We start from the raw sequence: 55724 nt of genomic DNA, 5'->3' as shown, positions 1-55724 counted from the left end.
ACATCAAGGGCGAAATCGTGCTGGTGGTCGACCGGGCTGTTCCGGTGGCTGCCGATGCGGCAACAGTGGAGGACGCATTGCGGCAGGCGTTGAAGACCCAGTCGAGCAAGGATGCTGCGGCCCAGGTGGCCGAGGCCTTTGGCCTGCCCCGGCGCGAGGTCTACCAGCTCGCATTGTCTTTGGAGGGGCGGGAATGAGGGCAAGGCCATCCGTGGTCGATGGCACGCGCGAATTGCGCGGCCGGACGTCGTTTCATGCTGGTATTGCGGCCGAAGATCAGGTTTCCCAGCTCTACGATCGTTCTGGCCGTCCGGTGATTGCCCGCCGGTGGCGCGGCAGCATCGGCGAGATTGATCTGATCGCGCGGGAAGGCGATGTCGTGGTCTTCATTGAAGTCAAGAAAAGTGCCACCCATGCCCAAGCGGCCGAGCATCTGACCTGGTCCCAGCAACAGCGCATCATGGCGACGGCATCGGAATTTGTCGGCGGCGAACCTGGGGGCCAGTTGACCGACATGCGCTTTGACGTGGCGCTGGTCGATGCCATGGGCCGCATCGAAATCATCGAGAACGCTCTGGCCGCCTGATCAATTGCATCCGCCGCGTTGCTGCGGCATCAAGGGGCTCAGATCGAGGAGAAGATCATGGCCCTGAAAGTTGCGCTGCAGATGGACCCCATCGGGTCCGTGAACATCAACGGAGACAGCACCTTCCGTATCGCCCTTGAAGCGCAGGCGCGCGGGCATGAACTGTTTTTCTACACGCCCGATCGTCTGGCTTTCGTCGAGGGCCGGGTTGTGGCGCGTGGTTTTCCGATCGCGTTGCGACGCGAGCCGGGAAACCATGTCAGCTATGGACCGGAAACCGAGGTTGATCTTGCGGAGTGCGATGTCGTCTGGCTGCGACAGGACCCGCCGTTCGACATGGGCTATATCACCACAACGCATTTGCTCGACCTGATTCACCCCAAGACCCTTGTCGTCAACGATCCCTTCTGGGTGCGCAATTGCCCCGAAAAGCTGCTGGTCCTGCAATTCCCCGACCTGACCCCGCCAACCGCCATTGCCCGCGATCTGACCACGATCCGTGCCTTCAAGGCACGCCATGGCGACATCATCCTCAAACCGCTCTACGGAAACGGTGGCGCCGGCGTGTTCCGGCTGGACCCGAACGACCGCAACCTGTCTTCCCTTTTCGAGCTTTTCACCTCGATGAGCCGTGAACCGCTGATCGTGCAGAAGTTCGTGCCGGACGTGGCCAAGGGCGACAAGCGCATCATTCTGGTCGACGGCGAGCCGGTGGGCGCCATCAACCGCGTGCCGCAGCCCGGCGAGACCCGCTCGAACATGCATGTCGGCGGGCGACCGGAAAAGATCGGCCTGACGCCGCGCGATCTGGAAATCTGCGCCGCCATCGGCCCAACCTTGCGGGAAAAGGGGCAGGTCTTCGTCGGCATCGACGTGATCGGCGACTATCTGACCGAGATCAACGTGACCTCCCCCACCGGCATCCAGGAGCTTGACCGTTTCGACGGCACCAATGTCTCGGCCCGGATCTGGGAGGTTATCGAGGCCAAGGTCGCCGCCGCCAAATGACGCCACCGGTCAGCGCGGCACGGCGCCGCGCTGACCGCATCCGTCCCGCCGGACGCCCCCTGCCGCAGCGAAGACCCCTGCCAGCGGCCTAACTCTTGCCCACCGTCAGCCGATAGCTGACCGCTTCCGCCACGTGCGGCCGCTTCACGTCACGCTCGCCCGCCAGATCGGCAATCGTGCGCGCCACCCGCAGCACCCGGTGATAGCCGCGCGCCGACAGCCCGAACCGCTCCGCCACCTTGGCCAGAAGCGCCCGACTTTCCGCATCTGGCGTCGCAATCTCGTCCAGCAGCGCCCCTTCTGCCTCCGAATTCACCCGCACCTCGGGATGGTCCTTGAACCGCGCCGTCTGCACGCCCCGCGCCCTGGCCACCCGCGCCGCCACCGTGGCCGAGGTATCCCCCGAGGCTGGCAAATCCAGATCGGTATAGGCCACCGGCGGCACCTCGACCCGCAGATCGAAGCGATCCATCAAGGGGCCCGAGATCCGCCCCAGATAATCCTCGCCACACTGCGGCACCTTTGCGCAAGCCCGCGCCGGGTCCGTCATGTAGCCGCACTTGCAGGGGTTGGCGGCGGCGATCAGCAGGAACCGGCAGGGATAGCGGATATGCGCATTGGCCCGGGCCACCACGATATCCCCGGTTTCAATCGGCTGGCGCAGCGTCTCCAAGACGGCCCGAGGAAACTCGGGAAACTCGTCCATGAACAAGACGCCATTGTGCGCCAGGCTGATCTCCCCCGGCTTCGCCCCCTTGCCGCCGCCGACAATCGCCGCCATCGAGGCCGTGTGATGCGGCTCGCGAAACGGCCGCGCCCGGTTGATGCCGCCTTCCGACAGCAAGCCCGCCAGCGAATGCACCATCGAGGTTTCCAGCGCTTCCACCGGCGCCAGGGGCGGCAGGATCCCCGGCATCCGCGCCGCCAGCATCGACTTGCCTGACCCCGGAGAGCCCACCATCAGCATGTGATGCCGCCCCGCCGCCGCAATTTCCAGCGCCCGCTTGGCGCGTTCCTGCCCCTTCACGTCGCGCAGATCGCGCCCCAGGGGTCCGGCCAGAACTTCGCCCGCCTCCGCCACCGGCAGCGCCTTGCGCCCGGTGAAGTGCCCGACCACCTCCGCCAAAGAGCCCGCCCCCAGAACCTGCGTGGCCCCGACCCAGGCCGCTTCCGCCCCGCAGGCCTTGGGACACAGCAGCGCCTTGCCCTCGGCCGCCGCCGCCACCGCCGCAGGCAGGGCACCCAGCACCGGCATCAGCCGCCCATCCAGCGACAGTTCCCCCAAGGCCACAATCCCCTCGACCTCGTCACGCGGAACGATTTCCAGTGCGGCCAGCACCGCCAAAGCGATCGGCAGATCGAAATGCGAGCCCTCTTTCGGCAGATCCGCCGGTGACAGATTGACCATGATCCGCTTGGAGGGCAGGGCAATCGCCATCGCATTCAGCGCCGCTTTCACCCGCTCCCGCGCCTCGGACACTGCCTTGTCCGGCAGACCCACCAGCCCGAAATAGGGCATGCCCGGGGCCACGGCGCATTGCACCTCCACCACCCGCGCCTCGACCCCTTCAAAGGCCACCGTAAAGGCCCGCGCCACCATCTGTCCGCCCCCGTTTACCCAAGTTAACGGATAGCCGGAGAATGGTTTACGAATGGTAAACCCGCCTATTTTCATCTGTTCCCAAATATCCCACGGGGGTGCGGGGGTGTGAAACCCCCGCGCTTCGTCCGGGACTCAGGCCAGCAATGCCATGAACTTCGGCCAGGCCTCGGGGTCGGCCACCGTCTTGTCGCGGCAGAAGGCATTGCAAAAGCCATAGCGCTTGCCGTCCAGTTCCAGCGCATGGGTGACAGGCTTGCCGGAATAGGGGCAGGCGGCATTCACCGCCTCGCGTCCCTCAACGGCCTTGGCCACCAAAGGCGCAGGTCCGGGCCAGGCACGGCGGGCATAGTCGCGGCGGTAAAAGTCCTGATCCGCGCCATCGACCATCCCCATCGCCCGCCAGCGCCGGAACGAGGGATGCGCCAGATGCGCCTGCACATAGGCCGCGGCCTCGGCCGACACCGGCAGATTGTAGGTGGCAATCCGGCTCGCCACCGGGGCATAAAACGCATCCGCCGCCGAATAGGACCCTGCCAGCCACGGCCCACCCGTCTGATCCTTGGCCCAGGCCCACAAGGCCTCCAGCCGCGCCAGATCGGCCAGCACCCCGGCCGGAGGGTCGCAATCCCGATAGGACACCCGCAGGTTCATCGGGCAATGGCTGCGCAGCGCCACAAAACCCGCGTGCATCTCTGCCACCAGAACCCGCGCCACGGCCCGCGCCTTGGGCTGAGCTGGCCAAATCCCCGCCTCCGGATGCCGGCTGGCCAGTTCTTCGGCAATCGCAATGGTTTCCGGCACCACCACCCCGTCCGGCGTCCGCATCGTCGGCGCCGTCCGGCCCGGGAAATAGTCGCGCAGCACCGTCGCCAACTCGTCCGTATAAAGCCGCGCCGAATGTGTTTTCACCGGAAGGCCAAAGGCGTCAAACAGCAGCCAGCCGCGCAGCGACCAACTGGAATAGGCGCGGTCTCCGATCACCAGATCATAGGTCATCATGGGTCTCCTTTGGCCCAAAGCTAAGGGCCTGCCCCCGGCAAGCAAAGCGCTGATTTGTGGCCCATGGCATCACAAACCCTGATGAAACCCGCCGGGCAAAGCCCCCTTCAGCACCATGGGCAGCCCGGCCATCACCCCCACCACCAGCCCGGCCTGCGCAGCCATCTGCTGGTTCAGCCGGCCCTGATGGTCCCGAAACGCGCGGGCAAGGGCATTGTCCGGCACGATCCCCCAGCCCACCTCGTTGGAGACCACGACCACCGGGGCCTTGCACGCCGCCAAGGCGGCCAGCAGCCCCGCGCAGTCTGCCGCCATATCCGCCTCGGCTAGCAGCACATTGGTCAGCCACAGCGTCGCGCAATCCAGCAACACCACATCCCCCGCAGGCACCTGCGCCAGCACCGCCGCCACATCGCGCGGCGCCTCATGTGTCACCCAATCCGCGCCCCGGTCCACCACATGCGCCGCAATCCGCGCCCGCATCTCGTCATCCCAGGCCTGCGCGGTGGCGATGTAATGCCGCGGCCGGCCCGTGCCCAGCACCAGCCGCTCCGCCAGCCTCGACTTGCCCGACCGCGCCCCGCCGACGACGAGCGTCAGCCCCGATAAATTCCACATTTCAGATGATCCATTCATGGAAAGGCTGCGTATCAGACCTAAACACCGCGAGCAAATGCGGAGACGACGGGAAAAACCTGACAAGGTGGGAAGATTATCATGGCATCTGACCAATTCGCTGACCCAAGGCTGACCGCCAAGGCGCGGTCTGCTGCACTGCTGGACGCCGAACAGGAAGCCAACCTCGCCCGCGCGTGGCGCAATCATGGCGACAAGGCCGCGCTCGACAAGCTGATCACCGCTTACATGCGGCTGGCGCTGTCGATGGCAGCCAAGTTCCGCCGCTATGGTGCCGCAATGCCCGACCTCACGCAGGAAGCCGCGATGGGCCTGATGAAGGCCGCCGAGAAGTTTGACCCAGACCGCGGCGTGCGCTTTTCCACCTATGCGATGTTCTGGATCAAGGCGCAGTTGCAAGACTACGTGATGCGCAACTGGTCGATGGTGCGGACCGGTTCCACCACCTCGCAGAAGTCCCTCTTCTTCAACCTGCGCCGGGTCGAGGCGCGTCTGGCCCGCGAAGCCGCCGCCCGAGGCGAGACGCTGGAAGGCATGGACCTGCGCGCCGCCGTCGCCGTCGAACTGGGCGTGCCGCTGCACGATGTGGCGATGATGGAAGGGCGTCTGGCCGGCTCCGACGCCTCGCTGAACGCCACGCAGGCGGCGGACGAGGATGGCCGCGAGTGGATCGACATCCTTGAAGATGACAGCACCCAAGCCGCCGACCTTTTCGCCGCCAGCCATGACCGCAGCGTATTGCGCGATCACTTGACCCAAGCCCTGCAAAGCCTGTCGCCGCGCGAACGCATGATCGTGCGCGAGCGTCAGTTGATCGACGCCCCTCGCACGTTGGAAAGCCTCGGCGCCGAATTGAAGCTGTCCAAAGAGCGCATCCGTCAACTGGAGGCCGCCGCCTTCGCCAAACTTCGCCGCAGTCTTGAGGAACAGGGCGCAGGCCCCGCCGCATTCCTGCGCTAAGCGATAGGGCTTGAGGTCACGGCCTCGGCCCCCTACCTTGCCCCCATCCAAGGGGGCATCATGCTGTCAGACCGGCGCATACTTCTGATCATCGGCGGCGGCATCGCGGCCTATAAATCCCTGTTGCTGATCAGGCTGTTGCGCGGGGCAGGGGCCGCCGTCACCCCCGTGTTGACCAAGGCCGGCGCTGAATTCGTCACCCCCCTGTCGATCGCAGCCCTTGCCAACGAAAAGGTCCACACGGCCCTTTTCGACCTGACCGCTGAGGCCGAGATGGGCCATATCGAACTCTCCCGCTCTGCTGACCTGATCGTCGTGGCCCCCGCCACCGCCGACCTGATGGCCAAGATGGCCACCGGCCGCGCCGACGACCTCGCCTCCACCCTCCTCTTGGCGACTGACACCCCCGTCCTCCTCGCCCCCGCGATGAACGTCCGCATGTGGCAACACCCGGCCACGCAGCGGAACGTCGCGACCCTTCGCGCCGACGGCATCCACTTCGTAGGCCCTGACGAAGGCCAGATGGCCTGCGGTGAATTCGGCCCCGGCCGCCTGTCGGAGCCCGAGGCGATCTTCGCCGCCATCCATTCCGCCCTGACCGCCGGCCCGCTGACCGGCAAACACATCCTCGTCACCTCCGGCCCCACGCATGAACCCATCGACCCGGTCCGCTACATCGCCAACCGCTCCTCCGGCGCGCAAGGCACCGCCATCGCCACGGCCCTGCGCGACCTTGGCGCGCAAGTCACCTTCATCACCGGCCCCGCCTCGATCCCGCCGCCTGAAGGCGTCCACGTCCAGCGCATTGAAACCGCCGCCGAAATGCTCGCCGCCGTCAAGGCCGCACTGCCCGCCGATGCCGCCATCTTCGCCGCCGCCGTGGCCGACTGGCGCGTCGCCAACGCCTCCGGCTCCAAGATGAAGAAAGACGGCACGGGCCAAGCCCCGGCCCTGACCTTCGCCGAGAATCCCGACATCCTCGCCACCATTGCCAAAGGTTCCCCGCGCCCCGCCCTCGTCATTGGCTTCGCCGCCGAAACCGACGATGTCATAGCCCATGCCCGCGCCAAACGCGCCCGCAAAGGCTGCGACTGGATCGTCGCCAACGACGTCTCCCCCGCCACCGGCATCATGGGCGGCGCCGAGAACGCCATCACCCTGATCACCGCCGAGACCGAGGAAACCTGGCCCCGCATGGCCAAACACGCCGTCGCCCGCCAGTTGGCCCAGCGGATCGCGCAGGCCCTGACCGCCGGCTGACCCCAACTGCCCAAAAACGCGCCATTCGCCCCCGGTCGGGCATTCCATTCTTCCGCGTGCCTTGACGCATCCCCAACCCGCCGCTAGCTTCCCCTCATCATACCGGCGGAAAGCCGATCTGGCATCAGGGCCCTTGGCGCAGTACCGTACTGGACTGCGCGGGGGCCTTTTCATTTGGGGACCGCATGAAGCGTCGCGTTGAACTGGGCCTTCTCTACTCCCGCTCCGGCAGCTACTCGCTGATCGGCGAGGCCTGCCGCGCCGGAGCCCTCTCCGCCATCGCCCAGATCAACGCCGACCCCGACAGCCCGGTGACCTTTGTCGCGGTCGAGCGTGACCCCGCCGGCAACATCGACCACTACGCCCCGCTCTGCGCCGAAATCCTGCAAACCGCACAGCACGTCATCGGCTGCGTCACCTCATGGAGCCGCAAAGAGGTCATCCCGGTTCTCGAAAAACTTGGCGGCACCCTGTGGTACTCCGTCCCCTACGAAGGCTTCGAGGCCTCCGATCACGTCGTCTACACCCACGCCTGCCCCAACCAGCACCTCCTGCCGCTTCTGGACTGGGCCATCCCCACGCACGGCAAACGCGCCTACCTGACGGGGTCAAACTACATCTGGGGCTGGGAAATCAACCGCCTCGCGCGTGACATCGTGCAAACCGCCGGCGGCCAGATCCTTGGCGAACGATACCTTCCCATCGGCTCCACCGATGTCGCCCGCATGATCGAGGAAATCCGCGCCTCCCGCCCCGATTTCATCCTGAACTCGCTGATCGGCCCCTCGTCCTACGAATTCATGTCCGCCTACCGCGCCCTTGGCACCGAAGACGCCGCCTTCCACCCCGCGCGCTGCCCCGTCCTCTCCTGCAACCTCACCGAAGCCGAACTCCCTGCGCTGGGTGACCGGGCCGAGGGCCTCATCGCCGCAGGCCCCTACTTCCGCGGCCAGCACGGCTGGCCCGGCGGCACCTTCGGCTCTTCGCATGAGGCCGCCACCTTCGTCGCCGTCCGCGAACTGGCCCGCCTGCTGTCGCTGAACCCCGAGGCCAAAGGCCTGTCAGACCTTCTCAACGGGGCAGGGGGCATCATCGACCCCGACACCCACCACACCAAACTCCCCGTCCTGATCGCCCGCGTTGAAAACGGTGCCTTCCGCGTCCTCCAGCATCGCGGCCAAGTCGCTGGCGACCCCTACCTCACCCGCCCCAGCGCCACCGCGCCCCAGCTCAGGGTCGTCCAATGAAACGCCCGCTGCGCATCCATAACCTCGGCGGGGCGAAAGCCCTGATCCTGCACCGCCCGCACCCCACGGTGCAGGCGCTCACCCGTCAACTCACCGCCATCGGCCTTTCGGTCGAACAAATCTGGCCCACCCTCGACGCCGCAGCCCTCGGTGCCGATTTCGTCTTCTTTGACGCCGACATGGGCCACCACGACCAATTCCCCTGGGCCCCCGGCTCTTCCCCGATGCCGATGATCGCCCTGATCGGCTCCGAAGCCCCCGGTCGCATTGAATGGTCGCTGGAGGCTGGCGCCCATGCCCAAATGCTCAAACCGGTCGGCGACAACGGCGCTTACGCTACGTTACTGGTGGCGCGCGCCGCCTTCGACGCCCAAGCCGCCCTGTCGGACGAAATCGCAGGCCTCCGCCGCCGGTTGGGAGAGCGTCAAACCGTCATCCGCGCCGTCACCCTCCTCGCCGCCCGTGGCGAAACCGAGGCTGAGGCCTACGATCGCCTGCGCCAAATGGCGATGGCCTGGCGCATCACCCTAGAAGAGGCCGCCGCCCGTGTCGTCGCTGCCGGAAAGGACACACATGTCCCTCGCCTTGGCTGACCAACGCCCCGCAGGCCCGATCCGCCGCCTTCTGCGCCGCAAGCTGGCGGTGCTGGGCCTGATCGTCATCGCCCTCGTCATAGGTTCCGCCCTCGCCGCCCCCTACATCGTCGCCCACGCCCCCGACGAACAAATGTTCGACGGCCTGACGCTGGAGGGCGCGCCGATGCCCCCCTCCGCCACCTTCCTCTTCGGCACCGACCTCCTCGGCCGCGACCTCTTCTCCCGCATCCTCTACGGCGCAAGAACCTCCCTGATCATCGGCGTCGTCGCCAACGGCCTGTCGCTGCTGATCGGCACCGTGGTCGGCCTTCTGGCGGGTTATTTCAAAGGCTGGATCGGCTCCATCCTCATGCGCTTCACCGACCTGATGATGGCCTTCCCCGCACTCCTCCTCGCCATCTGCCTCGCCGCCATCTTCCAGCCCAGCCTCTGGATCGTCGCCATGGTCATCGCCTTGGTGAACTGGGTCCAAACCGCCCGCGTCATCTTCACCGAAACCTCCTCGCTGGCCACCCGAGACTTCATCGCTGCGGAGCGCACCCTCGGCGCCTCCACCGGACGCATTCTGATCCACCACATCCTGCCGCACCTGATCCCCACCATCATCGTCTGGGGTACGCTCGGCATCTCAACCACCGTCCTTCTGGAAGCCACCCTCTCCTTCCTCGGCGTCGGCGTCCAACCCCCCACCCCAAGCTGGGGCAACATCATCTTCGAAAACCAGACCTACTTCCAATCCGCCCCATGGCTGGTCTTCATCCCCGGAGCCGCGATCATCCTCCTCGCCCTCGCCTTCAACCTCGTCGGAGACGCCCTGCGTGACGTCCTCGACCCCACCCAGAAGGGCCGAGGATAATGCCCGCCTACCTCCTCCGCCGCCTGATCCAGTCCGCCCTGATCCTTCTGGGCGTGGCCTTCATCACCTTCTTCCTGCTTTACGTCCTGCCCGCAGACCCGGTCCGCCAGATCGCAGGCCGCTCCGCCACGCCGGAAACCGTCGCCAACATCCGCCGCGAACTGGGCCTCGACCAACCCTTCATCGTGCAATTCCTGCGCTACCTGATGGGCCTCCTGCATGGCGATTTCGGCCGCAGCTACCTGCAGAAAACCCAAGTCGCCGAACTGATCGCCTCCCGCCTGCCCGCCACCCTCCTCCTGATGGCCGCAGGCATCTTCTGCGAACTGGCGCTGGGCATCACGATGGGCGTCGTGGCCAGCCTCACCAAAGGCCGCCTCACCGACCAGATCCTGATGATGACCTCTTTCGTCACCGTCTCGGCCCCACAATTCGTCGTCAGCCTGCTGCTGCTGTACATCTTCGCCGTCCAGCTCAGCTGGTTCCCGGTCGGCGGCTACGGCACCTTCCGCCACCTTGTCCTGCCCGCCGTCACGCTCGGGATTCTCGGCTCCGGCTGGTACGCCCGCATGATGCGCTCCAGCATGATCGACGTCCTTGCGGCGGACTTCATCAGAACCGCCCGCGCCAAAGGCCTGACCCGCACCCGCGTGATCCTCCGCCACGCCCTGCCCAACGCCATCCTGCCCATCATCGCCATGATCGGCATCGACATCGGCGTGTTCATGGGCGGCGTCGTGGTGGTGGAAAGCGTCTTCGCTTGGCCCGGCATCGGGCAACTGGCATGGCAGGCAATCCAGCGCATCGACATCCCGATCATCATGGCGGTCACCCTCGTCTCCGCCGTAGCCATCGTCCTCGGCAACCTCTTGGCCGACCTCATCACCCCGTTCATCGACCCCAGAATCAAAATCCGCTGATAAAAATCCGCTGACAACAGGAGAGACCATGAAGACCCTTCTCGCCTCCACCGCCCTCGTGCTGGCCCTCGCCATGCCCGCCTTGGCGCAAGACTACACCCCCGATCCCGCCGCCAAGCAGGGCGGCGAGATCACCGTCACCTACCATGATGACGTGGCCACCCTTGACCCCGCAATCGGCTACGACTGGCAAAACTGGTCGATGATCAAATCCCTCTTCGACGGCCTGATGGACTATGTCCCCGGCACCACCACCCTGCGCCCCGGTCTGGCCGAAAGCTATGACGTCTCGAAAGACGGCATGACCTTCACCTTCCACCTGCGCAAAGGCGTCAAATTCACCAACGGCCGCGAAATGACCGCCGACGACGTGAAATACTCGCTCGACCGCGTCACCAACCCCAAGACCCAATCCCCCGGCGCAGGCTTCTTCGCCTCGATCCTCGGCTACGACAAGATGGCCGATGGCTCCGCCACCGACCTCGCCGGCGTCAAGGTGGTTGATCCGCTGACCGTCGCCATCACCCTGAACCGCCCCGACGCCACCTTCCTGCAGGTCATGGCGCTGAACTTCTCCTACATCGTCCCGAAAGAAGTGGTCGAGGCCGAGGGTGCGGACTTTGGCAAGAAGCCGGTCGGCACCGGCGCCTTCAAACTGTCCGACTGGACGCTTGGCCAGCAGATCGTCTTCGAACGCAACGCCGACTATTGGCGCGCCGGAGAGCCTTATCTGGACAAGATCACCTTCCAGGTCGGCCAGGAACCGGTCGTGGCGCTCCTCCGCCTGCAAAAGGGCGAGATTGACATCCCCGGCGACGGTATCCCGCCCGCCAAGTTCACCGAAGTCATGGCAGACCCGGCGCAAGCCGCCCTCGTCGTCTCCAAGGCAAGCCTTCAAACCGGCTACATCACGATGAACCTCAACATGCCGCCCTTCGACAAGCTGGAAGTGCGTGAGGCCGTCAACATGGCGATCAACAAGGACCGCATCACCCAGATCATCAACGGCCGCGCCAAGCCCACCGGCCAAGTCCTGCCCCCGGGCATGCCGGGCTATGACCCGAACTTCAAAGGCTTCGCCTATGACCCGGACGCTGCCAAGGCGCTTCTGGCCAAGGCCGGTCTGGCAGACGGCTTTGAAACCCAGCTGTTCGTCTACAACACCGACCCCAACCCCCGCATCGCGCAAGCCATCCAGCAAGACCTCGCCAAGATCGGCGTCAAGGCCTCGATCCAGTCCCTCGCCCAAGCCAACGTCATCCAGGCCGGTGGCGAGCCCACCTCGGCCCCGATGATCTGGTCCGGCGGCATGGCATGGTCGGCTGACTTCCCCGACCCGTCCGACTTCTTCGGCCCGATCCTGTCCTGCGGCTCTGGCGGTCCGGGCGGCTGGAACTGGGCGCATTACTGCAACAAGGATCTCGACGCCGCCGCCGCCAAGGCCGATGCGATGACCGATCCCGCCCAAACGGCTGACCGCATGAAGGCCTGGTCCGACATCATGGGCAAGGTGATGGCCGACGCCCCCTGGGTCCCGGTCTTCAACGAACAGCGCTACACCATGCATTCGGCCCGTCTGGGCGGCGCGCCGGAACTTTATGCCGACCCGGTCGCCACCCCGATCAACTTCGACTACATCTATGTGAAGCAATAAGCCCATGTGCAAAGCCTGCAACCACACGATCCACGGGGCGCAACACCACTTCGGCTGGGACAATTCCTTTGCCCCCGCCGCAAGGGTGGAACCCGGCAGCACGATCCTGTTTCACTGCAACGATTCCTCGGCGGGCCAACTTGGCCCGTCGTCGACCGTCGCTGACGTCACCGCGCTGGACTTCAGCAGGATCAACCCGGTCTCCGGCCCGATCTTCGTCGAAGGCGCTGAACCCGGCGACGTCCTCAAAGTCACCATCGACAGCTTCGCCCCCCGTGTGTTCGAGGGGCGCGGCTTCGGCTGGACGGCCAATATCCCCGGCTTCGGCCTTCTGGCCGACCAGTTCACCGACCCCGCCCTGCATGTCTGGAGCTATGATCCCGGCCAGATGGGCCCCGCGCTTTACGGCCGCGAAGCCCGGGTGCCGCTCAAACCCTTCGCCGGCACCATCGGCAACGCCTTGGCGGAAATGGGTCACCATTCCGTCGTCCCGCCGCGCCGTGTCGGTGGCAACCTCGACATCCGCGACCTGAACGCCGGCACCACCCTCTACCTGCCCATCGAAGTCGCAGGTGGCCTGTTCTCCGTCGGTGACACCCATGCAGCCCAAGGCGATGGCGAGGTGTGCGGCACCGCCATCGAAAGCCCGATGGATGTGGTCCTGACGCTGGACTTGGTGAAGAACTACCCCCTGAAAACCCCGCGCTTCACCACACCCGGCCCCGTCACCCGCCACCTCGACGCCAAAGGGTATGAGGTCACCACCGGCATCGGCCCCGACCTCATGTCCGCCTCCCGCGACGCGGTGGCTGGCATGGTCGACTTCCTCTGCGCCACACGCGGCATGGCAGCGGTTGAGGCTTACATGCTGGTGTCGACCTGCGGCGACCTGCGCATCTCGGAAATCGTCGATATGCCGAACTGGGTCGTCTCCTTCTACTTCCCGCGCTGCGTTTTCGAATGAGTGTTCATCATCCCATATCCGGGGCCGCACAGGCCCCGGACACCGCCGTTCTGACCGTGCAGAACCTCACCGTCTCGGTCGCGACCGAGGCGGGCCAGAAGCCCCTTGTCCGCAACCTGTCCTTCACCCTGCGCAAAGGCGAAACCCTTGCGATTGCAGGCGAAAGCGGTTCCGGGAAGTCGATCACCTCGCTCGCCATCATGGGCCTTCTGCCCCCCAATGTCACGGTTACCGAAGGATCGGTCACCCTCGGCCAAACCACCCTCACCCAACTGCCGGAATCCCAGATGCGCGCCCTGCGCGGCGACCGCATCGCGATGATCTTTCAAGAACCCATGACCTCGCTCAACCCGGTCATGTCCATCGGTGCCCAACTGACCGAAGCCATCCGCGCCCACGACCCAGTGTCCCGCCACGAAGCCCGCACCCGCGCGCTCGACGCCCTCAAAGCCGTCCGCCTAAGCCAACCCGAACGCCGCCTCGACCAATTCCCCCACGAGCTTTCCGGCGGCATGCGCCAGCGCGTCATGATCGCCATGGCCTTAGCCCTCCGCCCCGAAGTCCTGATTGCCGACGAACCCACCACCGCCCTTGACGTCACCGTGCAGCGCGAAGTCCTCGACCTCCTGCGCGACCTGCAACGCGACCTTGGCACCGCCATCATCCTCATCACCCACGACATGGGCGTCGTCGCCGAAATGGCAGACCGCGTCATCGTCATGCAAAACGGCGCGCAGGTCGAAACCGCCGTCACCCGCCAGCTTTTCGCCCAACCGCAACAGCCCTACACCCAAGCCCTGCTCGCCGCCGTCCCCCGCATGGGCAGCGCCCCCCGGCCCGAGCCGCAGGGCGACACCATAGCCAACCTGACCAACGTCTCCGTCCGCTTCCCGATGCGCACCGGCCTCCTCAACCGCCACAGCCACAACGTCCACGCGGTCGAACAGGTCTCCCTCTCCATCCGCAAAGGCGAAACCTTCGCCCTCGTCGGGGAATCTGGCTGCGGCAAATCCACCATCGCCAAGGCCATCGTCGGCCTCGTACCGCACACAGGCCGCATCGAGATCGCAGGCCAAGCCCTCTCAGACCTCGACACCGCCGGCAAAAAGGCCGTCCGCCGCCAGGTCCAGATGGTCTTCCAGGACCCGATGGCCGCCCTTGACCCCAGAATGCGCGTCGCTGACCTCGTCTCCGAACCGCTCCTGATCCACAACATCGGCGACACCGCCTCGCGCCGCGCCACCGCCGCCGATCTCTTCACCAAAGTCGGCCTGTCCCCTGACCAACTCGACCGCTACCCGCATGAATTCTCCGGTGGCCAGCGCCAGCGCATCTGCATTGCCCGCGCCCTTGCCTTGAACCCGCAACTGGTGATCGCTGACGAAAGCGTCTCGGCGCTTGACGTTTCCGTGCAGGCCCGCGTCCTCGACCTGCTCCGCACGCTGCAACAGGAATTCGGCGTCGCCTACCTGTTCATCAGCCACGACATGGCCGTCGTTGAAAACATCTCCGACCGCGTCGCCGTCATGTACCTCGGCCAGATCGTCGAAACCGGCACCCGCGCGCAGGTTTTCCAGAACCCCCAGCACCCCTACACCCGCAAACTGATCGAGGCGGTTCCGGTTCCCGACCCCACCCACGTCCGCCCCTTCACGGCGAGACTGGCGGGCGAAGTTCCCAGCCCCATCCACGCCGCAGGGCAGGGGCCAACGAAACTGACCCTGACCGACATCGGTGGCGGCCACCTTGTGGCCCGTTAAAGGTTCTCCGCGATCAAGATCTCGATCCGGATCTTCTCCTGACTGGCCAGCACCTCGCGCCGATCACAGCGCGCCCGCAGGATGCGGATGGCGGACCGCACCAGATGGCCGGGATCCTGCGTGATCAGCGCGTCGATCTGCCGTGACAGCAGGGCCGCCTCGGTGAAAGGCGTGCGCTCATGCGCAATCACCAGCCGATGCCCCGGGGCGGTCATCTGCGTCACCGTCTGCAACGGCACCCGCGCCTCGGAACTCAGGATATAGATCCCGGAAATGTCGCGATTGCTGGCAAAGGTCGCGCGGATGATCCGGTCGGTCCGCTCTGGATCGCCGCGGGTTTCCAACGAGGGCAGAACCGTCAGCTGCGGATAATCGGCGTTGATCACCTCATCAAAGCCCAGCCGCCGCTCCAGACTGTCGCGCGCATGCATGGTTTCGGCCACCACCAGGATCTTGCCCGGGCTGCGGTCGGAAAACCGCCCCATCAACCGCCCGGCCGTGGCCCCGGCGGCATGGTTGTCGATGCCGACGAAATCCTCGCCGCCAAGACCTTCCCCGGCCGTCATCTGACCCGAGATGAACGACACCGCCCCGATGCCACGCTGCACCAACCGCGCCTTGGCGTCGCGCACCTGCGGTGATTCGGGCGCCATGATCGCCACCCCATCCACCGTGTCAGGGTCCAGGGCACCCAGAACATTGGCAATCTGGTGCGGATCATTCTCCGGGATCTGCGCCACTTCGGCCCGCGTGCCTTCGGCGGCAAAGCCCAGATTGGCCTCGGCAATCCGCGCCAGCAGTTCCGCCAGGAACTGATCGCCCGATCGCGGCAGCAGGAACAGGAACCGATAGCTGCGGCTGCGCGCCAGGTTGGCGGCGGAAATGTTGCGGATAAAGCCAATCCGCTCAATGGCTTCCGACACGCGCCGCACGGTGTCTTCGCGCACCCCGGTCCGGTCGTTCAAGACACGGTCCACCGTCGCCAGACTGACGCCCGCCGCCTTCGCCAGATCCTTCGTCGTCGGTCGCATGGCCTTCTCCTTTGCCCCCTTTTCCCTCAATTCCCGGCGGCTGTCCACAGCCATGAGGTACGTACCTCAAAAACCGCTTGCCATGAGGTACGTACCTCACATAACGTCACTCAGGGCATGGAGTCGCGGCGAGGAGGCCGGGGCCTTGAACCGGGAGGAATCAAAAATGAAAGCGAGATTGTTGAAAACCACAGCGGCACTGGCTGTCGCAGCCGCGATGGGCGGCACCACCGCCCATGCCGAGGATCTGACCCTGTGCTGGGCCGCCTGGGACCCGGCCAACGCGCTGGTCGAACTTTCCAAGGACTACGAGGCGCAGTCCGGCAACAAGATGCATTTCGAATTCGTGTCATGGACCAGCTTTGCCGACCGCTTCCTGAATGAACTGAACTCGGGCGGCAAGCTCTGTGACCTGATGATCGGCGACAGCCAGTGGATTGGCGGCGCGGCGGAAAACAAGCAATACATCAAGCTGAACGACTTCTTCGATGCCAATGGCATCAAGATGGATGATTTCATCCCCGCCACCGTGGTGGGCTATGCCGAATGGCCGAAGAACACGCCGAATTACTGGGCCTTGCCCGCCTTCGGTGACGTGGTCGGCTGGACCTACCGCAAGGACTGGTTCGCCGAACCCAAGAATCAGGCCGATTTCAAGGCCAAATACGGCCGCGACCTTGCCCCGCCGAAAACCTTCGCCGAACTGATGGACATCGCCAAGTTCTTCCAGGGCCGGGATGAGGGCGGCAAGAAGGTCTACGGCGCCTATATCTACACCGAGCGTGGGTCCGAAGGCATCACCATGGGCGCCATGGACGTGCTCTATTCCTTCGGCTTCAAATATGAAAACCCCGACAAGCCCTATGACATGGAAGGCTTCGTCAACTCTGACAAGGCCGTGAAGGGGCTGGAATACTACAAGGCGCTCTACGACTGCTGCTCGGCCCCCGGCATGTCGAACGCCTATATGGGCGAGGGGGTGGATGCCTTCAAATCCGGTCAGGTCGCGATGCAGATGAACTTCGCCTTCACCTGGCCCGGCTTCAACACCGACCCGAATGTCGGCGGCGACAAGACCGGCTATTTCGTGAACCCGGCCGGCCCCGATGGCGACCAGTTCGCACAGCTGGGCGGGCAGGGGATCTCCGTCGTCGCCACCTCCGAAAAGCAGGACGCGGCCCTCTCCTACATCAAATGGTTCGCCCAGAAGGACGTCCAGCAGAAGTGGTGGAAACTCGGCGGTTATTCCGCGCTGAAGGCCGTGGTCAACGACCCCAGCTTCGCCACATCGCAGCCCTATGCGCAAACCTTCCTCGACTCCATGGCCATCGTGAAGGACTTCTGGGCTGAACCCTCCTACGCCACCCTGCTGCAAGCCTCGCAGAAGTACTTCCATGACTATGTCGTGGCGGGCAACGGCACCGCCAAGGATGCGCTGGATGGGCTGGTGAAGGACTGGCACGCCACCTTCGACGAAGAAGGCAAATACTAAGCGCGACCGGCTGAAACCGGGTGTCCGCCGTCTCCCAAGGCGGACACCCCTGCGCGAGGCTCTTGAGGGCCAACCGGGCCTCGCGCATCATGCCCCAAGCCCTCGCTTCAGGAATCCCCCATGCCCGATCCCTTGGCACTTCGCATCGCGGCGGCCACACCCCCCCGATTGGCCCACCGCGTCCGCGGCCTGTCCGACCGCACCATCGCCTGGGCCTTCGTCGCCCCCACGATCTTCCTTCTGCTCGCCGTCAACATCTTCCCGCTGATCTGGACCATCCGCCTGTCGCTGACCGATTTTCGCACCAACCGTCCCAACAACCCGGTCAAGTTCGTTGGCATCGAAAACTACATCAAGATCCTGACCAACACCGACACCTGGACCTCGCTGCAAGCCACCGCCCATTTCCTGATCTGGACCATCGTCCTGCAAGTGGTGATCGGCTTCAGCCTCGCCTACCTCATCAACAAGAAATTCCGCGGCAATGACCTGTGGACGACGCTGATCGTCCTGCCCATGATGCTGTCGCCCGCCGTGGTCGGCAACTTCTGGACCTTCCTCTACCAGCCGCAAATCGGCCTCTTCAACTATGTCATCGCTTTCTTCACCGGGGCCGATCCCTCGTCCTTCTCCATGATCGGCGACGTCGCCCTCGCACCCTGGGCCATCGTATTGGTCGACACCTGGATGTGGACCCCGTTCGTCATGCTGATCTGCCTCGCCGGCCTGCGCTCCATCCCACCCTCGATCTACGAAGCGGCCGAGTGTGACCGCGCCTCCAAATGGCGACAGTTCTGGACCATCACCATCCCCATGGTCCTGCCCTTCCTGATGCTCGCCGTCCTGTTTCGCGGCATCGAAAACTTCAAGATGTTCGACCTTGTCGTGCAACTCACCGGCGGTGGCCCCGGCGCCACCACTCAGCTCGTCTCCATCGACCTCAAGCGCGAGGCGTTTGAAAAGTGGCGCACCGGCTATTCCTCGGCCTATGCCGTCATCCTTTTCGTGACCGTCTTCGGCCTCGCCTCCATCTACGTCAAGGCGCTGAACAAGGTGAAAGACAGATGAGCTTTTCCATCACCGAACCCTCGTCCCGCCAGAAGTGGATCGCAGGCTTCCTCGTCGTGGCCTATGCCGTCCTCACGCTCTTGCCCTTGGTCTGGATCATTGCCACCGGGTTCAAATCCCCGTCTGACGCCATCGCCTATCCGCCGAAGGTCTTCTTCTCCCCCACGCTCGAAGGCTATGTCAATCTGTTCACCTCCCGCAGCCGCGTGACACCGGAAGACCTCGCCGCCTTGGCCCCGCCCGCCACCTGGTACGACGCCATCGTGCGCAAATATGACATGGTCATCACCGGCCCCAGCCGCTATGGTGAGCGGTTCTTGAACTCGGTCATCATCGGCTTCGGATCGACCTTCCTCAGTGTCTTCCTCGGCACCATCGCCGCCTATGCCTTCAGCCGCTTCAAGGTGCCGCTGAAAGATGACCTTCTGTTCTTCATCCTCTCCACAAGGATGATGCCCCCCATCGCCGTCGCCATCCCGATTTTCCTGATGTACCGCCAGTTGGGCCTCAACGACACGCACCTTGGCATGATCCTGCTTTACACAGCCGTGAACCTGTCCCTCTCGGTCTGGCTGCTGAAAGGCTTCATCGACGAAATCCCGATCGAGTATGAAGAGGCCGCCCTGATCGACGGCTACACCCGCTTCCAAGCCTTCACCAAAGTCGTCCTGCCGCAGGCCGCCACCGGCATCGCCTCCACCGCGATCTTCTGCCTGATCTTCGCCTGGAACGAATACGCCTTCGCGGTCCTGCTAACATCGGGCGACGCGCAAACCGCCCCGCCCTTCATCCCCACCATCATCGGCACCGGCGGCAAGGACTGGCCCGCCGTGGCGGCCGGGGCGACCCTTTTCCTCGTGCCGATCATGGTCTTCACCATCCTGCTGCGAAAGCACCTTCTGCGCGGAATTACCTTCGGGGCGGTGCGGAAATGACCGTGCGCCGTGTAGCTACAAAAGAACTACGGAGAAACGACGGGAAAGCTACGGAGGCCAGCAAGCCATGACAAACTTCCTCAACGGCCTCCTCCACCTCCGCCGCGCCCCGTGGGAGATGCTGGCGACCATCCTGATCGCCCTTGGCGTGGTGATGCTGATGCAGCCCTTCGCGTTGATTTTGTTCACTTATTCCTTCCCCGTGACCCTGCTTGGCACCGTCATGTTCATCATCACCAGCCATTTCCCGGAGTAAGCGGTGGCCCAGATCGTCATCAAGAACCTCCGCAAGGAATTTGGCGCGTTTACGGCGGTGCAATCGTCCAGTTTCACCATCGAAGACGGCGAATTCTTCATGCTGTTGGGCCCCTCCGGCTGCGGCAAAACCACCACCCTGCGCATGATCGCAGGCCTTGAATTGCCCACCTCCGGTGAGGTCTACATCAACGGTGCCGAGGTCTCCCAAAAGCCCGCGTCACAGCGCGACATCGCCTTCGTCTTCCAGATGTTCGCCCTCTATCCCCATATGAACGTTAGGAAAAATATCTCCTACCCCTTGGTCAGCCAAGGCATGCCAAAGCCCCAAGTGAAGGCCAAAGTCGAGGAAGTTGCGAAGATTCTGGGCATCGAATCCCTGCTGGACCGCCCCGTAGGCGGCCTCTCCGGCGGCGACCGCCAGCGCGTCGCCCTCGGTCGCGCCATTGTCCGCAACCCCGCCTGCTTCCTGATGGACGAACCCTTGGGTGCCTTGGACGCCGAGTTCCGCGAACATATGGCCGAAGAACTCCGCGCCCTGCACGACCGCATGCACGCCACGACCGTTTATGTCACCCATGACCAGCTTGAGGCAATGCAGATGGGCGACAAGATTGTCGTTATGAATCATGGGGTTGTCGAACAATTCGGCCGGCCGCAAGACATCTACGACTGGCCCGCCACCACCTTCGTCGCCAATTTCATCGGCTCGCCGCCCATGAACTTCCTGGCGTTCGACGGCATGGTCGGCCACGGTGCCACCCACGTCACCCTTTCCGGCCAACCCATTGGAATCCCTGAAATGTTGGACGGTGCGAGTGGCTCTCTCATCCTTGGCGTGCGCCCCGAAAACGTCCATTTTGACGACACCGCGGCCACCAAGGGCCGCGTTCTGGCGGCGGAATACCTTGGCACCACCCAGATCATCACCCTCGACACCGCCCACGGCCAAGTCAAAGCCCGCATCGGCTCCGAAGCCCATGTTTCCATTGGGGAATCCACCGGCCTGCGCTTCGATGCCCGCTCCATCACGCTCTTCAACCCCGAAGGCCGTGCCTTGCGGTCCGTCGCCAATCAAAGGGTGCTGAACCATGGCTGAGGTGATTCTAACCAACGTTTCCAAACACTTCGGCCCGACCATCGCCTTGGCCGACGTGACGATGACAATCCCCGACGGCGCCTTCGTCGTTCTCCTTGGCCCCACAGGTGCCGGCAAGACCACGATGCTACGGATGGTCTCCGGCCTCGACACGCCCGACACGGGAGAGGTTCACATCGGCGGCCACCCGATGAAGGGCCTGACCCCCGCGCAACGCAACGTGGCGATGGTCTTCCAGCAATACTCCCTTTACCCCCACCTGACAGTCCGCGAGAACATGGAGTTCCCGCTGAAGTCCCCGCTCCTTAAAACCCCGCGCTCGGAAATCAGCCGAAAGGTTGGCGAAGTCGCGGAAATCCTTCAGATTTCCCACAAACTCGACAACAAGGCCACCGCCCTTTCGGGGGGCGAGATGCAGCGCGTTTCCATCGGCCGCGCCTTGGTGCGCAACCCCGCCGTCTACTTGATGGACGAACCCCTAAGCTCGCTCGACGCCAAACTCCGTGCAGACCTGCGGGTGGAGTTGAAGAACATTCAGTCCAACCTTGGCGCCACCATCCTGTATGTGACCCACGACCAGATCGAGGCGATGACCATGGCCACCCATGTTGGCGTTCTAGACCACGGAAGTCTGGTCCAGTTCGGGACCCCGCGCCAAATTTATGAACAGCCGGTCAGCATCTATGCCGCAAGCCGGCTTGGACAGCCGCGGATCAACATCTTGCCCGCCGGACTGTTCGGTGCAGCCCCGCCAGATGCCGTCCATATCGGCCTGCGCCCCGAACAAATCCGGCAGGGGGAGGGGCAAGACAGCCTCGTCAAGCGCGTTGAACATCTTGGCGACCAGACGCGACTGCATCTGTCCTTTAAGGCCCATGACGTGATCACAGTCACCAGTCCCCACACCTCCTTGCGTGCGGGCGATCTTGTCAAAATCCAACCAGACCGGCCGTTCTATTTCAACGCAGCCGGCAACCGCATCGCCTAAGGGAGGACACCATGACTCAATTCATGAACAAGCGTGAGAATATCGTCACCGAGGCGATTGACGGGCTGATCATGGCCTCGGGCGGCAGGTTGGTCAGGCTGGACGGTTTCCCGCATATACGGGTGGTGATCCGGGCCGACTGGGACAAGTCCAAGGTTGCCTTGGTATCGGGCGGCGGGTCCGGCCATGAGCCGGCGCATGCGGGGTTTGTCGGGAAGGGGATGTTGACGGCGGCAGTGTGTGGCGACGTCTTTGCCTCACCATCCGTCGATGCGGTGTTGGCGGGCATCCTGGCGGTGACGGGTCCGGCGGGCTGCCTGCTGGTCGTCAAGAACTACACCGGCGATCGCCTGAACTTTGGGTTGGCGGCAGAGCGGGCGCGGGCTTTTGGGTGCAAGGTCAGCATGGTGATCGTCGATGATGACATTGCCCTGCCCGATTTGCCGCAGGCGCGCGGTGTGGCGGGGACCCTGTTTGTTCACAAGATCGCCGGCTATCTTGCTGAAAAAGGTGCAGATTTGGCCGAGGTGACCAAGGCGGCCGAGCGTGTGATTGCCGGCACCAAGTCGATTGGCATGTCGCTGGACACCTGTACCGTCCCCGGTTCCGCCAAGGAGATCCGCATCGGGCCCGGCATGGCCGAACTGGGTCTGGGCATCCACGGCGAGCCGGGCGTGGAGCAGGTAAGTTTCGCGGGTGCGGAACATGCAGTGGCGGCAATGGCGGAGAAGTTGGCACCGGCGATGGTGGACGGGCCGCATGTCGCTTTGCTCAACAACCTTGGCGGGACGTCGGTGCTGGAAATGTCCGTCTTGGCTTATGAACTGACGCGTTCGAAATTGGGGGCGAAGATCAAGGTGCTGGTCGGACCGGCGGCGATGATGACCTCATTGGACATGCGGGGCGTTTCCATTTCCGTCTATCCCTTGACGGCAGAGGATGAGAAAGCCCTGAAGGCTGACACGCCTTTGGCCGCCTGGCCCGGAGCCCATGCGATGACGGCGCCCGTATTGCTGGCGCTTCCGGACGGGCTGGCGCCGATCCGGCCGATTCCCTCCACGCACGCGCCGACGCGCAGCTTTCTGACAAAATGTTGTGAAATCCTGATTGGGATGGAGGCTGATCTGAACGCGCTGGATGCGAAATCGGGGGATGGGGATACGGGCTCCACCCTCGCCGGCGCGGCGCGGGCGCTGATCGGGGCGATGGAACACCTGCCACTGGCCGACCACACGCAGCTTTACCGAGCGATTGGTCTGGAACTGAGCCAGACGATGGGCGGATCATCGGGCGTGCTGCTGGCGATCTTCTTTGCGGCGGCGGGGGATGCGGCTTCAAGCGGGGCCTCGATGCGGGATGCCCTTTGGGCCGGGCTGGAACGGATGCAGGAGATCGGTGGAGCGCGGTTGGGTGACCGGACCATGATCGACGCTTTGCAACCAGCGTTGGAGGCCTTGCCGGAAGGGCTCGCGGCGGCCACCGTGGCGGCGCGGAAAGGCGCGAACCACACGGCAACCTTGAAGCGCGCCAAAGCCGGGCGGGCGGCCTATGTCAACTCGGGCAACCTTGAGGGCCATATTGACCCGGGCGCCGAGGCCGTGGCGCGTTTGTTCGAGGCCCTGAACGCCTGAATACTGGGAGGTTATGGCCGAAACCGGTGTTAAGCCGCCGTATATTTGCCGAAACGGAAAATGGAAGTTGACAGAATGCCGATTCAGGTTAACCCTTGGTGCGATCCACAGAGGGTTTTCGGCATTGCAGCGCAGCGAGATCGACGACCTTGACCGCACCGTCATCGGCCTTCTGACCGAGGATGGCCGCCTGTCCGCCTCTGAGATCGCCACCCGGATTGGGGGTGTTTCAGAACGCACGATCCGAAACCGGATCGCCAGCCTTTTGCAGGATCGTCACATCGTGATCGGCGCGATACCGGACCCCACCTCCATTGGGCGCGAGGTGCAGGCTGACGTGTTCATTGAAGTGGAACCCGGGTGCGTCGACGACGTCGCCAGTCTGCTGGGCGAGCATGACGAAGTTGGCTATCTGGCTGCGATCACTGGAAATTACAACCTATCGGCGGCGATCTTCGTTGCGACCCACGCCGACCTGCTGGATTTTTGCGAAACGGTGATCGGCAAGATTCCCGGTGTGAAGCGGGTCGTGCCTTGCATGATCCTGCGCATGTACAAGGTCTTTGGAACACGGACCACGGCGCTGAGCCGGACGGGGAAAAGGAAGACGGAATGACCGGATTGGTGCGGATTGGGGTGGATGTCGGCGGAACCAATACGGATGCTGCCTTGCTGCGCGGGACCAAGGTGCTGGCGACGGTCAAGACCGCCACCACGGCCGATGTGACGGGCGGGGTGGAGGCGTCAATCCGGGCGGTGCTGGCGGCGGGCGGGTTTGCCGGATCGGACGTGGGCGGCGTGATGATTGGCACAACGCATTTCCTGAACGCGCTGGTTGAGGGGCGACACCTGCAACGCGTTGGAATCCTGCGGCTTTGCGGGCGGGCGACGCGGTCCCTATGGCCCATGGTGGATTGGCCGGAAGGTCTGCGCAGCCTGGTCGATGGCGGCGCCGCTTTGGTCGGTGGCGGGGTGAACTTCGACGGTTCGGCGATTGCGCCGCTGGATCACGCCGCGATCCGCGACGCTTGCAAGGGCTGGACGGCGGCGGGGATCGGGGCAGTGGCGATATGCTCGGTGTTCGCCCTGGTCGATGCGACCATGGAAAATCAGGCGGCGGCAATCGTGGCACAAGAGATGCCGGGGGTCTCGATCTCTCTCTCGCACCGGATCGGGCGGACGGGCCTGCTTCAGCGCGAGAGTGCGGCGATCTTGAACGCCAGCTTGCATCGGTTGGGGGCAGAGACTGTAGCGGCGTTCCGCTCGGCGTTCGCGCGACTGGGGCTGCAGTGTCCGCTGTATTTGACGCAGAACGACGGCACCTTGATGGCCGCCGAGTATGCCGAGCGTTTTCCGGTGTTTACCATTGCCTCAGGGCCGACGAACTCGATGCGCGGGGCTGCGTTCCTGACCGGCCTCAAGGATGCGGCGGTGATCGACGTCGGCGGAACCACGACGGATGTGGGCCTGCTGGTCGGAGGCTTTCCGCGCAGCCGGTCGGAGGGGGCGATGATCGCAGGCGTGCGGACGAACTTCCGGGTGCCGGATGTGTTTTCCTTCGGATTGGGCGGCGGGTCGTTGGTTCATAGTGCGGCCCGGATCGGCCCGGACTCGGTGGGTTTCCGGTTGCCGGACAAGGCGCTGGTGTTTGGCGGGGATACGCTGACGGCGACCGATATTGCTGTGGCGGCCGGGTTGGTGGATCTTGGCGACCCGTCGAAGGTGGCGCATCTGGACGCGGCTTTTGTACGGTCTGCCTTGGCGCGGATGAAAACCTCGGTTGAAACGGTGCTGGACCAGATGAAGCCGGGGCCTGAACCTATTCCCGCAGTGCTGGTCGGCGGCGGCTCGGTGCTGATCGAGGGGTTGCTGGAGGGCACCAGCCAGTCCTTGCGGCCCGATCATTTCGGTTCGGCCAATGCCATCGGCGCGGCGATTGCGCAGGTTTCGGGCGAGGTGGATTCGGTGGTGGCCCTGGAAGGACGCTCGCGGGAGGCCGCCTTGAACGGGATCATCGCCATCGCCCGTCAGCGGGCGGAGGAGGCGGGTGCGGACCCTGACACCGTGCAACTGGCCGAAGTGGAAGAGACGCCGCTGTCTTACCTGCCCGGCAATGCGATCCGTATTTCGGTCAAGGTCGTGGGGGAGTTGAAGGCATGAAATACTGGACCCTGACAGAGGCCGACATCGACCGCATCGCCCTGGGTGCTGGGATCTTGGGAACCGGCGGTGGGGGAAATCCCTATCTGGGCATGCTGATGGTCAAGGCGCAGTTGCGCGAGGGCAAGACGGTCAAGGTGATCCGGCCTTGCGACCTGCCCCCGGATGCCTTCGTGCTGGCGCTTGGCAACATTGGCGCGCCCACGGTGGGGATCGAGAAGATGGAGGAAGGGGATGAAGGGGTCCGCTCTCTGCGGGCGCTTGAACAGTACACCGGCCGCAAGGTCGATGCGGTGATCGCAGATGAGATTGGCGGTTCCAATGGTCTGGCGCCCATGATCACAGCGGCAAAGCTGGGCCTGCCGGTGGTGGATGCCGATGGCATGGGGCGGGCCTTTCCGGAGGTTCAGATGACCACCTTCTTCATCCATGGCCAAGCAAGCCAACCCGCTGTTCTGGCAGATGCTTTGGGCAATGTGATGATCGTCACGCAAGCCACAAGTCCCGAGATGCTTGAGAAGCTGATGCGCGCGGGCACCGTCGCCATGGGCTGCACGGCGCATATGACGACGGCGCCGATGTCAGGGGATTTCATCCGCCGCTACGGGGTGCCGCATACGGTATCCCATGCCTGGACCTTGGGCGACACGGTGATCAACGCCCGCACGGCCAAGGTGGACCCGGTGGAGGCTTTGATCGCCCGCACCGGCGGCAGCCTGCTGATGCGTGGCAAGGTTTCCGATGTGGGGCGCAGGATTGCGGCCGGGTTTGTCCGGGGCAGTTTGACGCTGACCGGGCTGGAGGCGTTTGCCGGGCGGCAGATGGAGATCGAGATCCAGAACGAATACCTGATCGCCACGGAAGCGGGCAAGGTGCTGGCCATGGTGCCGGACCTGATCTGCATCGTCGATTCAGAAACGGGCAGGCCAATCACCACCGAAGAACAGCGCTATGGTCTGCGTGTCAGCGTCATTGCCATCCCGGCCCCGGCACTTCTAAGGTCGGACATCGCCCTGCGCTCGGTCGGACCAAGGGCCTTTGGCTATGACTTCGACTTCGTCCCCCATCTGGGTGCGCCGATGGATGCGCAACCCGTCGCCGCCTATGAAGCTTGAAAGGATCACACATGAAGCGCCGTGACTTCCTGAAGACCGCCAGCCTTGCCACCCTTGGCACCCTGACCGCCGCCCGCTGGAGCGTGGCTTTGGCCGAGGATGGCACCAAGATCTTCACCATGGCCCATCCGGCGGGTTTCCCGGATCTGAGCCCCGCCACCTCGTTCTCCAACGACGGGGCGATCATGGCGAATGTATATGAGAGCCTGACACGCTACATCCCGGCGCAGGGCGATCAGCCGGCCAAAGTGGAACCCCTTCTGGCGGAAAAGTGGGATGTCTCTGCCGATGGCCTGACCTGGACTTTCCACCTGCGGCAGGGGGTGAAGTTCCATGATGGGGCCGATCTGACGGCGGATGCGGTCAAGAAATCCGTCGAATGGACGGTCAAGACGGCGGGCGGTGCCTCGTTCATCTGGGCGCCGGTCGCCTCGATCGAGGCCCCGGATGCCGCGACGGCGGTGTTCAAGCTGTCCTCGCCGCAGCCGCTGGACATGATCGCGGCCTCGGGCTTTGCGGCGTGGATTGTCAGTCCATCGGTGCTGGACAAGGACAACGCCTGGTTCAACGCGGGCAATGGCAGCGGTACCGGTCCCTATCAGATGGAGCGCTACGAACCCGGCCAGCGCTGCATCCTGACCCGCAACAAGGCCTATTGGGGCAAGGCACCTGAGGGCGGTTTTGACAAGGCGGTCTTTGCCGTCGTCGAAGATCCTGTCCTGTCGCAGAACATGATCGAAAGCGGTGACGCCGACTGGACCTATGGACTGCCCTACGACAACCTTGAAGGCCTGAAGACCAAGACGGACGTGGCGGTGGTCGCCAACGCGTCCTTCCAGACCCTGTTCGGGATGTACAACGTCAAGAAGGCACCGCTCGACAACCCCAAGGTCCGCCAAGCCCTGTCTTTGGCCTTCCCCTACGACGACGTGATCAACTCTGGCACCGCTGGTCTTGGCAGCCGGGCCAAGGGCGTTATTCCGGCGGGCATCTGGGGCCATGACGAGGCGGCACCGATCCCGAAGACCGACCTTGCCGCCGCCAAGGCCCTGCTGGCCGAAGCCGGGGTCACCAGCGCTGAACTGACCATGACCTTTGCCACCGGAGACTCGCTTGAATCGGTGGCGGGAGAATTGTGGAAGGCCAATCTGGCGACACTGGGTATCAACCTGACCCTGCAGCCAATGGCGTGGGAGGCGCAGTGGCAACTGGCCAAGTCAGATCCCAAGGCGGCACAGGACATTTTCGTGATGTATTGGTGGCCGACCTATGTGACGCCCTATGACTATCTGTTCAACCTGTTCCACTCGGAAGCCTCGCCCAACTACAACCTCGGCTACTATTCAAACCCTGACTACGACAAGGAAATCGACGACGCGGCGGCCCTGTCCGGCACCGACCGCACCAAGGCTGAGGCGATGTTCATCGAGGCGCAGCGCAAAATCATCGCCGATGCTGCGGCGGTGTTCATGCTCGACCTGCCGAATGTGCATGTGATCCGATCCGACCTGAAAGGCTATGTCGACAACCCTGCCTATGGCCATGTCGTGTTCGTCAACGAGCTGTCGAAGTAGATGGCCCTCGCACGCTACCTGCTGCGCCGTCTGGTGCTGTCGGTCTTTGTCGTGCTGGGCGTGACCATGCTGGTCTTCACCGTGGCACAGGTTGTGCCCTCGGACCCGGCGGCTTTGTACGCCGGGCCCCGTCCCACAGCAGCGCTGATCGCCAAGGCGCGGGAAACGCTGCATCTGGACGCACCCTTGCCCGAGCGTTTCCTGACCTTTGCCCATGCCATGGCCACGGCGGATTTCGGAGTCAGTTACAAATCGCGGCGCGACATTTCGCAGGATCTGGCGGTCTATCTGCCCTCGACTCTGGAGCTTGCGATCTTTTCCACCGGACTGGCGTTGCTGATCGGCATCCCTTCGGGTGTGATCGCCGCCGCCCGGCGGGGGGGCGTGCTGGACCGGATGGGCGGATTTGGTTCCATCCTTGCGGTCGCGATGCCGACCTTCTTTCTGGCCATGCTTCTGCAGGGGGTCTTCAGCCAATGGCTTGGCCTGCTGCCGCTGTCGGGGCGGATCGGCAAGGAATTCTCGGTTATGGACCCGGTGCCCTATGTCACAGGCTTCATGCTGATCGACACCGCGCTGGCCGCCCGTTTCGATGCCTTTGGGGATGCTCTGGCCCATCTGATCCTGCCCGGCCTGACCTTGGCGGCTTATCCTGCGGGGGTGGCGATGCGCCTGACCCGTTCGGCCATGATCGAGATTTTGGAGCGCCGCCATATCCTGGCCGCGCGCGCCCTTGGCCTGAGCCAGGCGCGCATCCTGTTCGGGCACGCCCTGCCCAATGCCGTGGGGCCGGCGCTGACCGTGATTGGCCTGTCCTTCGCCTATGCCCTGACAGGCGCAGTGCTGGTCGAGATCGTCTTCGCTTGGCCCGGCTTGGGCCGCTATGTGTCAGAGGCGATCCTGTCCAAGGATTTTCCCGTCATCGCAGCCTCGGCCTTCGTCGTCACGCTGTGCTATGTCGCGATGAACCTGGTGCTTGATCTGGTGCAGGCTCTTGTGGATCCGAGAGTGGCCCTGACATGACCCTTGTCAAGCGCCTTGGCCTGACCGGCACCATCTGCCTGTGCATCGTGGTGGTCTTTGCCCTGGCAGCACTTCTGGCGCCGCTTGTTGCGCCTGATGCTGCGCAAGGCCTTGGCGCGCCGAACATTTCCGCCAAGTTCCAGCCGCCCTCTGCCATGTACTGGCTGGGAACCGACCACCTGGGGCGCGATATGCTGTCACGTGTGATCTATGGGGCAAGGGTTTCGATGACGACGGGGGTGCTGATTGTCGCCATGTCGCTGTGCGTCGGCCTGCCCATCGGCCTGCTGGCGGGGTATTTCGGAGGCTGGGCGGATGAGGGGTTGATGCGGATCACCGACATCTTTCTGGCCTTTCCCGCGCTGTTGCTGGCGGTCCTCTTGGCCGCCGCCTTGGGTTCGGGGATGCTGAACTGCATCGTGGCGGTCGCGGTGACCTGGTGGCCGTGGTACGCCCGCCTTGCCCGGGCCGAGGTGCTGGTGCTGCGCAACCAGCCCTATGTCGAGGCGGCGCGACTGATGGGCGTTTCCACCCCGCGCATTCTGATCCGCCACATCCTGCCCGCCGCCCTTCGCCCGCTTGGTGTGCAGGCGGCGCTGGATGTCGGCCCGGCACTGCTGACCGCCTCGGCGCTGTCGTTCCTTGGACTTGGCGTGCTGCCGCCCACCGCTGACTGGGGGCAAATGGTTGATGCCGGCCGCCCCTTCTTCCCGGCGCGCTGGTGGTATGCGGCCGATCCGGGGCTGGCGATCTTCATTTTGGCGCTGGCCTTCAGCGTTGTGGGCGATGCCTTGCGTGAAACAGGGGGCCGCGATGCTTGAGGTATCGGGCCTGTCCATCACCATCAAAGGGACGATCCATGCCGTGCGCCACGCGGACCTTTCCGTTCCCAAGGGCGCCATTCATGGCCTGATCGGCGAATCCGGTTGCGGCAAGACCATGACGGGCATGGCGCTGCTGGGTCTGTTGCCCAAGGGTGCGGTCCTGCAGGCCGCGACCTTCACCTTCGACGGGATTGACCTGCGCGGGGCAGGGGCCGCCTTGCGCGGTCGTCGGATCGCGCTGATCAGTCAGGACCCCGCCGCCGCGCTGAACCCGGTTCTGTCGATCGGGCGCCAGATGGATGATGTGTTGCGCACCCATTCCCAAGCCGCCAAACCTGCCCGCCGGGCCGAGGCGGTGGCCCTGCTTGCCGCGACCGGACTTCCCGATCCTGAACGTGTTCTCAGGTCCTATCCGCATCAACTCTCGGGCGGCATGCAGCAGCGCGTGGTGATTGCGCAGGCTTTGGCGACCGGGGCGGATTTTCTGATCGCCGATGAACCGACGACCGCACTGGACGTCACTGTGGGCGCGCAGGTGCTGGCGCTGTTGCGTCGGTTGGTGGCCGAGCGCGGACTGACCGTCCTGATGATCACCCATGACATGGATGTGGTGGCAGAGGTCTGCGACCGCGCTTCGGTGCTTTATGCCGGGATCACTGTGGAAGAGGGGCCGACAGAGCTGCTTCTGTCGCATCCGCATCATCCTTACACGCAAGCCCTGCTGGCCGCCTTGCCCGATGCCAAAGCCAAAGGTCTAAGGCTGGCGGCGCTGGAAGGCTCGATCCCGCCGCCGAGTCAGACGGTGCAGGGCTGCGCCTTTGCCCCGCGTTGCCCGCAGGCGATGCCTCTCTGCGCCACCCCGCCGCCCCGCCGCACGGCGGGCGAGCGTGTCTGGCTTTGTCATCTGGAGATGCGCGATGCTAGAGGTGCGTGACCTTGTGGTGCGCTATCGGCGCGGCCTGTTTTCTGGCACCGGACCGGCGGCGGTCAATGGGGTCAGCTTCACCCTTGCGGCGGGCCAGACCCTTGGGATCGTTGGAGAATCCGGTTCCGGCAAAAGCAGCTTGCTGCGGGCGATCCTGCGCTTGGTGCCGGTGACCAGCGGGTCGATCCGGCTGAACGGGACGGATTTTCTGTCGCTGGGCGGCGCCGCCCTGGCCCGTGCCCGGCGTGGCATCGGGGTCGTGGCGCAGAACCCTTTCCTGTCACTCTCGCCGCGGCTGACCATCGCAGAGATCCTGGCCGAGCCGATGCAGGCTGCGGCACTTTCCGGCGACCACCGCGCCCGCGCTGCCGCCCTATTGGCGCAATGTGGCCTGCCATCCGATTTTCTGACCCGCCGCGCCAGGGAACTGTCGGGCGGGCAGGCGCAGCGCGTCGCCATCGCCCGCGCCCTGACGCTGTCGCCCAGCCTCTTGGTGCTGGACGAGCCGACCTCGGCGCTGGATGTGTCGGTTCAGGCGCAGATCCTGAACCTGCTGGAGGATTTGAAGGCCGATCTGGGCCTGTCCATGCTGTTTGTCACCCATAACCTGAAGGTGGTGGCCCATGTCTCGGACAGTCTGATCGTCATGCAGCGGGGCAACGTGGTCGAGGCGGGGCCGACCGAGCAGGTCATGCAGGCCCCAAGCCAGACCTACACGCGGGAATTGATGGGGTTCGGGCGTCAGGTCTTGGCCCCGTAAACCGCCAAGGCCCGCTCTGCCGTCAGGACGCCATCCTTCACGTCGCGTGCGACAAGGCCGGGGTCTCGCGCCGAAGGGGGGCCATAGCCGCCGCCGTTGCCAGTGATCACGCGCACCACATCCCCCTGCGCGAGGGGCAGTTCCGACACGAAGGCGTAGTGCTCCACCCCGGCGGGCCGGATCACCTCCACCCGATTGGGAGAGCCGTCCCGCCCGCCGTTCAGCCCCCAGGCCGGGAACTTCGACCGTGTGTAACCCGCAGTCAGAAAGCCCCTTTCGGCGCGGATGCGATAGTCCATCACGATGCCGCGCCCTCCGGTAAACTCTCCCTCGCCACCCTCCGCCATGTTTAGCGCCAGCTGCTCGACGTAAAGGCCGTTGCGCGCCTCGTTGACCTCTGCCGGGCAATTGTAGGTTTCGCCATGACCCAGCGAGAAGGTGGCCGAAATTCCGTCCTGCCCGGCACGCCCGCCCCAGCCACCGATCTGCGGCTCGATGATCGTGTAGGGCCGCCCGGTGTCGGGATGGATGCCGCCCAGAAAAGTACCGCAGATCGAGCCGAAGTGGCCGGCACCGAAACGCTCGGGCTTGACCTGGGCCAGACAGCGGCAGATCAGATCATGCAGCCGCATTTCGGTTTCGTAATAGAAGCCAAAGGGGGCGGGTTCGAAGGGGTCGAAGATCGAGCCTTTTCGGGTCAGCACCTGCACCGGGCGAAACGACCCCGCATTGGCCGGACCCTGCGGATCGGTCAGCGATTTGAACACCATCTGCGCATTCAGGATCGCCCCGTCGCGGCTGGTGTTGATCGGAGAAGCCGCCTGGTCCGGGTTGCCGGTCAGGTCCACGGTGAAGTGCGTGTCGGTGATCGTCACGGTGACGGACAGGTGGCTGCCATCGTCCTGCTCTTCGGTGATCGCATAGCTGCCCTTGGGCAGCGCCTTCAGCCCCGCCAGCGCGATCCGTTCGCCGTGGTCCATGAAGCGCACCATGGCGCGACGAAACACCTCCACCCCATACCGCGTTGCCAGTTCGCGCAGCCGACGCGCCCCGGTGCGAACCGCCGCAATCGCGGCCCAGACATCGCCGCGCAAGACGTCGGGCATGCGGGAATTGGCCATCAGAATGTCGAAGACCGCTTCAACCGGTGCGCCGCCCCGGATCAGGCGGATGGCGGGCAGGCGCAGGCCTTCCTGAAAGATCTCGGTCGCGTTGGCTGACAGCGATCCGGGGGCCATGCCGCCCACGTCAGAGTTGTGGGCGATGTTGGCGGTCCAGGCGATCAGCTCGCCTTCGGCAAAGACCGGCATCATCAGAACCAGATCGTTGAGATGCGTCACCCCGCCGTGGAACGGGTCGTTGGTCAGAAAGACGTCCCCGTCCGACACTGTCTCGGGTGGGAATTTGGCAAGGATCACCTTCACCGCCTTGTCCAGCACCCCGACAAAAGACGGTATCCCCGCGCCCGAGGTGGCGATTTCGCCGTGGGCGTCGGTGATGCCGGTGCCCATATCCAGCACTTCGTAAATGATCGAGGACATGGCCGTCTTGCGCAGCACTGCAAACATCTCATCCGCCGTGGCCTGCAAGGCATTCTGGATGATGTCGAGTGTGATGGGATCACTCATGCATTGACCTCGATATGCAGATTGCCGAAACGGTCGAGATGGGCGCGGTTGCCGGGGTGCAGGACGATGGTCGTGCCGGGGTCCTCGACCACCGCAGGCCCGAGGATCACCATGCCGGGGCGAAGTTCGGCGCCGTCATAGATGGTGGCCAGATGCGTGCCATCCTCTGCATAGTCCACCGGGCGCTGGCCCTTCCGCGCGTTCGTAGCATCTGGCGGGCCAAGGGGCCGGGTCTTCACAGACAGCTTGCCTGCGTCGCAGACCGCAATCAGGTGCAACCCCACCACCTCCACCGGGGCGGCGAGGCGGTAGGTGTATTCCTTTTCGTAAGCCGCGTGGAAGGCGGCCTGCAGTGCGGCAATGTCGAAAGCGGCGGGGATCTCCACCTCGATCGTATGTTCCTGATTTTGATAACGCAGTCGACCCATGCGGCGGAAGCCGGGTTTGGTCGCAATGCCATCGTCCGCAAAGGCGCGGGTCGCCTCCGCCTCCGCCTCGGCACAGAGTGCGGCCAGCGCTTCGGCGTTGGCCGGCGTCAGGTTCATCAGCCGCGTCAGGAACAGATCGCGGCGCAGGTCGCACATCAGCATGCCCCAGGCGGAAAAGACCGAAGCCCCCGCCGGGATCACCACGGTCTTCACGCCCAACTCCTGAGCAAGGGCCACGGCATGCATCGCCCCACCGCCGCCAAACGCCACCATGGTAAAGGCGCGCGGGTCATGGCCGCGGTTGACCGACACCAGCTTCAGCGCCCCCGCCATGTTGGCGTTGGCGATGCGCAGGATTGCCCGCGCGGTGCCCGTGGCATCAAGCCCGATCTGCGCGCCCAAAGCCTGCAGCGCCGCCTGTGCCGATGCCATGTCGGCCCGGACCTTTCCACCGCAGAAAAACTCCGGGTTGATCCGGCCCAGCCACAGGTTCGCATCCGTTGTCGTGGCCGCGGTGCCGCCCCGGCCATAGGCGGCAGGCCCCGGCACGGCCCCCGCGGACTGCGGCCCGACATGCAACGTCCCGAACCCATCGGCATGGGCGATGGAGCCGCCCCCGTTGCCGATTTCGACCAGATCCACCACCGGCACCATGATCGGATAGCCTGCACAGGTGCGGGTGCGTTCGATCCAGTAGTCGTTGATCACCTTGACCGTGCCGCCCTCGATCAGAGAGCATTTCGCCGTCGTCCCGCCGATATCCAGCGCCAGCACATTCGGCTCTCCGATCTGCCGTCCCAATTCCGCAGCTGCCCAGAAACCCGAAGCAGGGCCGCTTTCCACCATGGTGATCGGGATGCGGGCCGCGCGTTCCAGCGTGTCGATGCCGCAGTTCGATTGCATGACGAAAACCGGGGTCGTCAGGCCCGCCGAGATCAGGCCGTCGCGCAGGCCCAGCAGGTAACGTTCGGCGAGGGGCTGGACATAAGCCGACAGAACCGTGGTCGAGGTCCGCTCATATTCCCGCCACTCCCGCGTGATCTGGTGCGAGGCCACGACCGGCACCTGGGGCCACAGCCGCCGCACCTCGGCCAAAGTCGCAGCCTCATGCGCGGGGTTGGCATAGGCGTGCAGGAAGCAGATCGCCACGGCTCCGACACCTTCGGCGCCGAAGTCGTCAAGAATGGCGGGCAGCGTGGACAGGTCCAGGGCCGTGCGTTCCGCACCCTTGTAATCCAGCCGCCCAGTGACTTCCCGCCGCAGATGGCGCGGGACGACGGCGGGAGGCTTTTGGTACAGCATGTTGAAGAAATCCGGGCGGTTGCCCCGGGCAATCTCCAGCACATCCCGAAAGCCGGTGGTGGTGATCAGGCCGACCTTGGTGCCCTTGCGCTCGGTCAGGGCGTTGATCACGACCGTGGTGCCATGGGCGAAGAAGCCGACGTCGGGCAGGCTGATGCCGGCCTTGTCCAGAACGTTCAGCACGCCCCTTTCAAAGGCGGGCGGGGTCGTGTCAGCCTTGGCGACCTTGACGACGGTGTCACCTGTCACGGGGTCCTGCGTCAGGCAGACCAGATCGGTGAAGGTGCCGCCCACATCGGTGGCAAGGCGGTAAAGGGGGTTGGTCATCGGGAACCTCGGTCAACTTCAGGTGATCTTGCGGCGGCAGAGGCTGCAGGTCCAGCCCGATGTCCCTTGTCAACTTACAGGTTAGGGTATCCACTTGCCGACAGGATCAAAAGCATGGTCGGCAGGACGCGACTTTCCTGCTGTTGTCAGGATCGGAAACGCAGACATGAATGCCGCCGCCCCGAAAGTCGCCTACTGGAGCCTCCCCGCCGCCACTTTGGCCGCCAACCTTGGGTCCAGTCCTTCGGGATTGACGGCCGTGCAAGCCAGCGCGGGGCTTGCGGCCCACGGACCCAACAGCATCGAAGCCTCCAGCCATGCCGGGGCAGCGCGGTTGTTGTTGCGGCAGTTTGAAAGCCCGCTGGTTCTGATCCTGATCTTTGCCGCCATCGTCTCGCTTGCCGTGCAGGAATGGACCGAGGCGGTGATCATCCTGCTGATTGTCGCGGGCAGCACGGCCCTGTCCTTTGCGCAGGAGTACCGGGCCTCGGTGGCGCTGGCGCAATTGCGCGGGCGATTGGGCCTGAAGGCCACGGCCTTGCGCGATGGCCAGCCAGTGCAGATCCCCGCGACCGAGGTCGTGCCGGGCGACGTGCTGCATCTGTCCGCCGGAAATCTGGTGCCCGCCGACGGCGTTGTGCTGGAGGCGCGAGATTTTCTGGTCAGTCAGGCGGCCTTGACGGGCGAATCCTTCCCAGTCGAAAAGCGCACCGATCCGGTGGCCGCAACGGCGGCCTTGGCAGAGCGGTCGAACGTGGTGCTACAGGGCACCTCGGTCCGCAGCGGGACGGCGACGGTGATGGTGGTGGACACCGGGCGTGCGACGGTCTTTGGCGCAATTGCCGACCGGCTGACCGGCGCTGATCCCGAAACGGATTTCGAACGCGGCATCCGCAAGTTCGGCTACCTGCTGACGCGGGTGATGATGATCATCGTGACGCTGGTGTTTGCCGCCAATGTCGCGCTGGCGCGGCCCTTGGTGGACAGCCTGCTGTTCTCTGTGGCCCTCGCGGTCGGTCTGACACCGGAACTGCTGCCGGCCATCGTGTCCGTCACCATGTCGGCGGGTGCGCGCCGCATGGCCAAGCGGGGGGTGATCGTGCGGCGGACGGCGGCGATCGAAAACCTAGGCTCGGTCGATATTCTGTGCACCGACAAGACGGGTACCCTGACGCGCGGCGTGGTGGAGTTGAGCGAGGCGACCGATCCTGATGGCGCGGTTTCCCCTGCGGTGTTCAATTTCGCCCTGATCAATGCGCATCTGGAAACCGGCATCCAGAACCCCTTGGACGAGGCTATTGTGGCCACGGCAAAGGCCAAGGGCGTGGCTCTGGCAGAGCCTGTGAAGATCGACGAAATCCCCTATGATTTCCTGCGCAAGCGCCTGACCATCGTGATCGACGTGCCCGGGGAAGCGCAGCACCAGATCATCACCAAGGGCGCTTTCGATGACGTTCTGGGCTGTTGCGACCGTGTGGCCACCCCCGCCGGGCCGGTTCCGCTGGATGACGCCCACCGCGAAAGCCTCAACGTTTTCTACGCCGCCAAGGGGAATGAGGGCTTCCGCGTCCTCGGCCTCGCCACGCGCCGGAGCGACTCCAAACCGCGCTATGCGGCCGAGGACGAGGCCGCGATGGTCTTTGAAGGCTTCCTTTTGTTCTTCGACCCGCTGAAAGAGGGTATCGTCGACACCCTCGCCGCGCTGAAGGGGCTTGGCATCGCGGTCAAGGTCATCACCGGCGACAACCGCCACGTCGCGGCCCATGTGGGTCAGGCGGCGGGTCTGGGCGGCGATGTGCTGACCGGGGCTGCCCTTGCCGCCACCGCGGACGAGGCGCTGTGGCATCTGGCTGAAACCACCGACATCTTCGCCGAAATCGACCCGCAGCAGAAAGAGCGCATCGTTCGCGCCCTGCAGCATCGTGGTCATGCCGTGGCCTATCTGGGCGACGGCATCAACGACGCCCCGGCCTTGCGGGCGGCGGATGTGGGGATTTCGGTCGATCAGGCGGTGGATGTGGCGCGTGAAAGTGCCGATATCGTCATGCTGGAGCGCGATCTGGACGTGCTGCGGCAAGGCGTGGTGGATGGACGGCGGACCTTTGCCAACACGCTGAAGTATATCTCGATCACCACAAGCGCCAACTTCGGCAACATGATCTCGATGGCGATCGGCACCTTGTTCTTGCCGTTCCTGCCCTTGCTTGCCAGCCAGATCCTGCTGAACAATTTCCTGTCCGACTTTCCGTCGATCGCCATTGCGACCGACAACGTCGACCCGGAAGCCGTGGCCACCGCCCCCCGCTGGGACCTGCCGCGCATTCAGGCCTATATGGTGGTGTTCGGGCTGGTCTCTACCGTCTTCGACCTTCTGACCTTCGTGCTGCTGGTCTATGTCTTCCATGCGCAAGAATCGGAATTCCAAAGCGCCTGGTTCCTGATCTCGCTGCTGACCGAGCTTGCCGTCGTGCTGGTCTTGCGCACACAGCGTCTGGCGTGGAAAAGCACGCCGGGCACGGTTCTGGCGATTTCCACGGTCATCGTCTCGGCCCTGTCGCTGGCCTTGCCCTATCTGGGTCAGCTTTCGACATGGCTGGGACTGGTGCCCTTGCCTTGGCACCTGATGCTGGTCGCCATTGCCATCGTCGCCGCCTATATCGTGGCAACCGAGGTCGCAAAATACATCTTCTACCGGGCAAGACCCTGGGCCACCCATTGACCAAGCGGCCTTGACGCCAAGTTCGGCCTTCCAGTACAGGGGAAGGCTTGCGCCGTTGGCCCTTCGGGTCTATCGGCTGATCCGTCTCATAACATCGGTTGCGCCATGAAATTCCTCGACCTCACCAAAGTCTATATCCGCTCGGGTGGCGGTGGGGGCGGTTGCGTCTCGTTCCGGCGCGACAAATATGTCGAATACGGCGGCCCGGATGGCGGCGATGGCGGCCATGGCGGGTCTGTCTGGGCCGAAGCGGTGGAGGGGCTGAACACCCTGATCGATTACCGCTATCAGCAGCACTTCTTCGCCAAGTCCGGTCAGCCCGGCATGGGCAGCCAGAAGACCGGCAAGACCGGCGAAGACATCGTGATGCGCGTGCCCCTGGGCACCGAAATTCTGGACGAGGACGAGGAAACCGTCATCGCCGACCTGACCGTTCCGGGCCAGCGTGTCTGTCTGGCCGAGGGCGGCAATGGCGGCTGGGGCAACCTGCGCTTCAAGTCCGCGACCAACCGCGCTCCGGCGCGTGCCAATCCCGGGCAGGACGGGGTGGAGCGCACGATCTGGCTGCGGCTGAAGCTGATCGCCGACGCCGGGCTATTGGGTCTGCCCAATGCCGGGAAGTCGACATTCCTTGCGGCCGTATCCAACGCGCGCCCGAAGATCGCGGACTACCCCTTTACAACGCTGGTGCCGAACCTGGGCGTGGTTGGCATCGACGGCGCAGAATTCGTGATGGCCGACATTCCCGGTCTGATCGAGGGCGCCAGCGAGGGCAGGGGGCTGGGGATGCAGTTTCTGGCCCACGTGGAGCGCTGCAAGGTGCTGCTGCATCTGGTTGACGGGACCTCGTCGACGATCACCAAGGATTACCGCACCATCGTGCACGAGCTTGAGGCCTATTCAGAAGTTCTGGGCGACAAGCCGCGGATCCTGGCGCTCAACAAGGTGGATGCGATGGACGCCAAGCAGATCAGCGACCGCCGCCGGGCCTTGGAAAAGGCCAGTGGCGGCGAGGTCTTCGTGATCTCGGGCGTAGCAGGCCGCGGTCTGCAGGACGTCCTGCGCGAGATTTACGCCCGCATCAAGGCGGGCAATGCCAAACCTGTGGAGGTGACGCCGTGGCGGCCCTGAGCCATCTGTCTGCGCCTGACATCAAGAACGCCCGCCGTCTGGTGGTGAAGATCGGCTCGGCCCTGCTGGTGGATCGCCAGACCGGGTTGAAGCAGTCATGGTTGTCAGCGCTGGCGATGGATGTGGCGGAAGCCAAGGTGCGCGGGGCAGATGTGGTGCTGGTGTCGTCAGGCTCCATCGCCCTGGGGCGCAAGGTGCTGGGCCTGCCGGATGGTGCCTTGACGCTGGAGCAGTCACAGGCGGCGGCGGCAGTCGGCCAAATCCGGCTCGCACGGGCCTATGAGGAGGTTCTGGCGCCGCATGGCATCATCACGGGCCAAGTCTTGGTGACGCTGGAGGATACCGAGGACCGGCGGCGTTACTTGAACAGCCGGGCGACGATGGAGACCTTGCTGGGACTGGGCGTCGTGCCGATCGTGAACGAGAACGACACCGTGGCCACGGATGAAATCCGCTTTGGCGACAACGACCGTCTGGCCGCGCAGATCGCGGTAACGGTTGGGGCGGATCAGTTGATCCTTCTGTCGGACGTCGATGGCTTCTATTCCGCCAACCCCAAGGAAGACCCCACCGCAGAACGCTTTGATCTGGTGGAGAAGATCACGCCCCAGATCGAGGCCATGGCGGGCGACCCCGTCTCTGGCATGTCGAAGGGCGGCATGAAGACCAAGCTTTTGGCCGCCAAGACGGCCGTGGCGGGCGGCTGTGCCATGGCCATCATGGAGGGCTCGATCCTGCGACCCTTGACAGCTTTGGCCAAGGGCGCCAACCGGACGTGGTTTGTGGCCCACACCGACCCGCAGGCGGCACGCAAACGCTGGATCAACGCAATGAAGCCGCGCGGAGAATTGCGGCTTGATGCTGGGGCAGTCAAGGCGATGGCGCAGGGAAAAAGCCTTTTGCCCGCAGGGGTTACCGCGGTCAGCGGCAATTTTGGCCGGGGCGATCCGGTGGCGATCGTCTCGCCGGAGGGCGTGATCCTTGGCAAGGGGCTGGTGCGGTATACCGCCGTCGAGGCCAAGGCAATTGCGGGCCATCGGTCCGGGGAGATCGAGGCTATTCTGGGCTACCAGGGCCGGGCGGCTTTGGTGCACCGCGACGATATGGTGATCTGATCCCACGCGCCGGGGGTTTCACACCCCCGGACCCCCGTGGGATGTTTGAACCTGGATGAAGGGGAAAGAGATGGACGGGCAATTCTCGGATCTCATGGACGACATCGGCCGCAAGGCGCGCGCTGCGGCGGCAGAGCTGGCTTATGCCAGCCAGGAGCGGAAGTATGCCGCGCTAGTCAGTGCCTCGCATTTTGTCTGGGACAATCGGCAAGCCATTCTGGACGCCAATGACGAAGACTTGGCCTATGGCACGCAAAAGGGTCTGAGCCCGGCGATGATGGACCGCTTGCGGCTGGATGACTATCGGCTGCGCGGGATTGTCGATGCCTTGCGGGCCGTGGCCGAGCAGCGCGATCCGGTCGGCCGGGTGCTGGCCGAATGGGATCGACCGAGTGGGCTTCATATTCAGCGGGTTAGCACACCTTTGGGGGTGGTGGGTGTCATTTATGAGAGCCGGCCGAATGTGACGGCGGACGCGGGGGCTTTGTGCCTGAAGGCCGGGAATGCGGTGATCCTGCGCGGCGGGTCGGAGAGTTTCCACTCCTCCACCGCCATCCATGACTGCATGGTGCGCGGCCTGCGCGAGGCGCGGCTGCCGGAAACCGCGATCCAGCTGGTGCCGACGCGGGACCGCGAGATGGTATCGGCCATGCTGAAGGCGGTCGAGTATATCGACGTGATCGTGCCGCGGGGGGGCAAGGGCTTGGTGGGGCTGGTGCAGCGCGAGGCGCGGGTGCCGGTCTTTGCCCATCTGGAGGGGATTTGCCACGTCTATGCCGATAAGGATGCCGATCTGGAGAAGGCGCGGCGCGTGGTGATCAACGCCAAGACGCGGCGGACCGGGGTTTGCGGGTCAGCCGAGTGCTTGCTGATCGACTGGAAGTTCTACACCCAGCACGGCGCGGTGTTGATCGAGGACCTGATCAAGGCCGGGGTCGAGGTGCGGGCGGAGGGGGAATTGCTGAAGATACCGGGGACGGTGCCGGCCTCGGCTGACGATTTCGGCAAGGAATTCCTTGACATGATCATCGCGGCCAAATTGGTCGATGGCGTGGACGAGGCGATTGCGCATATCCGCAAATACGGGTCCAGCCACACCGAAAGCATCCTGACCGAGAATGACGAGACGGCGGCGAAGTTCTTCCAGCGGTTGGACAGCGCGATCCTGATGCGCAATGCCTCGACGCAGTTCGCCGATGGTGGCGAGTTCGGCATGGGCGGCGAGATTGGCATTGCCACCGGCAAGCTGCACGCGCGCGGGCCGGTGGGGGCGGAACAATTGTGCAGTTTCAAATATTTGGTGACCGGAAACGGGACGATCAGAAGCTGAGCTTGCCTAAAAGCTCAACTTGATCGAGGTCGCCGCCAGTTCGGCGGTCAGGCGGTATTGGCGGCGGGTGATCTCCTCGGCGGCGAGGGGGAAGTGGACGACGGCGGGGGTAATCTCGGGCGAGGCGGTCGGGTCGGCCAGAACGGCCCAGAGGGCGGGGTCGATGCGCAGCTTGGTCGCCTCTCCGTTGATCTGCCAGCGGCCACCGTCGACCTGCACGGTGATCTTGCCGCCGTAAGCCATGGCCGATTCCAGACACATCAGCAGAAGGAAGGCGATCTTGACCTCGCCCCGCGACAGATCGGCGCCGGAATGCCATTCGATCGACAGCCGCCCGCCGCGGGTCATGTCGGAGATGATGCTGGCCACCTCGGACCGACCCAGCCGCTGTTCGCCCTGTGCCGCGCCAAAGGCCACGCGGAAGAAGCGGATGCGGGCATTGGCGTGGCCGACGCTTTCCGAAATCAGTGCCATCTCGGGGCCACGGGTCCCGGCTTCCATCATCAACAACTCCAACCCATTGCCGATGGCGCCAATCGGGCTGATAAGGTCATGGCAGATGCGCGAACCCAGCAGGGCGGCGAGGTCTGATCTGTCTGACATGATGATCCTTTCGCGGAGGCTTCAAATGCGGTCTTTCTTGGAGCCGGGAATGCTGGTGCGGCATCCTACGGAACCGGACTGGGGTCTTGGTCAGGTACAATCGCTCATCAATGGTAAATGCACCGTTAACTTTGAGCACAGGGGTAAAGTTGTCGTGGATACGCGGCAAATTGATCTCATCCTGGACTTCAGCACGGGGCCTTCGCCATGACGGAACCGGCCCCGATTGACCCCCGGACCAAGCTGCGCCACTTTGGCACCCCTCGCATAAACCGCTGCCGATGACCGTTGACACCCCCATGACCCTGCGTCTGGCCCAAGATGCCAGAGACATCCGCGCGGCCCAAAGGCTGCGCTATCAGGTCTTTGTCGAGGAACTCGGTGCCAGCGGGCCGCTGGTGGATCATGAAAACCGGCTGGAAGTGGATGAGTTTGACCCTTGGTTCGACCATCTGCTGCTGATTGACCCCAGGCGCGACCCTGCGGCGCTGGCGGATGTGGTGGGCGTCTATCGCCTTTTGCCACCAGAGAAATTTGCCTTGGCAGGGCGCTATTATTCGGAAAGCGAGTTCGATCTGTCGCGGCTGAAGGCCACCGGGCGGCGGCTTCTGGAGCTTGGGCGGTCTTGCGTGCATCCAGATATGCGCGGCGGGGCGGCGATGTTCCTACTTTGGAACGGTCTGGCGGACTATGTGCTGGAACGCGGCATCGAGGTGCTGTTCGGCGCGGCCTCGTTCCATGGCACGGATGCGGCGGCGCTGGCGCAGCCCTTGTCGCTGCTGCACCATCACCACCGGGCGCCAGAGGCGCTGCGGGTGACGCCGCAGCCCGCGCAGGCGCAGGCGATGGACCTGCTGCCCGAGGCCGAGGTGAACCGGGCGGCGGCGATGGCGGGGATTCCGGCGCTGATCAAGGCCTATCTGCGGTTGGGAGGGTTTGTGTCGGACGGGGCGTGGATTGACAGGGAATTCAATACGATAGATGTCTGCCTTGTGATGGACACCGCCAGGATGAGCGCCAAGCACCGCGATTTTTACACCCGCAAACAGGGGCGCGAATGAGCGATTGGCTGCAGGCCCGGTTTGTACCGCCCAGGATCTCGGCGATGGGATGGGTGCGGGTGGTCTGGCGGGGCGGGTTGCTGGGTGTGCTGACCTATGGCGGGCTGGCGGTGCTGCTGGCCCTGCGGCTGGTGGAGCGTCCGCTGTTTGGCGCGGGACGACCCTGGACGCCGTATATCACGCAATTCGTCTGCCGGACCGCCTTTGCGATCCTTCGCATGGGGTATGCGGTCAAGGGCGAGCCCATGACGACGCCGGGAGCGTTTGTGGCCAACCACTCGTCCTGGTTGGATATTTTCGCGTTGAACGCGGCGGCGCGGGTCTATTTCGTGGCCAAGTCCGAGGTCTCGGGTTGGGCGGGGATCGGCTGGCTGGCGCGGGCGACCGGGACGGTCTTCATCGCCCGCAAGGGGAGTGAAGCCAAGCGCCAGCAGGCGATGTTCGAGGCGCGGCTGAGTGCGGGGCATCCCTTGCTGTTCTTTCCGGAAGGCACCAGCACCGACAGTCTGCGGGTCTTGCCGTTCAAATCCACCCTGTTTGCGGCGTTCTTCACGGTCGATGTTCCGGTGCCGCTGCAGATTCAACCGGTTACAGTGATCTATCACGCGCCGGAGGGGGCGGATGCCCGGCACTACGGCTGGTGGGGCGACATGGCCTTTGCGCCGCATCTGCTGATGGTGCTGGCCGATGCGGGGCCGGGTCGGGTGGAGGTGATCTTTCACCCGCCGGTACCGGCTCGCGCCTTCGACGACCGCAAGACCCTTGCCGCCTATTGCGAGCGGGTGATCCGGACCAGCCACCCTTCAAGCCTGTAAGTTCGTCCGCCAAGCCCTTGCGAACGCGGGATTAACCGGAGGATTGGGGCGCGGGGTGCGGGTCTTTTTCGCGTCTTGCTTCTGTCTTGCCCGCGTCTCTACGCGCGGGGAGACCGGAACGTCTTAACCATTTCAGGCGAATCGGGCCGGCGGCCGCGGTAGGGTGGGGTTGAACCCCACCCTACGGGTCACAGGATGGGAGCCAGCAGGGATTTCAGGGCGACGAGGGGGTCTTCGGCGCTCCAGATTTCGGGGCCTATGGCGAAGAAGTCGGTGACGGGGGCGAAGCTTTCCACGAGGGTGCGGGTCAGGGCACCTTCGGCGATCACCGGGACCTCGATCATCTCGGTCCACCATTCGAACAGGTCGTGCGGGGCTTGGGTGCCAAGGCCGAGGCCGGTGTCACCAATCGGGCCGAAGGAGACGTAGTCGGCCCCGGCCTCGCCCGCCGTCATGCCCTCGTGGCGGGTGATGCCGCAGTAGGAGCCGACGATGGCATCGGCGCCGAGATCTTTGCGCAGGGCGCGGACGGCGCGGGCGCCGTCAGTCAGGTGGATGCCGTCAAGGCCGTGGCGTTCAACGAAGAGGACGTGGTTCTCGATCACGATGGCAACGTCGCGGGCATGGGCGATCAGGCGGCAGGCATCGGCGGCGCGGCCGATGTCATCGGGGTCCTTGGTGGCGAGCGAGAGGCGGAGGCAGGCAATCTCGACCCCGTCCATCACGCGGGCAAGGGTTTGCGGGAATACGTCAAGGTCCAGCACCGGGGGGGTGATGAGGGTGATCTGCGGGCGGTCCTGGGTGGCCATGCGGGGGTTCCTTCGCTTTGCCCGGCCCGTTTAGCCTAAAGCGCGGTGCTTGTCAGGGGGCCGCTTGTCAGGGGACCGCTTGTCTGGGGCCATGCCTTGGCGTATCAAGCCGGACTTCCACAGGATAGGGCGTGCAATGATCCCCCCGGTTTTCGTTCTGGTGCGCCCGCAGATGGGCGAGAATATCGGCGGCGCCGCGCGCGCCATGCTGAACTTCGGGCTGGAGCGGATGCGGGTGGTGGACCCTCGGGATGGTTGGCCCAACCCGAAGGCGGTGGCGATGGCCTCGGGTGCGGGGCGGGTGTTGGACCATGCCGGGGTGTTTCCTGACCTGGACGCGGCGCTGGCCGATTGCGATTTCGTGCTGGCCACGACCGCGCGGGGGCGCGAGCTGACCAAGCCGGTCTACACGCCGGAAGCGGCGATGGAGCTGGTGCGGGCGATGACGGGCGCGGGCAAGAAGGTGGCGGTGTTGTTCGGACCCGAGCGGGCGGGGCTGGAGAATGACGACATCGTGCGGGCCAATGCGATCGTGACGGTGCCGGTCAATCCGGACTTCTTCAGCCTGAACCTTGCCCAATGCGTGCTGCTGCTGGCCTATGAGTGGCGCCGGCAGACGGTGGAGGTGCCTGCGGTGGTGATGGAGATGGCCGGGGCGGATTATGCCAATGCCGGGGAGATCGACAAGCTGGCCGAGCATTTCGAGGAGCGGCTGGAGGTGGCGGGGTTCTTCTTTCCAGAATTGAAGGCCCCCAACATGAAGCGGAATTTGCGCAACATGTGGTCCAGATTGGGGCTGACCCGGGCCGAGGTGCAGACCTTTCATGGCATGCTGCGCCAGATTGCCTACAAGCTGAAAAAGCAGGGCGACTGAGCGATTGCACGCGTGCAATCTGGATCAGCTGTCTGAAAACATTGGGTTTCGTAAAAAATCTTCATCTTTTGGTAACGCGCTGCAAGCGGGGGGCTCGCCCCCCGCGCCCCCGAGGATATTTGCGCAAGTATGAAAGGGGGAGTGGGTTTTCCCAAGGAAAGGTGGCAATTTCAGACAAATGGGATCGGGTTGTGGGGGCCAGGATGGCGGATCTGAAAATTGACTACGTGGAGTTTTCCAGCGCGGACATCGGCGCCAGCAAGACCTTCCTTGCGCGGGCCTTTGGCTGGGACTTTGTGGATTATGGGCCCCAATATCAGGCCTTTGCCAATGCCGGGATCGACGGCGGGATTGATGGCGCGGGGCAGGCGGCGGCCGGACGGCGCTGGTGATCCTGAAGACCGCCGATCTGGAGGCGGCTTTGGCGCAGGTGGAGGCCGCGGGTGGGGTGGTGACGAGGCCCGTCTTTACTTTTCCAGGCGGGCGCCGTTTTCATTTTCGCGAACCGGGCGGCGCTGAAATGGGGGTTTGGTCGCAGGTGTGACATCGCGGAGGTCACACAGCGCCACAACCTTCACGTCAAACGACGCTCCTGTCTACGATTTGACAGAGATCAATCGTGCTCGCCGTCTTCACGCCGGCTGGAATAGCCCATGAACAGCGCAGGTTTCTGGGCGGCGGCGGTGTAGGTTACGACGGTGATCGCGAGGGCGGCGATCAGGACGGTGTGGCCCACAATGGAGATCGCCAGAAACGTGTAACTGCCCAATGCGACTGAAAATGCCACAGCCCACATCAGGGCCAGGGCCTGCAAGACGTAGTGACGCACCGCAACATCGGGAATATGTCGGAGCGGGCTGGCCTCGTGGTCAAAGATGAAGTTCCACGCGGTCACGACACTGATTTTCATTGGATGTTTGTCATTTCTGGATGTCCCTTGAGTTGGCGTGGTGCGAGCCATAGGCGAGCTTCTGACGATGCCAACTCTCAGAAACGCAGGTATTTTTTTTGGGCGGCGCTCAGTCAATCAGTTAGTCGGATGGCGTCCAGGATCAAGGACTGGCCCGAAAGAAACCGGCGTTCGGCTGCGCGCCATGATCCTTGGCGCGTGGAGGCCGGATCTCACCTTTGCGTGAGGGTGAAGCCCGGTTGCACATCCAGAAAAGCGCTGAAATCCTGGCTTTTGACGCGGGCAGACACCGGACCGGGACACCATGTCACCCTTGAAGGGCGGGGGTCACAGCACTAGGGTCTGCGGCAAAGATCAAGGGGCGTCCGATGGCTGGCAAACGCAGTATTTTTGAAGAGGTTGGCGCCAAGGCTGCGCCCAAGGTGGCGGCGGGGGGCATGATCTCCACCTCCTCCAAGGGGGCGCGGGGGGCGGTGCGCGTCTGGCTGATGGTGATCTTTGCCCTGGTGGCGGTGATGATTGCCGTGGGCGGTCTGACGCGGCTGACCGAGTCGGGGCTTTCGATCACGGAGTGGAATCCGGTGATGGGGGCACTGCCGCCCTTGAACGATGCCGATTGGCAGAGCGAGTTCACCAAGTATCAGGCCAGCCCGCAGGGGCAGATCCTGAATGCCAGCATGACGATCGACGCCTTCAAGCAGATCTTCTGGTGGGAATGGGGCCATCGCGAGCTGGGCCGGGTGATTGGTCTGGTTTGGGCGGTGGGCTTTGGCTTCTTTGCGTTGACGCGGCGGGTGCCGTCAGGTTGGGCGCCGCGCTTGTGGGGGCTGGGGATCCTGATCGGGATTCAGGGCGCGATCGGGTGGTGGATGGTGGCCAGCGGGCTGACGGGGGCGATGACCTCTGTCGCGTCCTACCGGTTGGCGGTGCATCTGGGCGGGGCCTTCATCATCTTCGGCTTCATTGCGTGGTGGGTGTTCTTGCTGGGACGCTCGGAAACCGACCTGCTGACGGCGCGGCGGAGTGGCGAGAAGAAGCTGTACGGGCTGTCCACCGGCGTGATGCACTTCCTGTTCCTGCAGATCATTCTGGGTGCTTTGGTGGCCGGGATTGATGCCGGGCGGAATTATCCGACCTGGCCGGACATGAATGGCAGCTTCTTCCCGGCGGATGCGTTTGACGTGCCCGGCGTGCCCTTGTGGGCCAATCCGGGGCTGGTGCAGTTCATTCACCGGCTGTCGGGCTATCTGCTGTTCAGCTTTGGCGTGGTGGCTTGGGCCCGCGGGCGGAAGTCGGCCTATCAGGCGACAAGGGTTGCGTTTCACCTGATGATGGGGATGCTGCTGGTGCAGGTCAGCCTTGGCATCTTCACGGCCTTGTCGGCGGCGCAGTTGCATCTGGCCATCACGCATCAGATCGGTGCGGTGGTCTTGTGGGTTTTGGTGATCCGGGCGCGGCATCTGTCGGCCTATCCGGTTCAGGGTTCCATCCGGGAGGGGACAGCATGACGAACAATCACGCCTACGACCAGTTGATGGCCTTTCAACGCCAGACGGAGGCCCTGTCGCTGGTCGCGGAACGGCTGGGGTGGGATCAGGAAACCATGATGCCGCGCGGCGCTGCCGAGCAGCGGGGCGAAGAAATGGCGGCGATGGAGGGTGTGCTGCACGCCCGCCGGACCGATGCGCGGATTGCCGATTGGCTGGATGTGGCCGACCCGAAGGATGAGGAGGGCCGCGCACAGTTGCGGCTGATCCGGCGGTCTTATGTGCGGGCGACCAAGGTGCCATCGGATCTGGCGCAGAAGCTGGCGCAGGTGACTTCCGTCGCGCAAGGGGTTTGGGCCGAGGCGCGGGCGAATGACCGGGTCGAGGATTTTCTGCCGACCTTGCAGGAGGTGATCGATCTGCGGCGGCAAGAGGCGGCGTGTCTGGCGCAGGGCGGCGATCTGTATGACGCGCTGCTGGATGACTATGAACCCGGGGCCACGGCGGAAAGCATCGGCGGGATGTTTGACCGGATGCGGCCGAGGCTGGTGGCGCTGCGCGAGGCGGTGCTGGCCAAGCCGGCACCCAAGGCCTTGACCGGCCGGTTTGGCGAGGCGGGGCAGTTGCGGCTGGCGCGGGATCTGGCTTCGGCGTTCGGTTATGACTGGAGCCGGGGGCGGATTGATCTGGCGGTGCATCCGTTCAGTTCGGGCTCGGCCAATGACAGCCGGATCACCACCCGGGTGGTGGAGACCGAGCCGTTCAACTGCATCTACTCGACCATCCATGAGGTGGGGCATTCGACCTATGAGCTGAACATCGATCCAGATTACAAGCTGACGCCGCTGGGGCGCGGCGTTTCGATGGGCGTGCATGAAAGCCAGAGCCGGATTTTCGAGAATCAGATCGGCCGGGGCCGCGGCTTTACCAGCTATCTGTATGGCGAGATGAAGGACCGGTTTGACGTCGATCTGCCCAATGCGACGGCGTTTTATGCGGCTGTCAACCGGGTGCAGCCGGGCTTCATCCGGACCGAGGCCGATGAGGTGCACTACAACCTGCACATCATGATGCGCTTTGATCTGGAACGGGCGCTGGTGCGCGGCGATCTGGCGGTGAGCGATCTGGAAGCGGCGTGGAATGATCGATTCCTGAAAGATTTTGGGGTGAAGGTTGACCGGCCCTCGCACGGAATGTTGCAGGATGTGCATTGGTCGGTCGGGCTGTTTGGCTATTTTCCGACCTATACCTTGGGCAATGTCTATGCGGGCTGCCTGTGGCAGGCGTTGCAGGCCGCGGTGCCGGGGCTGGAGGATCAGCTGGCCAAGGGCGAGACCGGGCAGGCGGTCGAATGGCTGCGCGAGAATTTGCAGCGGCACGGGGGCCTGCGCTCTCCGCGCGAGACGATTGAGCAGGCCTGCGGGTTCGCGCCATCGGAGGGGCCGCTTCTGGACTATCTGGAAGCCAAATTCGGGGCGCTGTACGGGTTGTGAGCCGCGAGGAAAGTCTGGCGGTCTGGCTGCTGGCCTTGGGCCTGCTGCTGATTTACGCCGGGATCTACTATGCGTTTCCCGCGGTTCTGCCGGAATTGCTGAAGGAAACTGGGTGGAGCAAGGCCGATCTGGCCATGGGGCCCTCGCTGTCCTATCTGGTCATGGCGGCTTTGACGCCCCTGACGGGTCGGGTGATTGACCGCGGCCACGGCGGGGCGATGGTGGTGGCCTTTCCGGTGCTGGGCGCGCTGGGCATCCTGACGCTGGCCTTCGTGCGGACGCGGTGGGAGTGGTGGGCGGTCTGGGCCGTGCTGGGGGTGGCGCAGTCAGGCTGCCTGTATGAAAGCATCTTTGCGCTGCTGACGCGGCGGCTGGGTTCTCATGCGCGGACCGGGATCACGCGGATCACGCTGGTGGCGGGGTTGTCGGGGACGATGACCTTTCCCTTGGGCCACTGGCTTGCGGCGCAGCTTGGCGGGCAGGGGGCCTATCTGGGTTTTGCCGCGCTGGCCCTGTTCGGGACGATTCCCCTGAACCTGTGGGCGGTCCGCCTGTTGCGCGGGCCAGAGGTGGCGCGGGTACCCGAGGATGCTTCGGGCGCGCTTCGGGCGGCGTTGAAACGGCCGGCGTTCTGGGGGATTGCGGTGATCTTCGCGCTGATCTGGCTGGATCATGGCATGCTTTTGACCTTCATCCTGCCGCTGTTTCAAGAGCGGGGCATGGACCGCGAATGGGCGACGGTGGCGGCGGCGTGTCTGGGCCCGTCACAACTGATGGGGCGGATGGTTCTGGTGGTGGGCGGCGGCCGCGTCTCCAACGCGCTGGCGACCAAGGCAGCGCTGTCGCTGGTGGTGCTGGCGGCGGGTTTGCTGTGGCTGGCGGGTGCTGCGCCGCTGCTGGTGTTTGCGGTGGTGGCGGTACAGGGCGCGGGCGTCGGCCTGATGTCGATCATGCGGCCGATGCTGGTGGCCGAGGTGCTGGGCCGGCGCGGGTTTGGCGCCATCTCTGGCGCTGCGGCGGTGTCACCTATTCTGGCGACGGCTGCGGCGCCGACCTTGGGGGCATTCCTGCTGGACCATCAGGGGGCGGGGGCGATCTACCTGAGCCTGATGGTCTGTGCGGTGGTGGGGCTGGCGCTGGCGCTGGTTCTGGTGCGCAAGCGGCCTTTGGCCGGGTAGGCGCACACCGTATGAAGCGCGTCTGACAAGAAGGGGTTCCGCATCAAAGGCGGACCTTCAGCCCCGCGCGCCCGCTGTCGGATAGTGCGCGAGAGCGAAGTGAACGACGCTCAGGACCAGTGTGGGGGGCGTTTTTCCAGAAAGGCGCTGATGCCTTCGTTGGTGCCGGCGTCGAGCAGATTGGCCACCATGGCAGAGCCTGCGACGGCATAGGCTTGCGGCAGCGTCTGGCCAGATTGCGCGGCGAAGGCAGCCTTGCCGATGCTGAGCGCGGCCGGAAGTTTCTGCGCGAGGGTCTGGGCCAGGGCCATCGTTTCGGCCTGCAGGCTCTCGGCCGGGGCGATGCGGTTGACGAGGCCGAGGGTTTGGGCGCGCGTGGCGGACAGGAATTCGCCGGTGGCGGCCAGTTCGAAGGCCGCACTTTGCGGGATCTTGCGCGAGAGAGCCACGATCGGGGTCGAGCAGAACAGGCCGATGTTGACGCCGTTGACGCCAAAGCGGGCGTGATCGGAGGCCACGACCATGTCACAGGTGGCGGCCAGTTGGCAGCCTGCAGCGGTGGCGATGCCCTGGACCTCGGCGATCACCGGTTTTGGGAGGGCCGCGATCTTCTGCATGACGGTGGTGCAAAGGGCGAAGAGGGTGGTAAAGGCCCCGGCGCCGCCATCGGGGGCATTGCGCGCCGACTGGATTTCCTTGAGATCGTGACCGGCGCAGAAGGCTTTGCCCTCGGCCCGGATCACGACGACGCGGAGGGCGGGATCGGCGGCTATGGCGTCCAGCTGGGTGGCCAGAGCGGTCAGCATTTCGGTGGAGAGGGCGTTGAGTTTGCCGGGCTGGTTCAGGACCAGAACCGCAACCGGGCCGTGATCCACGCGCAACAGAATCTGGTCCATGACGTAACCTTGATCAAACAAACGGGCTGATAGCGGCCATCAGCGTGGCAGCCCTGACGGCGGCGGCAAGGCCAGCCCGGCGACGCGGGCTTGGGCCTGTGGCAGGGTCAGACCTTGTTGACCGAGAACTTGCCCTCGATGGTGGCGCCGCTTTCGATCAGCAGCGTGGTGTAAAGCACATCCGCCTGCACATCCGCCGAGGCCCGCAGCGCGAAGCCGTGGGTGGCAACCGAGCCATCCAGCTTGCCGCGCACTTCGACATTCTCGGCCGAGACGGTGCCGGACACCCGCCCCTCGGCACCGACGATCAGGCCCTTGGCGGTGATGTTGCCGTCAATCTCTCCCAGGACCTCGATCGTGCCGGTCGAGGTGACTTCGCCCGTGATCCGCAGGTCAGCGGCGAGGACGGATTTGGTGTTGGTGCCACCGGTGCGCGGCGGCACGCTGGGGGCAGTGGTCGGATCGGCGGATTTGCTGAACATCGTCTTTGGTCCCTGCAGAGGTTGCTGGCGATAAGGACTGATAGGGGCCGCGTGGTCAAGAGGTGGTTGGGGTGCTGACGAGGCCGGGGGCTGTTTCGCGCCAGAACGTGTCGCGCATGGGCCTGCAGCCGGACGGGGGTGCTGGTTCAGTGAGGGTGCAACAGTCTTAAGGGAGGCGGGCTCATGGCGGGCGATCCATTCTTTCAACCAGTGTCGGGCATGGACTTGCCGCGATTCGCCGGGGTGCCGACCTTCATGCGGTTGCCGCATGTCGATTTCGACCATCCGCGTTTTCCCGAGGTGCAGATTGCGCTGGTGGGCGCCCCTTGGGATGGCGGGACGACGAACCGGCCGGGGCCGCGGCATGGGCCGCGCCAGCTGCGCGATTTGTCGACGATGATCCGGGCGAAGAACGGCTCCACCTGGGTGGCGCCCTTCGAGCTGGTGAATTGCGCGGATGTGGGCGATGTGGCGCCGAACCCCGCGGATCTGATGGACAGCCTGGCGCGGATGGAGGCGTTTTACACGCGGCTTCGCGTGGCCGGGGTGCTGCCCTTGACCGGGGGCGGGGACCATCTGTGCACGCTGCCGATCTTGCGGGCCTTGGGCAAGGGCAGGCCGCTGGGGCTGATCCAGTTCGACAGCCATACGGATTTGAACGACGTCTACTTCGGTACGGGCCGCTTTACCCATGGCACGCCGTTCCGCCGCGCGATGGAAGAGGGGCTGATCGACCCCAAGCGCTATGTGCTGATTGGCATAAGGGGCACCGCCTATGGGCGGGAGGATTGGGATTACGCGGAAAGCCAGGGCATCCGGATCATCGGGATCGACGAGTTCCATGCGCGGGGCGTCGCGGATGTGATGGCGGAGGCGCGCGAGATCGTGGGGCAGGGGGACACCTATGTCACCTATGACATCGACTTCGTCGATCCGACCTTCGCCCCGGGGACCGGGACGCCGGAGGTGGGTGGGCCGAATTCGTGGCAGGCCTTGCAAGTCGCGCGGGCCTTGCGCGGGTTGAACATCGTGGGCGCGGATCTGGTGGAAGTGTCGCCGCCGTTCGATCAGGCGGGTGGGACGGCCTGGCTGGGGATCAGCCTGATGTTCGAGATGCTGTGCGTGATGGCGGAGCGGTTGGGGAAATAGGGGGCTGCGGCCGGCAAGAGGGCCTGCGGCCGGCGTGGGCCGGGGGGCGCTGCCCCCCTGGACCCCCCCGGGATATTTGGACAAGTATGAAAGGGAGAGCCGCAGTGCTGGCTGATATGATCGTCGTGGGCGCGAAGGTGCTGACCATGGATGAGGCGCGACCTCGGGCGGAGGCGGTGGCCGTGGCGGGGGGCAAGATCGCCGCCGTGGGGTCTGACGCCGAGGTGCTGGCGATGCGCGGGCCGCAGACGCGGGTGATTGAGGCGGGCGGGCGCAGTTTGCTGCCGGGGTTTGTCGAGAGCCATCTGCATCTGGGGCTGGGCGGGTCGGAGTTGCAGCAATTGCAGCTGGGCGGGGTTTATGGGTTTGAGGCGGTGAAGGCGGCGTTTGTGGCTTTTGCGGCGGAGCATCCGGACGCGCCTGTGCTGATGGCGCAGGGCGCGGGGTATGAGTGCCTGGCGGAGCCCGCGACAAGGCATCTGCTGGATGCGATCATGGACGACCGGCCGATTGCCATGATGGCGCCGGATCACCATACGCTTTGGGCCAATACGGCGGCCTTGCGGGCCTGTGGGTTGCTGCAGGGGATGGCCACGCCTCCGGGACATGAGGTGGTGATGGGGGCTGATGGGCTTGCCACCGGGGAATTGCGCGAGTTCGAGGCCTTTGGGCCGGTGATCTCGTTTGCCGGGCTGAAGCGGCTGAACCTTGGGATTGCGACGGGGATGGAACCCGGCGCCACGACGCCGGAGGAGCGCGAGCAGGACAAGCAGCATTTCCTGCGCGGGCTGGCGCATTGTGCCAAGCACGGCATCACCTCGATGGTGAACATGGATGGCAACCGCTACACGCTTGAGTTGCTTGCGGAGCTGGAGGCCGAGGGGCGTCTGACGGCCCGTGTCGTGGTGCCCTTCCACATGAAGCCCGCAATGGACATGTCGGAACTGGAGCGGGCTTCGGCGATGCACCGGGATTTCGCAGGGGAGTGGGTGCGATCTGGCTTTGTGAAGATGTTCATGGATGGCGTGGTGGACAGCCGGACAGCTTACATGCTGCGCGATTATCCGGGGCATCCGGGGCACAGATCTGTACCGCTGTTCGAGGCCGAGCGCTTCAAGGAGATCTGCACGGACATCGACCGGCGTGGTCTGCAGATTGCCGTCCATGCGATTGGCGACGGCGCCGTCAGGCAGACGATTGACGGGTACGAGGCGGCGCAGCTGCGGAACGGCCTGCGCGACAGCCGGCACCGGATCGAGCATATCGAGCTGATCGACAAGGCCGATGTGCCGCGCGTCGGCGCTTTGGGCATCACGGCCAGCCTGCAGCCGCCACATCCGCCGGGGGCGATGGACTTCCCCTTCGAGCCGACGATGAGTGTCTCGATCGGCCGGGATCGTTGGGATGATGCCTATCTGTGGAAGACGCTGGTCGATCATGGGGCGCCCTTGGCCTTCGCCAGCGACTGGCCGGTGTCGGATGTCAGCATCCTGCGGGGCCTGCAGGCGGCCCTGACGCGGGCGCCCTACGCGGGGGCCAAGGATGAGCGGGTCAGCCGGATGGAGACGCTGCGGGCCTATACGGCGGGCGGCGCCTGGGCTGCGAAGATGGAAGACCTGACCGGAACCCTTCGCGTGGGGCTGGCTGGGGATCTGGTGCTGATCGACGGTGATATCGAGACCATTGCGGCCGAGGACTTGGGGCGAGCGGGAATCGCCCTGACGGTCGCCGGGGGCAGAATCACGCACCAAGCACCGGAAATCGCTTAAGTTATCCACAGAATCGGGATTGCGGCCGCGCCAACAGGGGGCGGCCGCTTTCGCAGGCGGCCCGCAACGTCGGCACGGCGCACAAAAAACCCAAGTTTTATTGGAGATGACAAGAAAACGTCACAAAGACTGAAATTTCCTCTTGCGGGTTTTGATCGTCGGACCTAAACACCGCCTCACCGAAGCGCAGCAGCGACGGTGATGGCGGCGGACGGAAGCGGAAGCGACGGGAAGCGGCCTGAAATTCTGAAGATGCGGCGGACGAGGATCGCTAGGGAACTGGCGCGCT

At 64.5% G+C, this 55724-nt stretch carries 53 protein-coding genes (1 of these 53 running past the window's edge); 42 read left to right on the top strand and 11 right to left on the bottom strand.

Translation table 11 applies throughout. The features are described 5' to 3' along the window. The 3 genes in view from rsmI to gshB are tightly spaced (at most 57 nt apart) and all read left to right on the top strand, a layout consistent with a single transcriptional unit that may run on beyond the window. Positions 1 to 197: the end of a 16S rRNA (cytidine(1402)-2'-O)-methyltransferase gene (gene rsmI, locus AC1Y2B_RS16030; protein WP_482254116.1), read on the top strand. The gene continues 673 nt to the left of window position 1, outside the view; only the last 197 of its 870 coding nucleotides appear in the window; the start codon falls outside the window, past its left edge; it ends in the stop codon at positions 195 to 197. A gap of 35 nt (positions 198 to 232) precedes the next feature. Beyond that, entirely contained in the window at positions 233 to 586 is a 354-nt protein-coding gene (locus AC1Y2B_RS16025) for a YraN family protein (protein ID WP_482254122.1), read from the top strand. Positions 587 to 643: 57 nt separating this feature from the next. After that, positions 644 to 1594 carry a glutathione synthase gene (gshB, locus tag AC1Y2B_RS16020; RefSeq protein ID WP_482254115.1) on the top strand — a complete coding sequence of 317 codons (951 nt, stop codon included), beginning with the start codon at positions 644 to 646 and terminating at the stop codon, positions 1592 to 1594. An 88-nt stretch (positions 1595 to 1682) separates the two neighbouring features. Here gshB and AC1Y2B_RS16015 read toward each other — a convergent pair whose 3' ends face one another. The 3 genes from AC1Y2B_RS16015 to cobU form a co-directional block, all read right to left on the bottom strand. After that, the gene (locus AC1Y2B_RS16015; protein WP_482254114.1) at positions 1683 to 3194 is read right to left on the bottom strand and encodes a YifB family Mg chelatase-like AAA ATPase; all 1512 of its coding nucleotides are present in this window, start codon (positions 3192 to 3194) and stop codon (positions 1683 to 1685) included. 135 nt (positions 3195 to 3329) lie between these two features. Beyond that, on the bottom strand, positions 3330 to 4193 hold the full coding sequence (locus AC1Y2B_RS16010; RefSeq protein ID WP_482254113.1) for a glutathione S-transferase N-terminal domain-containing protein: 864 nt from the start codon (positions 4191 to 4193) through the stop codon (positions 3330 to 3332). A gap of 72 nt (positions 4194 to 4265) precedes the next feature. After that, positions 4266 to 4832: a bifunctional adenosylcobinamide kinase/adenosylcobinamide-phosphate guanylyltransferase gene (gene cobU, locus AC1Y2B_RS16005; protein WP_482254112.1), complete on the bottom strand. Its 567-nt coding sequence runs from the start codon at positions 4830 to 4832 to the stop codon at positions 4266 to 4268. 81 nt (positions 4833 to 4913) lie between these two features. Here cobU and AC1Y2B_RS16000 point away from each other — a divergent pair, with 81 nt between their 5' ends. From AC1Y2B_RS16000 to AC1Y2B_RS15960, 9 genes are all read left to right on the top strand, one after another. Then, on the top strand, positions 4914 to 5792 hold the full coding sequence (locus AC1Y2B_RS16000; RefSeq protein ID WP_482254111.1) for an RNA polymerase factor sigma-32: 879 nt from the start codon (positions 4914 to 4916) through the stop codon (positions 5790 to 5792). A 60-nt stretch (positions 5793 to 5852) separates the two neighbouring features. Further along, positions 5853 to 7052: a bifunctional phosphopantothenoylcysteine decarboxylase/phosphopantothenate--cysteine ligase CoaBC gene (coaBC, locus tag AC1Y2B_RS15995; protein WP_482254110.1), complete on the top strand. Its 1200-nt coding sequence runs from the start codon at positions 5853 to 5855 to the stop codon at positions 7050 to 7052. A 185-nt stretch (positions 7053 to 7237) separates the two neighbouring features. Continuing rightward, entirely contained in the window at positions 7238 to 8299 is a 1062-nt protein-coding gene (locus AC1Y2B_RS15990; protein WP_482254109.1) for a transporter substrate-binding protein, read from the top strand. Further along, a complete protein-coding gene (locus tag AC1Y2B_RS15985) occupies positions 8296 to 8892 on the top strand; it encodes an ANTAR domain-containing response regulator (RefSeq protein ID WP_482254108.1) in 597 nt (198 codons plus the stop codon). The genes AC1Y2B_RS15990 and AC1Y2B_RS15985 overlap by 4 nt, the downstream gene beginning before the upstream one ends. Then, positions 8873 to 9751, top strand: a complete 879-nt coding sequence (locus AC1Y2B_RS15980) for an ABC transporter permease (RefSeq protein WP_482254107.1) — start codon at positions 8873 to 8875, stop codon at positions 9749 to 9751. The genes AC1Y2B_RS15985 and AC1Y2B_RS15980 overlap by 20 nt, the downstream gene beginning before the upstream one ends. Next, the gene (locus AC1Y2B_RS15975) at positions 9751 to 10671 is read left to right on the top strand and encodes an ABC transporter permease (RefSeq protein ID WP_482254106.1); all 921 of its coding nucleotides are present in this window, start codon (positions 9751 to 9753) and stop codon (positions 10669 to 10671) included. The genes AC1Y2B_RS15980 and AC1Y2B_RS15975 overlap by 1 nt, the downstream gene beginning before the upstream one ends. Positions 10672 to 10699: 28 nt before the next feature. After that, positions 10700 to 12325, top strand: a complete 1626-nt coding sequence (locus tag AC1Y2B_RS15970) for an ABC transporter substrate-binding protein (RefSeq protein WP_482254105.1) — start codon at positions 10700 to 10702, stop codon at positions 12323 to 12325. Positions 12326 to 12329: 4 nt separating this feature from the next. After that, positions 12330 to 13289 (top strand): acetamidase/formamidase family protein, encoded by a 960-nt coding sequence (locus tag AC1Y2B_RS15965; protein ID WP_482254104.1) that lies wholly within the window; start codon positions 12330 to 12332, stop codon positions 13287 to 13289. After that, complete coding sequence (locus AC1Y2B_RS15960) at positions 13286 to 15049, top strand: ABC transporter ATP-binding protein (protein ID WP_482254103.1); 1764 nt, start codon at positions 13286 to 13288, stop codon at positions 15047 to 15049. Before AC1Y2B_RS15965 ends, AC1Y2B_RS15960 begins: the two co-directional genes overlap by 4 nt. On the opposite strand, the gene AC1Y2B_RS15955 is transcribed toward AC1Y2B_RS15960, so the two are convergent. Beyond that, a complete protein-coding gene (locus AC1Y2B_RS15955) occupies positions 15046 to 16080 on the bottom strand; it encodes a LacI family DNA-binding transcriptional regulator (protein WP_482254102.1) in 1035 nt (344 codons plus the stop codon). The genes AC1Y2B_RS15960 and AC1Y2B_RS15955 overlap by 4 nt on opposite strands. 166 nt (positions 16081 to 16246) lie before the next feature. Here AC1Y2B_RS15955 and AC1Y2B_RS15950 point away from each other — a divergent pair, with 166 nt between their 5' ends. The 15 genes from AC1Y2B_RS15950 (at position 16247) to AC1Y2B_RS15880 (ending at position 31929) form a co-directional block, all read left to right on the top strand. Continuing rightward, positions 16247 to 17572 carry an ABC transporter substrate-binding protein gene (locus AC1Y2B_RS15950; RefSeq protein WP_482254101.1) on the top strand — a complete coding sequence of 442 codons (1326 nt, stop codon included), beginning with the start codon at positions 16247 to 16249 and terminating at the stop codon, positions 17570 to 17572. Positions 17573 to 17692: 120 nt separating this feature from the next. Then, a complete protein-coding gene (locus AC1Y2B_RS15945) occupies positions 17693 to 18640 on the top strand; it encodes a carbohydrate ABC transporter permease (protein WP_482254100.1) in 948 nt (315 codons plus the stop codon). Continuing rightward, positions 18637 to 19575 carry a carbohydrate ABC transporter permease gene (locus tag AC1Y2B_RS15940; RefSeq protein ID WP_482254099.1) on the top strand — a complete coding sequence of 313 codons (939 nt, stop codon included), beginning with the start codon at positions 18637 to 18639 and terminating at the stop codon, positions 19573 to 19575. Before AC1Y2B_RS15945 ends, AC1Y2B_RS15940 begins: the two co-directional genes overlap by 4 nt. Positions 19576 to 19642: 67 nt before the next feature. Further along, positions 19643 to 19831: a hypothetical protein gene (locus AC1Y2B_RS15935; protein ID WP_482254098.1), complete on the top strand. Its 189-nt coding sequence runs from the start codon at positions 19643 to 19645 to the stop codon at positions 19829 to 19831. A gap of 3 nt (positions 19832 to 19834) precedes the next feature. Continuing rightward, positions 19835 to 20929: an ABC transporter ATP-binding protein gene (locus tag AC1Y2B_RS15930; RefSeq protein ID WP_482254097.1), complete on the top strand. Its 1095-nt coding sequence runs from the start codon at positions 19835 to 19837 to the stop codon at positions 20927 to 20929. Further along, entirely contained in the window at positions 20922 to 21917 is a 996-nt protein-coding gene (locus AC1Y2B_RS15925; RefSeq protein ID WP_482254096.1) for an ABC transporter ATP-binding protein, read from the top strand. Before AC1Y2B_RS15930 ends, AC1Y2B_RS15925 begins: the two co-directional genes overlap by 8 nt. An 11-nt stretch (positions 21918 to 21928) precedes the next feature. Continuing rightward, positions 21929 to 23548 carry a dihydroxyacetone kinase subunit DhaK gene (locus AC1Y2B_RS15920; protein ID WP_482254095.1) on the top strand — a complete coding sequence of 540 codons (1620 nt, stop codon included), beginning with the start codon at positions 21929 to 21931 and terminating at the stop codon, positions 23546 to 23548. Positions 23549 to 23561: 13 nt separating this feature from the next. Next, positions 23562 to 24164, top strand: a complete 603-nt coding sequence (locus AC1Y2B_RS15915; protein WP_482254094.1) for an Lrp/AsnC family transcriptional regulator — start codon at positions 23562 to 23564, stop codon at positions 24162 to 24164. Next, positions 24161 to 25708: a hydantoinase/oxoprolinase N-terminal domain-containing protein gene (locus AC1Y2B_RS15910; protein WP_482254093.1), complete on the top strand. Its 1548-nt coding sequence runs from the start codon at positions 24161 to 24163 to the stop codon at positions 25706 to 25708. Before AC1Y2B_RS15915 ends, AC1Y2B_RS15910 begins: the two co-directional genes overlap by 4 nt. Continuing rightward, on the top strand, positions 25705 to 26823 hold the full coding sequence (locus AC1Y2B_RS15905) for a DUF917 domain-containing protein (protein WP_482254092.1): 1119 nt from the start codon (positions 25705 to 25707) through the stop codon (positions 26821 to 26823). Before AC1Y2B_RS15910 ends, AC1Y2B_RS15905 begins: the two co-directional genes overlap by 4 nt. Positions 26824 to 26834: 11 nt before the next feature. Continuing rightward, positions 26835 to 28397 (top strand): ABC transporter substrate-binding protein, encoded by a 1563-nt coding sequence (locus AC1Y2B_RS15900; RefSeq protein ID WP_482254091.1) that lies wholly within the window; start codon positions 26835 to 26837, stop codon positions 28395 to 28397. Next, entirely contained in the window at positions 28398 to 29420 is a 1023-nt protein-coding gene (locus AC1Y2B_RS15895; RefSeq protein ID WP_482254090.1) for an ABC transporter permease, read from the top strand. Continuing rightward, positions 29417 to 30241, top strand: coding sequence for an ABC transporter permease (locus AC1Y2B_RS15890; protein ID WP_482254089.1), 825 nt, complete (start codon positions 29417 to 29419; stop codon positions 30239 to 30241). Before AC1Y2B_RS15895 ends, AC1Y2B_RS15890 begins: the two co-directional genes overlap by 4 nt. Next, positions 30234 to 31178, top strand: coding sequence for an ABC transporter ATP-binding protein (locus AC1Y2B_RS15885; RefSeq protein ID WP_482254088.1), 945 nt, complete (start codon positions 30234 to 30236; stop codon positions 31176 to 31178). Before AC1Y2B_RS15890 ends, AC1Y2B_RS15885 begins: the two co-directional genes overlap by 8 nt. Continuing rightward, positions 31162 to 31929: an ABC transporter ATP-binding protein gene (locus AC1Y2B_RS15880; RefSeq protein ID WP_482254087.1), complete on the top strand. Its 768-nt coding sequence runs from the start codon at positions 31162 to 31164 to the stop codon at positions 31927 to 31929. The genes AC1Y2B_RS15885 and AC1Y2B_RS15880 overlap by 17 nt, the downstream gene beginning before the upstream one ends. Here AC1Y2B_RS15880 and AC1Y2B_RS15875 read toward each other — a convergent pair. Then, entirely contained in the window at positions 31911 to 33557 is a 1647-nt protein-coding gene (locus AC1Y2B_RS15875; protein ID WP_482254086.1) for a hydantoinase B/oxoprolinase family protein, read from the bottom strand. The two genes, AC1Y2B_RS15880 and AC1Y2B_RS15875, sit on opposite strands and share 19 nt — an antisense overlap. Then, positions 33554 to 35614 carry a hydantoinase/oxoprolinase family protein gene (locus AC1Y2B_RS15870; protein ID WP_482254085.1) on the bottom strand — a complete coding sequence of 687 codons (2061 nt, stop codon included), beginning with the start codon at positions 35612 to 35614 and terminating at the stop codon, positions 33554 to 33556. The genes AC1Y2B_RS15875 and AC1Y2B_RS15870 overlap by 4 nt, the downstream gene beginning before the upstream one ends. Before the next feature lie 166 nt (positions 35615 to 35780). Here AC1Y2B_RS15870 and mgtA point away from each other — a divergent pair, with 166 nt between their 5' ends. From mgtA to AC1Y2B_RS15850, 4 genes are all read left to right on the top strand, one after another. Then, positions 35781 to 38333: a magnesium-translocating P-type ATPase gene (gene mgtA, locus AC1Y2B_RS15865; protein WP_482254084.1), complete on the top strand. Its 2553-nt coding sequence runs from the start codon at positions 35781 to 35783 to the stop codon at positions 38331 to 38333. Between the two features lie 105 nt (positions 38334 to 38438). Continuing rightward, positions 38439 to 39464 carry a GTPase ObgE gene (gene obgE / locus AC1Y2B_RS15860; RefSeq protein WP_482254083.1) on the top strand — a complete coding sequence of 342 codons (1026 nt, stop codon included), beginning with the start codon at positions 38439 to 38441 and terminating at the stop codon, positions 39462 to 39464. Further along, positions 39452 to 40579, top strand: coding sequence for a glutamate 5-kinase (gene proB / locus AC1Y2B_RS15855; RefSeq protein ID WP_482254082.1), 1128 nt, complete (start codon positions 39452 to 39454; stop codon positions 40577 to 40579). Before obgE ends, proB begins: the two co-directional genes overlap by 13 nt. Positions 40580 to 40649: 70 nt before the next feature. Continuing rightward, on the top strand, positions 40650 to 41909 hold the full coding sequence (locus AC1Y2B_RS15850) for a glutamate-5-semialdehyde dehydrogenase (RefSeq protein ID WP_482254081.1): 1260 nt from the start codon (positions 40650 to 40652) through the stop codon (positions 41907 to 41909). A 6-nt stretch (positions 41910 to 41915) separates the two neighbouring features. Here the strand turns inward: AC1Y2B_RS15850 and AC1Y2B_RS15845 are convergent, their stop codons facing one another. Further along, positions 41916 to 42512: a histidine phosphotransferase family protein gene (locus AC1Y2B_RS15845; protein WP_482254080.1), complete on the bottom strand. Its 597-nt coding sequence runs from the start codon at positions 42510 to 42512 to the stop codon at positions 41916 to 41918. Between the two features lie 25 nt (positions 42513 to 42537). Here AC1Y2B_RS15845 and AC1Y2B_RS15840 point away from each other — a divergent pair, with 25 nt between their 5' ends. The 3 genes from AC1Y2B_RS15840 (at position 42538) to olsA (ending at position 44388) form a co-directional block, all read left to right on the top strand. Then, a complete protein-coding gene (locus AC1Y2B_RS15840) occupies positions 42538 to 42723 on the top strand; it encodes a DUF3553 domain-containing protein (protein WP_482254079.1) in 186 nt (61 codons plus the stop codon). A 70-nt stretch (positions 42724 to 42793) separates the two neighbouring features. After that, a complete protein-coding gene (gene olsB / locus AC1Y2B_RS15835; protein WP_482254078.1) occupies positions 42794 to 43573 on the top strand; it encodes an L-ornithine N(alpha)-acyltransferase in 780 nt (259 codons plus the stop codon). Next, a complete protein-coding gene (gene olsA, locus AC1Y2B_RS15830; RefSeq protein WP_482254077.1) occupies positions 43570 to 44388 on the top strand; it encodes a lyso-ornithine lipid O-acyltransferase in 819 nt (272 codons plus the stop codon). The genes olsB and olsA overlap by 4 nt, the downstream gene beginning before the upstream one ends. A 188-nt stretch (positions 44389 to 44576) precedes the next feature. Here the strand turns inward: olsA and AC1Y2B_RS15825 are convergent, their stop codons facing one another. After that, on the bottom strand, positions 44577 to 45197 hold the full coding sequence (locus AC1Y2B_RS15825; protein ID WP_482254076.1) for a thiamine phosphate synthase: 621 nt from the start codon (positions 45195 to 45197) through the stop codon (positions 44577 to 44579). A gap of 136 nt (positions 45198 to 45333) precedes the next feature. On the opposite strand from AC1Y2B_RS15825, the gene AC1Y2B_RS15820 reads away from it, so the two are divergent. The 3 genes from AC1Y2B_RS15820 to AC1Y2B_RS15810 all read left to right on the top strand — a co-directional run bounded on the left by AC1Y2B_RS15820 (position 45334) and on the right by AC1Y2B_RS15810 (position 46615). Beyond that, positions 45334 to 46071 carry an RNA methyltransferase gene (locus tag AC1Y2B_RS15820; RefSeq protein WP_482254075.1) on the top strand — a complete coding sequence of 246 codons (738 nt, stop codon included), beginning with the start codon at positions 45334 to 45336 and terminating at the stop codon, positions 46069 to 46071. Positions 46072 to 46274: 203 nt separating this feature from the next. Further along, on the top strand, positions 46275 to 46463 hold the full coding sequence (locus AC1Y2B_RS15815) for a VOC family protein (RefSeq protein ID WP_482254074.1): 189 nt from the start codon (positions 46275 to 46277) through the stop codon (positions 46461 to 46463). Continuing rightward, the gene (locus AC1Y2B_RS15810; RefSeq protein WP_482254073.1) at positions 46460 to 46615 is read left to right on the top strand and encodes a VOC family protein; all 156 of its coding nucleotides are present in this window, start codon (positions 46460 to 46462) and stop codon (positions 46613 to 46615) included. Before AC1Y2B_RS15815 ends, AC1Y2B_RS15810 begins: the two co-directional genes overlap by 4 nt. Before the next feature lie 69 nt (positions 46616 to 46684). Here the strand turns inward: AC1Y2B_RS15810 and AC1Y2B_RS15805 are convergent, their stop codons facing one another. Beyond that, the gene (locus AC1Y2B_RS15805) at positions 46685 to 46981 is read right to left on the bottom strand and encodes a hypothetical protein (protein ID WP_482254072.1); all 297 of its coding nucleotides are present in this window, start codon (positions 46979 to 46981) and stop codon (positions 46685 to 46687) included. A gap of 368 nt (positions 46982 to 47349) precedes the next feature. On the opposite strand from AC1Y2B_RS15805, the gene ctaA reads away from it, so the two are divergent. From ctaA to AC1Y2B_RS15790, 3 genes are read left to right on the top strand one after another with little or no spacing between them, the layout of a single operon-like run. Further along, positions 47350 to 48489, top strand: a complete 1140-nt coding sequence (gene ctaA / locus AC1Y2B_RS15800) for a heme A synthase (protein ID WP_482254071.1) — start codon at positions 47350 to 47352, stop codon at positions 48487 to 48489. Then, positions 48486 to 49961: a carboxypeptidase M32 gene (locus tag AC1Y2B_RS15795; protein ID WP_482254070.1), complete on the top strand. Its 1476-nt coding sequence runs from the start codon at positions 48486 to 48488 to the stop codon at positions 49959 to 49961. Before ctaA ends, AC1Y2B_RS15795 begins: the two co-directional genes overlap by 4 nt. After that, on the top strand, positions 49958 to 51139 hold the full coding sequence (locus AC1Y2B_RS15790) for an MFS transporter (protein ID WP_482254069.1): 1182 nt from the start codon (positions 49958 to 49960) through the stop codon (positions 51137 to 51139). Before AC1Y2B_RS15795 ends, AC1Y2B_RS15790 begins: the two co-directional genes overlap by 4 nt. Positions 51140 to 51249: 110 nt before the next feature. Here the strand turns inward: AC1Y2B_RS15790 and AC1Y2B_RS15785 are convergent, their stop codons facing one another. After that, positions 51250 to 52035, bottom strand: coding sequence for an enoyl-CoA hydratase (locus AC1Y2B_RS15785; protein WP_482254068.1), 786 nt, complete (start codon positions 52033 to 52035; stop codon positions 51250 to 51252). A 107-nt stretch (positions 52036 to 52142) separates the two neighbouring features. After that, positions 52143 to 52517 (bottom strand): bactofilin family protein, encoded by a 375-nt coding sequence (locus AC1Y2B_RS15780; RefSeq protein ID WP_482254067.1) that lies wholly within the window; start codon positions 52515 to 52517, stop codon positions 52143 to 52145. A gap of 183 nt (positions 52518 to 52700) precedes the next feature. On the opposite strand from AC1Y2B_RS15780, the gene AC1Y2B_RS15775 reads away from it, so the two are divergent. Together AC1Y2B_RS15775 and AC1Y2B_RS15770 are read left to right on the top strand one after the other, a co-directional pair. Continuing rightward, positions 52701 to 53666: an agmatinase gene (locus tag AC1Y2B_RS15775; protein ID WP_482254066.1), complete on the top strand. Its 966-nt coding sequence runs from the start codon at positions 52701 to 52703 to the stop codon at positions 53664 to 53666. Positions 53667 to 53770: 104 nt separating this feature from the next. Continuing rightward, positions 53771 to 55435: an amidohydrolase gene (locus tag AC1Y2B_RS15770; RefSeq protein ID WP_482254065.1), complete on the top strand. Its 1665-nt coding sequence runs from the start codon at positions 53771 to 53773 to the stop codon at positions 55433 to 55435. Positions 55436 to 55724 lie beyond the last annotated feature (289 nt).

This window comes from Stagnihabitans sp., assembly GCF_964946895.1.
The sequence above is the reverse complement of the archived record's forward strand: the minus strand, read 5'-3'. Positions and strand labels throughout refer to the sequence as shown.

What these genes read in the sequence shown, in the direction of transcription:
- gshB (WP_482254115.1), top strand. Translation starts at nt 644, where the DNA reads ATGGCCCTGAAAGTTGCGCTGCAGATGGACCCCATCGGGTCCGTGAAC.
- AC1Y2B_RS16015 (WP_482254114.1), bottom strand. Translation starts at nt 3,194, where the DNA reads ATGGTGGCGCGGGCCTTTACGGTGGCCTTTGAAGGGGTCGAGGCGCGG.
- AC1Y2B_RS16010 (WP_482254113.1), bottom strand. Translation starts at nt 4,193, where the DNA reads ATGACCTATGATCTGGTGATCGGAGACCGCGCCTATTCCAGTTGGTCG.
- cobU (WP_482254112.1), bottom strand. Translation starts at nt 4,832, where the DNA reads ATGAATGGATCATCTGAAATGTGGAATTTATCGGGGCTGACGCTCGTC.
- AC1Y2B_RS16000 (WP_482254111.1), top strand. Translation starts at nt 4,914, where the DNA reads ATGGCATCTGACCAATTCGCTGACCCAAGGCTGACCGCCAAGGCGCGG.
- coaBC (WP_482254110.1), top strand. Translation starts at nt 5,853, where the DNA reads ATGCTGTCAGACCGGCGCATACTTCTGATCATCGGCGGCGGCATCGCG.
- AC1Y2B_RS15990 (WP_482254109.1), top strand. Translation starts at nt 7,238, where the DNA reads ATGAAGCGTCGCGTTGAACTGGGCCTTCTCTACTCCCGCTCCGGCAGC.
- AC1Y2B_RS15985 (WP_482254108.1), top strand. Translation starts at nt 8,296, where the DNA reads ATGAAACGCCCGCTGCGCATCCATAACCTCGGCGGGGCGAAAGCCCTG.
- AC1Y2B_RS15980 (WP_482254107.1), top strand. Translation starts at nt 8,873, where the DNA reads ATGTCCCTCGCCTTGGCTGACCAACGCCCCGCAGGCCCGATCCGCCGC.
- AC1Y2B_RS15975 (WP_482254106.1), top strand. Translation starts at nt 9,751, where the DNA reads ATGCCCGCCTACCTCCTCCGCCGCCTGATCCAGTCCGCCCTGATCCTT.
- AC1Y2B_RS15970 (WP_482254105.1), top strand. Translation starts at nt 10,700, where the DNA reads ATGAAGACCCTTCTCGCCTCCACCGCCCTCGTGCTGGCCCTCGCCATG.
- AC1Y2B_RS15965 (WP_482254104.1), top strand. Translation starts at nt 12,330, where the DNA reads ATGTGCAAAGCCTGCAACCACACGATCCACGGGGCGCAACACCACTTC.
- AC1Y2B_RS15960 (WP_482254103.1), top strand. Translation starts at nt 13,286, where the DNA reads ATGAGTGTTCATCATCCCATATCCGGGGCCGCACAGGCCCCGGACACC.
- AC1Y2B_RS15955 (WP_482254102.1), bottom strand. Translation starts at nt 16,080, where the DNA reads ATGCGACCGACGACGAAGGATCTGGCGAAGGCGGCGGGCGTCAGTCTG.
- AC1Y2B_RS15950 (WP_482254101.1), top strand. Translation starts at nt 16,247, where the DNA reads ATGAAAGCGAGATTGTTGAAAACCACAGCGGCACTGGCTGTCGCAGCC.
- AC1Y2B_RS15945 (WP_482254100.1), top strand. Translation starts at nt 17,693, where the DNA reads ATGCCCGATCCCTTGGCACTTCGCATCGCGGCGGCCACACCCCCCCGA.
- AC1Y2B_RS15940 (WP_482254099.1), top strand. Translation starts at nt 18,637, where the DNA reads ATGAGCTTTTCCATCACCGAACCCTCGTCCCGCCAGAAGTGGATCGCA.
- AC1Y2B_RS15935 (WP_482254098.1), top strand. Translation starts at nt 19,643, where the DNA reads ATGACAAACTTCCTCAACGGCCTCCTCCACCTCCGCCGCGCCCCGTGG.
- AC1Y2B_RS15925 (WP_482254096.1), top strand. Translation starts at nt 20,922, where the DNA reads ATGGCTGAGGTGATTCTAACCAACGTTTCCAAACACTTCGGCCCGACC.
- AC1Y2B_RS15920 (WP_482254095.1), top strand. Translation starts at nt 21,929, where the DNA reads ATGACTCAATTCATGAACAAGCGTGAGAATATCGTCACCGAGGCGATT.
- AC1Y2B_RS15915 (WP_482254094.1), top strand. Translation starts at nt 23,562, where the DNA reads ATGGCCGAAACCGGTGTTAAGCCGCCGTATATTTGCCGAAACGGAAAA.
- AC1Y2B_RS15910 (WP_482254093.1), top strand. Translation starts at nt 24,161, where the DNA reads ATGACCGGATTGGTGCGGATTGGGGTGGATGTCGGCGGAACCAATACG.
- AC1Y2B_RS15905 (WP_482254092.1), top strand. Translation starts at nt 25,705, where the DNA reads ATGAAATACTGGACCCTGACAGAGGCCGACATCGACCGCATCGCCCTG.
- AC1Y2B_RS15900 (WP_482254091.1), top strand. Translation starts at nt 26,835, where the DNA reads ATGAAGCGCCGTGACTTCCTGAAGACCGCCAGCCTTGCCACCCTTGGC.
- AC1Y2B_RS15895 (WP_482254090.1), top strand. Translation starts at nt 28,398, where the DNA reads ATGGCCCTCGCACGCTACCTGCTGCGCCGTCTGGTGCTGTCGGTCTTT.
- AC1Y2B_RS15890 (WP_482254089.1), top strand. Translation starts at nt 29,417, where the DNA reads ATGACCCTTGTCAAGCGCCTTGGCCTGACCGGCACCATCTGCCTGTGC.
- AC1Y2B_RS15885 (WP_482254088.1), top strand. Translation starts at nt 30,234, where the DNA reads ATGCTTGAGGTATCGGGCCTGTCCATCACCATCAAAGGGACGATCCAT.
- AC1Y2B_RS15880 (WP_482254087.1), top strand. Translation starts at nt 31,162, where the DNA reads ATGCTAGAGGTGCGTGACCTTGTGGTGCGCTATCGGCGCGGCCTGTTT.
- AC1Y2B_RS15875 (WP_482254086.1), bottom strand. Translation starts at nt 33,557, where the DNA reads ATGAGTGATCCCATCACACTCGACATCATCCAGAATGCCTTGCAGGCC.
- AC1Y2B_RS15870 (WP_482254085.1), bottom strand. Translation starts at nt 35,614, where the DNA reads ATGACCAACCCCCTTTACCGCCTTGCCACCGATGTGGGCGGCACCTTC.
- mgtA (WP_482254084.1), top strand. Translation starts at nt 35,781, where the DNA reads ATGAATGCCGCCGCCCCGAAAGTCGCCTACTGGAGCCTCCCCGCCGCC.
- obgE (WP_482254083.1), top strand. Translation starts at nt 38,439, where the DNA reads ATGAAATTCCTCGACCTCACCAAAGTCTATATCCGCTCGGGTGGCGGT.
- AC1Y2B_RS15850 (WP_482254081.1), top strand. Translation starts at nt 40,650, where the DNA reads ATGGACGGGCAATTCTCGGATCTCATGGACGACATCGGCCGCAAGGCG.
- AC1Y2B_RS15845 (WP_482254080.1), bottom strand. Translation starts at nt 42,512, where the DNA reads ATGTCAGACAGATCAGACCTCGCCGCCCTGCTGGGTTCGCGCATCTGC.
- AC1Y2B_RS15840 (WP_482254079.1), top strand. Translation starts at nt 42,538, where the DNA reads ATGCGGTCTTTCTTGGAGCCGGGAATGCTGGTGCGGCATCCTACGGAA.
- olsB (WP_482254078.1), top strand. Translation starts at nt 42,794, where the DNA reads ATGACCGTTGACACCCCCATGACCCTGCGTCTGGCCCAAGATGCCAGA.
- olsA (WP_482254077.1), top strand. Translation starts at nt 43,570, where the DNA reads ATGAGCGATTGGCTGCAGGCCCGGTTTGTACCGCCCAGGATCTCGGCG.
- AC1Y2B_RS15825 (WP_482254076.1), bottom strand. Translation starts at nt 45,197, where the DNA reads ATGGCCACCCAGGACCGCCCGCAGATCACCCTCATCACCCCCCCGGTG.
- AC1Y2B_RS15820 (WP_482254075.1), top strand. Translation starts at nt 45,334, where the DNA reads ATGATCCCCCCGGTTTTCGTTCTGGTGCGCCCGCAGATGGGCGAGAAT.
- AC1Y2B_RS15815 (WP_482254074.1), top strand. Translation starts at nt 46,275, where the DNA reads ATGGCGGATCTGAAAATTGACTACGTGGAGTTTTCCAGCGCGGACATC.
- AC1Y2B_RS15805 (WP_482254072.1), bottom strand. Translation starts at nt 46,981, where the DNA reads ATGAAAATCAGTGTCGTGACCGCGTGGAACTTCATCTTTGACCACGAG.
- ctaA (WP_482254071.1), top strand. Translation starts at nt 47,350, where the DNA reads ATGGCTGGCAAACGCAGTATTTTTGAAGAGGTTGGCGCCAAGGCTGCG.
- AC1Y2B_RS15795 (WP_482254070.1), top strand. Translation starts at nt 48,486, where the DNA reads ATGACGAACAATCACGCCTACGACCAGTTGATGGCCTTTCAACGCCAG.
- AC1Y2B_RS15785 (WP_482254068.1), bottom strand. Translation starts at nt 52,035, where the DNA reads ATGGACCAGATTCTGTTGCGCGTGGATCACGGCCCGGTTGCGGTTCTG.
- AC1Y2B_RS15780 (WP_482254067.1), bottom strand. Translation starts at nt 52,517, where the DNA reads ATGTTCAGCAAATCCGCCGATCCGACCACTGCCCCCAGCGTGCCGCCG.
- AC1Y2B_RS15775 (WP_482254066.1), top strand. Translation starts at nt 52,701, where the DNA reads ATGGCGGGCGATCCATTCTTTCAACCAGTGTCGGGCATGGACTTGCCG.